57 protein-coding genes, 1 tRNA gene and 8 pseudogenes (2 of these 66 running past the window's edge) are annotated in these 55,524 nt (G+C 62.8%); 26 read left to right on the top strand and 40 right to left on the bottom strand.

What is annotated here, in order from left to right:
- Positions 1–101 carry the 5' portion of a GNAT family N-acetyltransferase gene (locus H9L15_RS15250; RefSeq protein ID WP_187714680.1) on the bottom strand. It extends 448 nt beyond the left edge of the window, so 101 of the gene's 549 nt are visible here — the first part of the coding sequence; it begins with the start codon at positions 99–101; its stop codon lies beyond the left edge, outside the window.
- Positions 102–255: 154 nt separating this feature from the next.
- Positions 256–468, bottom strand: a pseudogene (locus H9L15_RS15245) (50S ribosomal protein L27); the annotation flags it as partial.
- Between H9L15_RS15245 and H9L15_RS20625 the strand changes: the two are divergent.
- Entirely contained in the window at positions 409–549 is a 141-nt protein-coding gene (locus tag H9L15_RS20625) for a cyclic lactone autoinducer peptide (RefSeq protein ID WP_223276710.1), read from the top strand. The pseudogene H9L15_RS15245 and the gene H9L15_RS20625 sit on opposite strands and share 60 nt — an antisense overlap.
- Here H9L15_RS20625 and rplU read toward each other — a convergent pair.
- Entirely contained in the window at positions 538–1,062 is a 525-nt protein-coding gene (gene rplU / locus H9L15_RS15240; RefSeq protein WP_187714678.1) for a 50S ribosomal protein L21, read from the bottom strand. The genes H9L15_RS20625 and rplU overlap by 12 nt on opposite strands.
- Positions 1,063–1,169: 107 nt before the next feature.
- Positions 1,170–1,492, bottom strand: a pseudogene (gene hspQ, locus H9L15_RS15235) (heat shock protein HspQ).
- 166 nt (positions 1,493–1,658) lie between these two features.
- Between hspQ and H9L15_RS15230 the strand changes: the two are divergent.
- The 3 genes from H9L15_RS15230 (at position 1,659) to H9L15_RS15220 (ending at position 4,593) form a co-directional block, all read left to right on the top strand.
- Positions 1,659–1,748, top strand: a tRNA-Ser gene (locus tag H9L15_RS15230).
- Positions 1,749–2,065: 317 nt separating this feature from the next.
- Positions 2,066–3,538, top strand: a complete 1,473-nt coding sequence (locus H9L15_RS15225; RefSeq protein ID WP_262984837.1) for an NAD(P)/FAD-dependent oxidoreductase — start codon at positions 2,066–2,068, stop codon at positions 3,536–3,538.
- A 5-nt stretch (positions 3,539–3,543) separates the two neighbouring features.
- A complete protein-coding gene (locus H9L15_RS15220) occupies positions 3,544–4,593 on the top strand; it encodes a glycosyltransferase (RefSeq protein ID WP_187714676.1) in 1,050 nt (349 codons plus the stop codon).
- A 103-nt stretch (positions 4,594–4,696) separates the two neighbouring features.
- On the opposite strand, the gene H9L15_RS15215 is transcribed toward H9L15_RS15220, so the two are convergent.
- From H9L15_RS15215 to H9L15_RS15205, 3 genes are all read right to left on the bottom strand, one after another.
- Complete coding sequence (locus H9L15_RS15215) at positions 4,697–5,791, bottom strand: glycosyltransferase family 4 protein (RefSeq protein WP_187714675.1); 1,095 nt, start codon at positions 5,789–5,791, stop codon at positions 4,697–4,699.
- Between the two features lie 61 nt (positions 5,792–5,852).
- On the bottom strand, positions 5,853–6,374 hold the full coding sequence (locus H9L15_RS15210; RefSeq protein ID WP_187714674.1) for a hypothetical protein: 522 nt from the start codon (positions 6,372–6,374) through the stop codon (positions 5,853–5,855).
- Between the two features lie 121 nt (positions 6,375–6,495).
- Positions 6,496–6,720 carry a hypothetical protein gene (locus tag H9L15_RS15205; protein ID WP_187714673.1) on the bottom strand — a complete coding sequence of 75 codons (225 nt, stop codon included), beginning with the start codon at positions 6,718–6,720 and terminating at the stop codon, positions 6,496–6,498.
- 155 nt (positions 6,721–6,875) lie between these two features.
- Between H9L15_RS15205 and H9L15_RS15200 the strand changes: the two genes are divergently transcribed.
- The 5 genes and pseudogenes from H9L15_RS15200 (at position 6,876) to H9L15_RS15185 (ending at position 12,157) form a co-directional block, all read left to right on the top strand.
- Positions 6,876–7,805: a glycosyltransferase gene (locus H9L15_RS15200; protein WP_187714672.1), complete on the top strand. Its 930-nt coding sequence runs from the start codon at positions 6,876–6,878 to the stop codon at positions 7,803–7,805.
- A 56-nt stretch (positions 7,806–7,861) separates the two neighbouring features.
- Positions 7,862–8,542 (top strand): annotated as a pseudogene (locus H9L15_RS15195) (Gfo/Idh/MocA family protein); the annotation flags it as partial.
- Positions 8,543–8,730: 188 nt separating this feature from the next.
- Complete coding sequence (locus H9L15_RS20620; protein WP_398286961.1) at positions 8,731–8,901, top strand: hypothetical protein; 171 nt, start codon at positions 8,731–8,733, stop codon at positions 8,899–8,901.
- An 8-nt stretch (positions 8,902–8,909) separates the two neighbouring features.
- Entirely contained in the window at positions 8,910–10,412 is a 1,503-nt protein-coding gene (locus H9L15_RS15190; protein ID WP_187714670.1) for a polysaccharide pyruvyl transferase family protein, read from the top strand.
- Between the two features lie 122 nt (positions 10,413–10,534).
- Positions 10,535–12,157, top strand: coding sequence for a YncE family protein (locus H9L15_RS15185; RefSeq protein ID WP_187714669.1), 1,623 nt, complete (start codon positions 10,535–10,537; stop codon positions 12,155–12,157).
- Here the strand turns inward: H9L15_RS15185 and H9L15_RS15180 are convergent.
- The 11 genes from H9L15_RS15180 to H9L15_RS15135 all read right to left on the bottom strand — a co-directional run bounded on the left by H9L15_RS15180 (position 12,141) and on the right by H9L15_RS15135 (position 20,424).
- Positions 12,141–12,494 (bottom strand): hypothetical protein, encoded by a 354-nt coding sequence (locus H9L15_RS15180; protein WP_187714668.1) that lies wholly within the window; start codon positions 12,492–12,494, stop codon positions 12,141–12,143. The two genes, H9L15_RS15185 and H9L15_RS15180, sit on opposite strands and share 17 nt — an antisense overlap.
- Before the next feature lie 11 nt (positions 12,495–12,505).
- Positions 12,506–12,895, bottom strand: a complete 390-nt coding sequence (locus H9L15_RS15175) for a thioesterase domain-containing protein (RefSeq protein WP_187714667.1) — start codon at positions 12,893–12,895, stop codon at positions 12,506–12,508.
- Positions 12,858–14,219 (bottom strand): glycosyltransferase family 39 protein, encoded by a 1,362-nt coding sequence (locus tag H9L15_RS15170; RefSeq protein ID WP_187714666.1) that lies wholly within the window; start codon positions 14,217–14,219, stop codon positions 12,858–12,860. The genes H9L15_RS15175 and H9L15_RS15170 overlap by 38 nt, the downstream gene beginning before the upstream one ends.
- A gap of 198 nt (positions 14,220–14,417) precedes the next feature.
- On the bottom strand, positions 14,418–15,434 hold the full coding sequence (locus H9L15_RS15165; RefSeq protein WP_187714665.1) for a Rieske 2Fe-2S domain-containing protein: 1,017 nt from the start codon (positions 15,432–15,434) through the stop codon (positions 14,418–14,420).
- Entirely contained in the window at positions 15,431–15,613 is a 183-nt protein-coding gene (locus H9L15_RS15160) for a hypothetical protein (protein WP_187714664.1), read from the bottom strand. Before H9L15_RS15160 ends, H9L15_RS15165 begins: the two co-directional genes overlap by 4 nt.
- Before the next feature lie 130 nt (positions 15,614–15,743).
- On the bottom strand, positions 15,744–16,211 hold the full coding sequence (locus H9L15_RS15155; RefSeq protein ID WP_187714663.1) for a glycoside hydrolase family 30 beta sandwich domain-containing protein: 468 nt from the start codon (positions 16,209–16,211) through the stop codon (positions 15,744–15,746).
- A complete protein-coding gene (locus tag H9L15_RS15150) occupies positions 16,163–16,762 on the bottom strand; it encodes a hypothetical protein (protein ID WP_187714662.1) in 600 nt (199 codons plus the stop codon). Before H9L15_RS15150 ends, H9L15_RS15155 begins: the two co-directional genes overlap by 49 nt.
- Before the next feature lie 555 nt (positions 16,763–17,317).
- On the bottom strand, positions 17,318–17,449 hold the full coding sequence (locus H9L15_RS19180) for a hypothetical protein (RefSeq protein ID WP_262984836.1): 132 nt from the start codon (positions 17,447–17,449) through the stop codon (positions 17,318–17,320).
- Positions 17,443–18,375, bottom strand: a complete 933-nt coding sequence (locus H9L15_RS15145; RefSeq protein ID WP_187714661.1) for a glycosyltransferase family 2 protein — start codon at positions 18,373–18,375, stop codon at positions 17,443–17,445. The genes H9L15_RS19180 and H9L15_RS15145 overlap by 7 nt, the downstream gene beginning before the upstream one ends.
- Positions 18,372–19,628: a methyltransferase domain-containing protein gene (locus H9L15_RS15140; RefSeq protein ID WP_187714660.1), complete on the bottom strand. Its 1,257-nt coding sequence runs from the start codon at positions 19,626–19,628 to the stop codon at positions 18,372–18,374. The genes H9L15_RS15145 and H9L15_RS15140 overlap by 4 nt, the downstream gene beginning before the upstream one ends.
- Before the next feature lie 16 nt (positions 19,629–19,644).
- A complete protein-coding gene (locus H9L15_RS15135; protein WP_187714659.1) occupies positions 19,645–20,424 on the bottom strand; it encodes an NAD-dependent epimerase/dehydratase family protein in 780 nt (259 codons plus the stop codon).
- A 116-nt stretch (positions 20,425–20,540) separates the two neighbouring features.
- Between H9L15_RS15135 and H9L15_RS15130 the strand changes: the two genes are divergently transcribed.
- The 6 genes and pseudogenes from H9L15_RS15130 to H9L15_RS15105 all read left to right on the top strand — a co-directional run bounded on the left by H9L15_RS15130 (position 20,541) and on the right by H9L15_RS15105 (position 26,105).
- Positions 20,541–21,440 carry a hypothetical protein gene (locus H9L15_RS15130; RefSeq protein WP_187714658.1) on the top strand — a complete coding sequence of 300 codons (900 nt, stop codon included), beginning with the start codon at positions 20,541–20,543 and terminating at the stop codon, positions 21,438–21,440.
- 517 nt (positions 21,441–21,957) lie between these two features.
- Positions 21,958–22,359, top strand: a complete 402-nt coding sequence (locus tag H9L15_RS20615) for a DUF6798 domain-containing protein (RefSeq protein WP_398286356.1) — start codon at positions 21,958–21,960, stop codon at positions 22,357–22,359.
- A 19-nt stretch (positions 22,360–22,378) separates the two neighbouring features.
- Positions 22,379–23,365 (top strand): annotated as a pseudogene (rfbG, locus tag H9L15_RS15120) (CDP-glucose 4,6-dehydratase); the annotation flags it as partial.
- 97 nt (positions 23,366–23,462) lie between these two features.
- Positions 23,463–24,245, top strand: coding sequence for a glucose-1-phosphate cytidylyltransferase (rfbF, locus tag H9L15_RS15115; RefSeq protein ID WP_187714656.1), 783 nt, complete (start codon positions 23,463–23,465; stop codon positions 24,243–24,245).
- A complete protein-coding gene (locus H9L15_RS15110) occupies positions 24,246–24,620 on the top strand; it encodes an EamA family transporter (RefSeq protein WP_187714655.1) in 375 nt (124 codons plus the stop codon).
- A gap of 15 nt (positions 24,621–24,635) precedes the next feature.
- On the top strand, positions 24,636–26,105 hold the full coding sequence (locus tag H9L15_RS15105; protein ID WP_187714654.1) for an oligosaccharide flippase family protein: 1,470 nt from the start codon (positions 24,636–24,638) through the stop codon (positions 26,103–26,105).
- On the opposite strand, the gene H9L15_RS15100 is transcribed toward H9L15_RS15105, so the two are convergent.
- The 4 genes from H9L15_RS15100 to H9L15_RS15085 all read right to left on the bottom strand — a co-directional run bounded on the left by H9L15_RS15100 (position 26,099) and on the right by H9L15_RS15085 (position 30,135).
- On the bottom strand, positions 26,099–26,839 hold the full coding sequence (locus tag H9L15_RS15100; RefSeq protein WP_187714653.1) for a polysaccharide deacetylase family protein: 741 nt from the start codon (positions 26,837–26,839) through the stop codon (positions 26,099–26,101). The two genes, H9L15_RS15105 and H9L15_RS15100, sit on opposite strands and share 7 nt — an antisense overlap.
- Positions 26,840–26,846: 7 nt before the next feature.
- Positions 26,847–28,262: a protoporphyrinogen/coproporphyrinogen oxidase gene (locus tag H9L15_RS15095; RefSeq protein WP_187714652.1), complete on the bottom strand. Its 1,416-nt coding sequence runs from the start codon at positions 28,260–28,262 to the stop codon at positions 26,847–26,849.
- A complete protein-coding gene (locus H9L15_RS15090) occupies positions 28,259–29,170 on the bottom strand; it encodes a lysylphosphatidylglycerol synthase transmembrane domain-containing protein (RefSeq protein WP_187714651.1) in 912 nt (303 codons plus the stop codon). The genes H9L15_RS15095 and H9L15_RS15090 overlap by 4 nt, the downstream gene beginning before the upstream one ends.
- A 65-nt stretch (positions 29,171–29,235) precedes the next feature.
- Entirely contained in the window at positions 29,236–30,135 is a 900-nt protein-coding gene (locus tag H9L15_RS15085; RefSeq protein ID WP_187714650.1) for a glycosyltransferase family 2 protein, read from the bottom strand.
- A 293-nt stretch (positions 30,136–30,428) separates the two neighbouring features.
- Here H9L15_RS15085 and H9L15_RS15080 point away from each other — a divergent pair, with 293 nt between their 5' ends.
- Positions 30,429–31,715 (top strand): glycosyltransferase family 4 protein, encoded by a 1,287-nt coding sequence (locus H9L15_RS15080; RefSeq protein ID WP_187714649.1) that lies wholly within the window; start codon positions 30,429–30,431, stop codon positions 31,713–31,715.
- A 334-nt stretch (positions 31,716–32,049) separates the two neighbouring features.
- Entirely contained in the window at positions 32,050–33,195 is a 1,146-nt protein-coding gene (locus H9L15_RS15075) for a hypothetical protein (protein ID WP_187714648.1), read from the top strand.
- Between the two features lie 20 nt (positions 33,196–33,215).
- On the opposite strand, the gene H9L15_RS15070 is transcribed toward H9L15_RS15075, so the two are convergent.
- The 5 genes from H9L15_RS15070 to H9L15_RS15050 all read right to left on the bottom strand — a co-directional run bounded on the left by H9L15_RS15070 (position 33,216) and on the right by H9L15_RS15050 (position 38,107).
- Positions 33,216–34,193: a hypothetical protein gene (locus H9L15_RS15070; RefSeq protein WP_187714647.1), complete on the bottom strand. Its 978-nt coding sequence runs from the start codon at positions 34,191–34,193 to the stop codon at positions 33,216–33,218.
- A gap of 120 nt (positions 34,194–34,313) precedes the next feature.
- A complete protein-coding gene (locus H9L15_RS15065) occupies positions 34,314–35,816 on the bottom strand; it encodes a vWA domain-containing protein (RefSeq protein WP_223276327.1) in 1,503 nt (500 codons plus the stop codon).
- 292 nt (positions 35,817–36,108) lie between these two features.
- Positions 36,109–36,651 (bottom strand): RNA polymerase sigma factor, encoded by a 543-nt coding sequence (locus H9L15_RS15060; protein ID WP_223276326.1) that lies wholly within the window; start codon positions 36,649–36,651, stop codon positions 36,109–36,111.
- A 270-nt stretch (positions 36,652–36,921) separates the two neighbouring features.
- On the bottom strand, positions 36,922–37,680 hold the full coding sequence (locus H9L15_RS18145) for a PEPxxWA-CTERM sorting domain-containing protein (protein WP_223276325.1): 759 nt from the start codon (positions 37,678–37,680) through the stop codon (positions 36,922–36,924).
- 226 nt (positions 37,681–37,906) lie between these two features.
- Positions 37,907–38,107 carry a helix-turn-helix transcriptional regulator gene (locus H9L15_RS15050; protein WP_187714644.1) on the bottom strand — a complete coding sequence of 67 codons (201 nt, stop codon included), beginning with the start codon at positions 38,105–38,107 and terminating at the stop codon, positions 37,907–37,909.
- Positions 38,108–38,315: 208 nt separating this feature from the next.
- On the opposite strand from H9L15_RS15050, the gene H9L15_RS15045 reads away from it, so the two are divergent.
- Genes H9L15_RS15045 through H9L15_RS15030 form a run of 4 tightly spaced genes read left to right on the top strand, consistent with a single transcriptional unit; the run spans position 38,316 to position 41,350 of the window.
- Positions 38,316–39,878: a pilus assembly protein gene (locus tag H9L15_RS15045; RefSeq protein WP_187714643.1), complete on the top strand. Its 1,563-nt coding sequence runs from the start codon at positions 38,316–38,318 to the stop codon at positions 39,876–39,878.
- Positions 39,875–40,408, top strand: a complete 534-nt coding sequence (locus H9L15_RS15040) for a TadE/TadG family type IV pilus assembly protein (RefSeq protein WP_187714642.1) — start codon at positions 39,875–39,877, stop codon at positions 40,406–40,408. Before H9L15_RS15045 ends, H9L15_RS15040 begins: the two co-directional genes overlap by 4 nt.
- A gap of 50 nt (positions 40,409–40,458) precedes the next feature.
- On the top strand, positions 40,459–41,076 hold the full coding sequence (locus tag H9L15_RS15035; protein WP_187714641.1) for a TadE/TadG family type IV pilus assembly protein: 618 nt from the start codon (positions 40,459–40,461) through the stop codon (positions 41,074–41,076).
- 1 nt (position 41,077) lies between these two features.
- Positions 41,078–41,350 carry a hypothetical protein gene (locus tag H9L15_RS15030; protein WP_187714640.1) on the top strand — a complete coding sequence of 91 codons (273 nt, stop codon included), beginning with the start codon at positions 41,078–41,080 and terminating at the stop codon, positions 41,348–41,350.
- Here the strand turns inward: H9L15_RS15030 and H9L15_RS15025 are convergent.
- The 10 genes and pseudogenes from H9L15_RS15025 to H9L15_RS18140 all read right to left on the bottom strand — a co-directional run bounded on the left by H9L15_RS15025 (position 41,347) and on the right by H9L15_RS18140 (position 50,383).
- Complete coding sequence (locus tag H9L15_RS15025) at positions 41,347–41,484, bottom strand: hypothetical protein (protein ID WP_187714639.1); 138 nt, start codon at positions 41,482–41,484, stop codon at positions 41,347–41,349. The genes H9L15_RS15030 and H9L15_RS15025 overlap by 4 nt on opposite strands.
- 369 nt (positions 41,485–41,853) lie before the next feature.
- Positions 41,854–42,828 carry a P-type DNA transfer ATPase VirB11 gene (gene virB11, locus H9L15_RS15020; protein WP_187714638.1) on the bottom strand — a complete coding sequence of 325 codons (975 nt, stop codon included), beginning with the start codon at positions 42,826–42,828 and terminating at the stop codon, positions 41,854–41,856.
- On the bottom strand, positions 42,825–43,889 hold the full coding sequence (locus tag H9L15_RS15015; protein WP_187714637.1) for a TrbI/VirB10 family protein: 1,065 nt from the start codon (positions 43,887–43,889) through the stop codon (positions 42,825–42,827). Before H9L15_RS15015 ends, virB11 begins: the two co-directional genes overlap by 4 nt.
- Position 43,890: 1 nt before the next feature.
- The gene (locus tag H9L15_RS15010; protein ID WP_223276324.1) at positions 43,891–44,646 is read right to left on the bottom strand and encodes a TrbG/VirB9 family P-type conjugative transfer protein; all 756 of its coding nucleotides are present in this window, start codon (positions 44,644–44,646) and stop codon (positions 43,891–43,893) included.
- 46 nt (positions 44,647–44,692) lie between these two features.
- A complete protein-coding gene (locus tag H9L15_RS15005) occupies positions 44,693–45,826 on the bottom strand; it encodes a type IV secretion system protein (protein WP_187714636.1) in 1,134 nt (377 codons plus the stop codon).
- Positions 45,823–48,220, bottom strand: a pseudogene (locus H9L15_RS15000) (VirB4 family type IV secretion/conjugal transfer ATPase). The gene H9L15_RS15005 and the pseudogene H9L15_RS15000 overlap by 4 nt, the downstream one beginning before the upstream one ends.
- Before the next feature lie 10 nt (positions 48,221–48,230).
- Positions 48,231–48,501 (bottom strand): annotated as a pseudogene (locus H9L15_RS14995) (type IV secretion system protein VirB3).
- A 3-nt stretch (positions 48,502–48,504) separates the two neighbouring features.
- Positions 48,505–48,765 carry a TrbC/VirB2 family protein gene (locus tag H9L15_RS14990; protein WP_187715936.1) on the bottom strand — a complete coding sequence of 87 codons (261 nt, stop codon included), beginning with the start codon at positions 48,763–48,765 and terminating at the stop codon, positions 48,505–48,507.
- A gap of 38 nt (positions 48,766–48,803) precedes the next feature.
- Positions 48,804–49,427 carry a lytic transglycosylase domain-containing protein gene (locus tag H9L15_RS14985; protein ID WP_223276322.1) on the bottom strand — a complete coding sequence of 208 codons (624 nt, stop codon included), beginning with the start codon at positions 49,425–49,427 and terminating at the stop codon, positions 48,804–48,806.
- Positions 49,424–50,383 (bottom strand): DUF1996 domain-containing protein, encoded by a 960-nt coding sequence (locus H9L15_RS18140; RefSeq protein WP_223276321.1) that lies wholly within the window; start codon positions 50,381–50,383, stop codon positions 49,424–49,426. Before H9L15_RS18140 ends, H9L15_RS14985 begins: the two co-directional genes overlap by 4 nt.
- Positions 50,384–50,909: 526 nt before the next feature.
- Here H9L15_RS18140 and H9L15_RS14980 point away from each other — a divergent pair.
- From H9L15_RS14980 to H9L15_RS14960, 5 genes and pseudogenes are all read left to right on the top strand, one after another.
- Positions 50,910–51,470 carry an isopropylmalate isomerase gene (locus tag H9L15_RS14980; protein WP_187714634.1) on the top strand — a complete coding sequence of 187 codons (561 nt, stop codon included), beginning with the start codon at positions 50,910–50,912 and terminating at the stop codon, positions 51,468–51,470.
- Positions 51,471–51,561: 91 nt separating this feature from the next.
- Entirely contained in the window at positions 51,562–51,699 is a 138-nt protein-coding gene (locus H9L15_RS20610) for a KGG domain-containing protein (protein WP_187714633.1), read from the top strand.
- Positions 51,700–51,808: 109 nt separating this feature from the next.
- Positions 51,809–52,549, top strand: coding sequence for an energy transducer TonB (locus tag H9L15_RS14970; protein WP_187714632.1), 741 nt, complete (start codon positions 51,809–51,811; stop codon positions 52,547–52,549).
- A 1-nt stretch (position 52,550) separates the two neighbouring features.
- Positions 52,551–53,251, top strand: a pseudogene (gene pgl / locus H9L15_RS14965) (6-phosphogluconolactonase).
- 66 nt (positions 53,252–53,317) lie between these two features.
- Entirely contained in the window at positions 53,318–53,545 is a 228-nt protein-coding gene (locus tag H9L15_RS14960; protein WP_187714631.1) for a hypothetical protein, read from the top strand.
- 4 nt (positions 53,546–53,549) lie between these two features.
- On the opposite strand, the gene H9L15_RS14955 is transcribed toward H9L15_RS14960, so the two are convergent.
- From H9L15_RS14955 to acs, 3 genes and pseudogenes are all read right to left on the bottom strand, one after another.
- Complete coding sequence (locus H9L15_RS14955; protein WP_317617544.1) at positions 53,550–54,608, bottom strand: MFS transporter; 1,059 nt, start codon at positions 54,606–54,608, stop codon at positions 53,550–53,552.
- The gene (locus H9L15_RS19905) at positions 54,596–55,102 is read right to left on the bottom strand and encodes an MFS transporter (protein WP_398286958.1); all 507 of its coding nucleotides are present in this window, start codon (positions 55,100–55,102) and stop codon (positions 54,596–54,598) included. Before H9L15_RS19905 ends, H9L15_RS14955 begins: the two co-directional genes overlap by 13 nt.
- Positions 55,103–55,238: 136 nt before the next feature.
- Positions 55,239–55,524 (bottom strand): annotated as a pseudogene (acs, locus tag H9L15_RS14950) (acetate--CoA ligase); it runs 1,657 nt beyond the window's last position.

The following is a 55,524-nucleotide window of genomic DNA, read 5'->3' as shown; positions in this document are numbered from 1 at the left end:
AGATTGCGGACGATCATCTCGTCGGCAATCGCAGCGGCTAGCGCCGGGGCGTCCTCGGCCCAGCCGGGCCTCAGAAGCAGCCGTTCAGTCCTGGCGAACATCACTTCTTCTCCTTCACACGGCGCGCCCTAGCGGCACTCCGTGACTGTTTCGGGAGAAGAAAAAGAAAGGGAGAAGAGGGGCTTCCCTCTTCTCCCTTGTGACCTTGCGGTCGATCCGGGGCCCCTCCTGGGGTGGCCCTTTATCGACCAGCCCCTATGCGATTTCCTCGGCTGCAATCGGCATTACGTGCACGTACTTGCGACCGAGTTTGCCATCGCGGAATGCAATACAGCCGTCGGTAAGCGCGAAGAGCGTGTGGTCCTTGCCCATGCCGACGTTATTGCCCGCGTGCCACTTCGTGCCGCGTTGACGAACGATGATGTTGCCGGCGCGCGCGCTTTGGCCGCCGAAAAGCTTCACGCCGAGGCGCTTGCTCTCACTGTCGCGACCGTTGCGGCTGGAACCGCCTGCTTTTTTATGTGCCATGAGGAAGTACTACCCGAATAAATTAAACGGTTGATTACTTGGCCTTAGGGCCTTCTTGGCTGCGGCCTTAGCAGGTGCAGCATCCTTTGTCGACGGCGCCTTGTCGGTCTTTGCCTTCGTCTCGGCCTTCTTGGCCGGAGCTTCGGCAGCCGGAGCGGCTTCCGCCTTCGCAGGTGCAGCAGCCGGCTTCTCGGCCGGGGCGGCTTCCGCCTTCGGCTTCGCGGCCTTGGCCTTCTCGCCGCCGATCGACACGATCTTCAGGATCGTGTGGTTCTGGCGATGGCCCGCCTTGCGGCGGTAATTGTGCCGGCGGCGCTTCTTGAAGACGGTGACCTTGTCACCCTTCGCCTGGGCGACGATCTCGGCGCCGACGATCAGACCGGCGACGGACTTCAGCTCCGAGCCTTCCCCGGCGAGGAGGATGTCGGTGATGTCGATCTTGTCACCGGCTTGGCCAGCGAGTTTCTCGACGACGATCTTGTCTCCGGCGGTGACGCGATATTGCTTACCGCCCGTGCGCACGACTGCGAACATTGGCTCACTTCTCTTATAAAACTGGACGCGCGTCCGGGCAGGCCCTCGCGCGAAAGGCTGCCGCCTATGGCAGCGACCTTGGGCTGTCAACCGCATCGGGCTTGATTCTAGTGCCGGTGCTCCGGACGGAGCTGGTAGCGCCCTCGTTGAAACCGTTGAAATAAGCCTCGATCGCGGGGTGGTCGATCGGCTCCTCGCTCTCGTCGTGGATCAGGTTCTGCTGACTGACGTAGGCGACGTAGCTCTGCTCGGCATTCTCGGCGAGCAGGTGATAGAAAGGCTGGTCCTTCGACGGGCGCAGGTCCTCGGGGATGGCCTCGTACCATTCCTCGGTGTTGGCGAAGGTCGGATCGACGTCGAAGATCACGCCGCGGAAATCGAACAGGCGGTGGCGCACCAAGTCGCCGATACCGAAGCGGGCCTTCGGCATGATCGGGGGAGGGCAGAGTTCACTTCTGGAAAACGTTCGACGTGCGACATGGCTTCAATCTAGGGATCGCATCAGTTTCCACAAGGCGTCTAGGCAAGCGGGATGGGCCTTGCTAGAGGCGCGACCGCCCAGCCGGCATCGTCCGGTCAGCGCCTTCATGAAATGCGGAGAGGTGGCTGAGTGGTCGAAAGCACCGCACTCGAAATGCGGCGTACGGGCAACCGTACCGTGGGTTCGAATCCCACCCTCTCCGCCATCATCCGCTGGAGCGGGAAGCTCTCCAGGTCGCCATCAACGTCGCGATGTCGGTAAAAACCCCTTGAACTGCCTCGTCATTTGCGAGGCCTTCGAGCTCGCAGCTCCCCCTTTCACGCGTGTCAATTCGGGACACCAAGTCTCTGAAACCATTGACTCCGGGAGCGGGTAGAATATCGTTTTCCTATCGAAAGTTAATGTAGAAATAGCGCCTGCACGACTCCTGCTGGAATCACGGATGTGCGGTGAGCGGCCGGCCCCGGGGAATAGATGAATAGCTACGACAATCGTCTGCGACTTCAGCCGGAAGCTCAGTCCGTGGCCATTATTGGCGGCGGCCCAGCCGGCCTCACCGCGGCCTATTGTCTGCAAAAGCATGGCTCCAGCCACCCCATCGTGCTCGAAGAATCTTCGCAAGTCGGAGGCATCGCCCGCACCGAGGTCTACAAGGGCTATCGGTTCGACATTGGCGGACACCGCTTCTTCACCAAGGTGAAGCCGGTCGAGAAATTGTGGAAGGAAGTCCTACCGAACGACTTCCTGCGTCGCCCGCGAATGAGCCGCATTTATTACCGCGGCAAATATTTCGCCTACCCGCTGAAAATGTTCAACGCCCTCAACAACATGGGCATTTACGAATCCGCGCGGATCATGCTGAGCTACCTGAAGTGGAAAGTTCGCCCGCACGTCGAGGAAGAGAATTTCGAGCAGTGGGTTACCAATCGCTTTGGCGGCCGCCTCTTCTGGCACTTCTTCAAGGCTTACACGGAGAAGGTTTGGGGCATTCCCTGCACGTCGATCCGTGCAGACTGGGCCGCCCAGCGCATCCAGAATCTCTCGCTGCGCAAGGCGGTGTGGAACGCGATTAGCGGATCGAACGACACCGCCAGCCTGATCGGCGCCTTCGACTACCCGCGCCTCGGGCCGGGCATGATGTGGGAGACGTTCCGCGACCGTGTCGAGGAGAAGGGCGGCGAAGTCCGGATGAATTCGCGGGCGACGCGAATCTATCGCGACGATCACCACGTCACGGCCATGGAAGTGACTCCCAACGAGGAGGGCGCGAAACCGTATCGCCTCGAGGCCGACCAGTTCATTTCGTCGATGCCGATTTCCGAACTCATCCTGGCGATGGATCCGCCGGCGCCGGCCGAAGTGCAGGTCGCTGCGCGCACGCTGCGCTATCGCGACTTTCTCATCGTTACCCTGATCCTCAAGGGCGAGGACCTGTTCCCCGACAACTGGATTTACGTCCACAGTCCGGAGGTCGAGGTCGGCCGCATCCAGAATTTCCGGTCCTGGTCGGAAGAAATGATCCCGGAGCCGAACCGGTCGAGCATCGGCATGGAGTATTTCGTCAACGACACGGACACGATGTGGAAAACCGACAACGCCGTCCTGATCAAGCAGGCCGCCGCGGAGCTCGAGCATCTCGGTCTCGCCAAGGCCAGCGACGTCGTCGACGGCACGGTGATCCGCCAGCCGAAGGCCTATCCGGTTTACGACGGCGACTATCAGGACGCTTTGGCCATCATCCGCGACTGGCTCGGCAATTTCGACAATTTGCAGGTGGTCGGCCGCAACGGCATGCATCGCTATAACAACCAGGATCACTCGATGCTGACGGCAATGCTGGCGGTCGACAATATCTACGGTGCTAAGAACGACCTTTGGGCCGTCAACGTCGAGCGCTCGTATCACGAGGAATTCGAGATCGCTTCGGACCGGGACAAGGCCGCCGAAGCGGCGCCGGCGGAAAGCAACCGGCCTGCCCAGTTCGCCGCGGCCTGAGTGCCGTGGGCGTTCCGTCCGTCTCCGTCATCGTTCCCGCCCATAATGCGGAAGCGACGCTGGGCGACTGCCTCCAGGCGCTGAAGGGCATGACCGTCGAGCCAGCGGAAGTGCTGGTCTACATCGACGGGGCAACAGACGGGACCGAGCAGATCGCTCGCGATGCTGGAGTCACCATCCTCAAGAATAATGGAAGTCCGAAGGGGCCGGCACTGGCGCGAAATGCCGCGGCCGCCGCCGCGACTTCCGAGCTGCTGTGGTTCGTCGACGCGGATGTCGTCGTTGCTCCGGACTGCCTGAGGCGACTGATCGAGGACATGCAGGCCAATGGGGCGGTCGGCGCGTTCGGATCCTACGACGACACGCCGAGATCGCTCCGTGCGACCAGCCTCTACGCGAACCTCCGGCACCACTTCATCCATCAGCGCGGCAACCGTGACGCAACGACCTTCTGGTCCGGCATCGGCCTGATGCGCCGCGACGTGTTTCTGCAGTTTGGCGGCTATGACGCCGAGCGCTTCCGCTACCCGAGCGTCGAGGATGTTGAACTCGGGATGCGGGTGATCGCCGGTGGCAATCGAATCCGGCTCGTCCCGGCCGCGCTCGGTAAGCATTGCAAGGATTGGAGCCTGTGGCGCGTTTGGCATACCGACGTCATGCGCCGTGCGCGACCCTGGACGGTCATGCTGAATGAGCGGCCGGAAGCTGGCCGCGACCTCAATCTCACGCGTGCCGAACAGGTCAAGGCGATGCTCGCGCTGATTACGCCGGTGCTGCTCTTCGCCGGGCTCTTCAAGCCGGTGATCGCGCTTCTCGGGTTGGCGACGGGTCTCGCTTATCTGTTTGCGAACCGGGAATTCTTCTCATTCCTCTTCCGGCGGCTATCCTTCGGCCAGTTCGCCGTCGCGGTGCTGATGCACTGGTGCTACCACTGCTATTCTCCGCTGACCTACGTTTTCACGATGGCTGAGCTTCGGCTGGCAAGGCTGGCGCGAGGGTTGGGCTCCAGCGTCGGTGCGTCGAGTCCGAGCGGTACGTCCGCTTCCAAGTTGTAAGGCTAGCGCTGCGCGTCTGAGTAGCAGCGCCGGAATGAATCCTCGGCAAGCTCCGCGCCGCGCGACCAGCTGAACAGCTTCGCCCGCTCGATTGCATTCCTGGTCAACTGCGCCCGCAGCTTGTCGTCATGGAGGAATCCGATGACGCAGGCAGCAATCGCGTCGGGATCTTCGGGCTCGAACAACAACCCCCCATCACCCACCACCTCCGGCAGGCTTCCACCCGGCTGCTTGCCAAGACCGGAATGCCGCACGACATCGCCTCGACCGCCGGCAAGCCGAACCCTTCCCAAAGGGACGGGAAGACCAAAGCGTCGGCGGCATTCAGCAGTTTCGCCAGATCGGGATCGCTGATGTAGCCGGTGAAGTGGACGTGGGCGGAAAGCGGCGGTGTTGCCGCGATAAAGGCTTTGAGCTCACCGACATTGTCCCAGAAGCCCTTGCCCGACGTATCGCCAACCAGCGCCAAATGCGTCCTCGGCTCGGCCGCAATGATCTTCGGCAGGGCTTTCAGAAGTCCGAGGATGTTCTTGTGGGCGTTCATGCCGCCGACGTGCACGAGCACCCTCGCGTCAGCCGGGATCCCGTGAAGCGTCCGCTCACTGCCACGCAGCGCAGGATCGTCGATGATCCGGAAGGCGTCGTCTGCGGCTTCCGTGACGACGTCGATGCGCTCTTTCGGGAAGCGATGAATCGTCTCGAGGTCCCGTGCGGATGTCTCGGAAACCGTCATGGCTCGGGTCGTCTGCAGTCGGGCAAGGGCCGTTTTCGCCTGCCACAGCCAGTGGTTGGTCTTGGTCGGAAACAGCAGTTGCGGAAAGCGCTCGGCCGTCGCGTCGTGATAGCAGACGACCGTTGGCTTCCTCTGCAGCAGTGGAAAATAGGAATAGAGCGTCGGGAAGAAGAAGACGTCGTACGGGACGGACTTCGCCAGCCGCGCCATCTTCAGGAAATAGCCGGGCGATCGTGCCGAGCTGCCGACCGCGGACTGGTTCAGACCCAGGTCCGTGCGCGCGGTGAGAACTTTGGCGCTCTCCGGCAAGTCCTCCTCCGGAAGCTGGTCGAACAAAAGGGTGTACTGAAACCCAGTGTCCCTGGAGAGCAGCGCCTTCAGGATTTCGCGCGTGAAGCGCCCGAAGCCGCGGTCGTTCACCCAGCTCGTCGCGTCGACGCAAATGTGAAGCGGTGCGTCGGCCATTCTCACCCGTTCACCCGCTGCGGCGCGAGATAGCCCGCCATCTCTCCGAAGCTCCATGCCATCAGCAAGGGGACGATGAAGGGACGGCCCGGAGGAAATTGCCGAAATGACGTTTCCGCTGCCATGCTCTGCGCCCCATTCTGAGCAGCAAGAGTGCCGGCAATACTGGGGCGAGCGCCGTGTACGCGAGCCGCTTGGGCGTCGTCAGCCAGGTTACGCGGGTGGCGCCGTACGAGCGGCCCCAGGAATATCGCTCACGCAGCGCCTCGCCGAAGGTCAGGGCGTGCCGGTTCTGATAAACGACCATGGTCGGATCGAGGGAGATCGTCTTGCCGAGCGCCCGCAAGGCGTCGTTGACCGGAACCTCGCGATAGGCGCCCTTCCAGCTTTCGCGGACGAGGTCGAGGTCGGCGCGCTTGTAGGTCACGTTGGCGTCCGAAGCGAACGCGGATGCACCGGCCGGCACCGGGTTCTGATAGCGGCCGAAGTCGCAGAAATAGACGGCCCAGTTGAGCGCTCTGTCCACGCCGTTCTCGATGGCTCCGCCAATTCCGGCGTCGGGTCGGCGGTGCGCCTCGACCACGCTTGCAGCCCACCGGGGTCGGGGAGTTCGTGATCTTCGAGCAAGCCGATCAGTTCACCGGTCGCGGCCGCGATCGCGCGACCTCGCGGGACGTCATGGTGCTCGCGTCCACCGACGCGTTTCACGACGTCTGGCGTCGAAAGGAAACGAACGTCCGAAAAGCGCGCCTTGACCGCATCGAGCCCTCGATCGGCTCGTGGTGCGCGACGATAATCTCCATCGTTGGAGGATCGGCCTGCTCCGCAAGGGCCCCGAGGCATTCCGCCAGATAGCCGGCGCGCGCGACCGGGGCGATCGTATCGCTGGAAAATCCAACGATCACCGACAGCTGAGGGGAAGCGCTCATTGCAGGGACGTAGTTTGCCTGCGTGAGGAGCGTCAATCGGCCGTGACGGGATGATCCGCGGCTGCATCAGAGCGAGACACATTGGTCGTTGCCATTGAAAGGCAGCGCGACGGACGGCTATCAGCCTTGAAACAGGTCGCTTCTTGGAAATCCGGATGAATAAGGCAGCAGTTTCAGACGATTGGACCTTGTCGGTCGTTCTCGGCCGGGTCAGCACCGAGGACGGCGATCGCGTCCTCGAAACCATCGCCGCGCTCGACGAGAAGGAGAGTGGAGCGCCGGTCGAGATTGTCATCGCGGACCGGCTGCAGGACGGGATCAGCGACCGCATCCGCAAAGAGCATCCGCACGTCCGCCTGGTACCTTGTCCGTCCGACATGACGCTGCCGGAAATGCGGCTGCAGGCCTTCGACCAGACTTCGGGTTCGATCGTTGCCGTCACCGAGGATCATTGCGTTCCGAGCCCCGGCTGGGCCGGAAGAGTCCGCGAGGCCTTCGCCAAGGGAGACGACGATCTCGTCGCGGTCGGTGGAAGCGTGGTCAACGGCGTTTGCGACCGTGGCCTCGATTGGGCGACCTTCATTTGCGAATACAGTTTCTTTTCGCCGCCGGTTGTCGAAGGCATGACCGACGCCTTGCCGGGCATGAACGTCGCCTACCGCCGCTCCGTGCTGGAAGAGGCCGATCGTGAGCGGCTGCGCAGCGGTTTCTGGGAAACGACACTGCATCCCGGCCTCGTTGCCGACGGCCCTACGTTCTATTCGAGCAACCAGCTCGCCATGTTCCACAAGAAGAAGTTCTCGTGGCGCCTCTTCATGGCGCAGCGCTTCATCTACTCGCGCTATTATGCCGGCCTGCGGTTCCAGAATGCGGGCATGGCCAAGCGCCTCGCCGCCGGGGTCGCGTCGCTCGCGCTCCCGCCGATCCTCTTCTACCGGATGACCCGCGCGATTGCGAAGAAGGGACTGCAACGCGAATTCATTCGCGCGCTCCCATCGCTTTCGACCTTCATCATCATCTGGGCGATCGGCGAAAGCTACGGAGCGATCTTCGGGCCAGGCGACGCCTTGGCACGCATCGAGTAGGATCGGCGCCGGGCAGCCGGTGCCATCAACTTCCACTTTCAGATTTCGGGGGAAACATGAAGTTCGGACTGATCGGCGCAGGCGCAATCGGCGCGATCCGCGCATCCGCGCTGGAGCGCTCGAAGAGCTGTTCGCTGACAGCTGTGCATGACCTGGACGAGGCGCGTGCCCGCAGCCTTGCGTCATCCGCGACCTTCCATCCGACGGTCGAAGCACTGATCGAGTCCCCCGACGTCGAGGCGGTGCTCATTTCGACCCCGCCGCAGTTCCACGAAGCGCTCGCCGTTGCTGCCGCCAAGGCTGGCAAGCATGCGCTCGTTGAAAAGCCGATGGCGGCAACCCCCGACGCTTGCGAGCGAATGATCAAGGCGGCGAAGGCGGCCGGGACCCTTCTGACTGTCGGCTACAACCAGCGCTATTTCCCGGCGCTGAAGGTTGTCCGCGACGCGGTCATGTCCGGCGACATCGGCCGTCTCAGCCATGTCCGCGCCTATGCCGGCCACGGCGGGCTTGGCGAGTTCAAGGCGCCATGGATGTACGACCATGCCGTGATGGGTGGCGGCGCGTTGATGGACAACGGCACCCACATCGTCGACCTCGTGCGCTACATCGTAGGCGATCCGACCGAAGTGTTCGGGCAAGCCCTGCACCGGGTCTGGGGCCTGGATGTCGAGGACGAAGCCATGGCTCTACTCAAGAGCGAAGATGGCGTGGCCGCCTCGATCGAAGCCAGCTGGGACGAGTGGAAAGGCTATCGCTTCCACATCGAAGCATACGGCGATCGCGGCATGGCCAAGGCTTATTACGCGCCGATGTTCGCCACCGTCATCCGCATGGACAAGCCAGGCGGCTCCAAGTCGGTCGAGCGGAAATTTTATCCGGAATCGATCATCCGTGAGAAAATCCGGGTTGGCAGAGCACGGTCATCCAGGCCTTCGTCGAGGAGTTCGACGATTTCGCCGCTGCCGCCGCGGGTCAGCAAGGTTCCGGTCGCATCGCAATGGGCGCGGACGGAATGCGCGCGGTGCAGATTGCCCATGCCGTTTACGACAGCAGCCGGACAGGCAGCCAAGTGAAACTGGCGCCGCTGCCATAGCGACGGCAGTGACTCGCGCCATCGACATCGACGAAGGGACGGCCGCCCAGGGTCATCGGGCGATGTCCGGTGAAGCCTGCGCGCTCGCCGATGCGCTGGATCATGCCAGGCAGAGCCTGGAGCCGGTCACCTGGCGCGTCGCGGTCGGGCCGAACAGCGTCTATGCGATCGAAGCCGTTCACCGTCTGGCCGCCGAGTCCGGGATCGACGTTCGCTTCGTTCCTTCTTCCGAACTGGCCGGGCCAGAGCGTGTCTTCTTCGACGATTATGTGCGTTACCGCCTTCCCATAACGACTGGCGAGCGGCTGAAGCGCTTCGCCGAAGAGTGGACCGCAGCTGGGCTGGAGGCGCTTTCCGCGATGGTGGGCCTCGTCCTTCCCAAAGGAGCCCCACCGAAAGCTCCTGACCGGTTGAACTCCGTGGTCATCATCGGCGCTTATGGCGGCGATCATATCGGGGATGCCGCCATCCTCGGAGGCACGTTGCTCGGCCTCCACACTCGCTATGGCGTCACCCGAGCGACCGTCATGAGCGGTCGGCCCGCGCATACACGCAAGCTTGCAGAGGGCTTGTCCACACCGGTTGAGATTGACGTCGCTCCTTATCGGGCCAGCGAAGTGCGGCGGGCGTTGGCGGAGACCGACGGATTGGTTCTGGGCGGTGGCCCGCTTTATGGCTCACCACGGATCCTGGCCCGTCACCTCGCCGCCGTGTCTTCGGCCCATCGGCGAGGTCTGCCATTCTTGGTCGAACGGATCGGATTGGCTTATTTCGGCAATGCGCCGACCCGATGGGCGGGTAGGCGCATCCTCGAAAGTGCTTCGCGAATCTCCGTACGAACGTCTGCGTCAGCGCGACATCCGTTGATGGAGGGCCTCGCCGCCGAGATCGACCGGGACCCGGCATTCGATTATCTCGAAGCACGGGACGCACTGGACCGGCTTTCCACCGCAGATGCAGAAGCGGTTGGGGCCCTCCTCGCTGGAGCGGATGACAGTCTCAAGATTGGCATCAACTTGCGGCCTACACTGGATCAGTGGCGCGACTTGTCCGACCTCTCGCGAGACACGGTCGATCGTGTTTTCATGGCGAAGCTCGCCGAGGGCCTGATCGCCTTCGCCCGGGCAAGCAGGCGGCCGGTGACGTATGTCTTCTTCCCGATGAACGCGATCCAGCTCGGCATGTCGGACTTGTCTGCGGCTTATGAGTTGCGGCGAGCGGTCAAGGGGGCGGTCGACCTGCGGGTGTGGGAAGCCGACGCCGGCCTCGATGGCGTGGTTCACCTCTTGCGGCGCCTGGACGCCGCCATGGCAATGCGATTCCACGCCTCGATCTTCGCGGTGACTCAGGATTTGCCGCTGATTGGCCTCGACTATTTCTCCGGCGCGGGCGGCAAAGTCAGCGAGTTGTTGACGGATCTCGGCCGTCCGGAAGATGCGAGCACCGTGGGACGATTCACGCCTGAGTGGCTTGTGGAGCGGCTGGTGGGCCGTACGACCGGTTCGTTTTGAGACAGTGCCCACAACGTTCTTGCCCCTGTTAATAACCTAAGCAAGAAGCTGACGAGGACGTTCGGCCCAGCCTGCCGAGTGTATCGTCGTCCCCGCGTTCGAATCCGGAAACGGGAAGGGCCATGGCGGGACGATTCACGATAGCCCTACCCGAGCAGTCCGCGGACCTCGCTTCGGCCGAGACCCGGGAGGGTGCCCGGCTTTCCCGATTCTTCCTGATCGGACGCGTCCTCGCGCCGTCGGCACTGGTCCTTGCCGCCTTCATCTTCCGTCAGAGAATCGTCGATCTCATCCAGCACTTCAGCGGGCTCGAGTTCGTCTTCACCGTCGTCCACCTCTATTCGACGATGAGCGTTCGATTGATCCTCGGCGTACTGACCTTCGCGTTATTCGTCGCAGTCGGCATCACAGCCTTCAAGTATGCACGGCACCGCGTTCGGACCGTCATCTTCACCGGATTTTGCACTGCCTTCGTTGCATTTGCCCTCTGGTTCCTCGGGCGCGGACCCAATGCTTCGATCGCTGGCGGCGTCCTCGCCGGCACGTTGGTGGCGGCGAATGCCATTGCCCGGGAGACTTGGCATTCGTTACTGGCGGATCGCCCCTTCGGAAGGCTCGTGAACCTCGGGTTCTGGGTGCTCATCGGAATCGAGGTCGTCCTTCCTCGCGGATATTTTGCCTGGATAGACCGCAGTAAGAGCACGGCGAAGCCGTCACCGATCTGGCTTCGAATCTTGCCTGGAGCGTTGCTGGCGGCAGGCGCTTTCGCACTGATGGCGCCGTTCCCGAAGCTGATGCAGCTTGGGCAGACCATGTTCATGTCGCCTGCCGCGACGATCGTCTTTGGCCCCGAATACCAGGTCTTCTCCAAATACGATGTGTCAGACCTGGCGCGTAACCCAGTCACGGGCGATGTCTTCCTTTGCGGAGACTCCCAGGAATCGCCGAAAGTCCTGCGTCGCGGCGAGGCGCCGGCCGTGGACATTTCCATTTCCAACAACGGCAATGAGTTCTGTGAAATGGCCGACACGCGCGCATTCGTGACGGTCGCGAACAGTGCGACCGACGACTTGCTCGTGATCGACCCTGACAGCCTCAAGGTCCGCAGCAGCTTGCGCCTGGACAAGATGCCGTACGGCGAGATTTTCCTCGCCTCGCAGCCAAAATTCAATCTCATGGCGGTCGCGTCTGAAGACGAGGGCGGCATGGGCGGCGGCCCGACGGTCCGGATCGTCGAACTTGGCAAGATGAAGGTTGTTCAGCAGATCAACGCCGAGGTCGGATACCTGATCGCGGACCCCAACCGACCGGTCCTCTTCACCAATCATTTCGCGATGGACGCCGGCGTTCGTGCCTGGGATATGCGAACCGGCAAACTGCTGGCGACCTCCGCGCGCTTCGGGCGAAGCGATCGCATGGCGTTCGATGCGGCGCGTAACGAGGTTCTCGCGACGGTTCCGGAGACCGGGCAGATCTGGCGGCTGGATGCCGCGACCCTGACGTCGAAACCGCCGATCAAGACCGTGTTCGGTGCGCGTGGTCTCGGCATCGATGCCGACCGCGACCTCCTGCTGGTCGCAAGCTTTGTCACCGACGAGCTCGACGTCGTCGATCTCAAGACCGGCCACTCGCTCCGCCGCTATCGGCTCGGCCCGTGGCTCCGCGATGTGCTTGTCGTGAGCGATGAGGGCGTTGCCTACGTCGCCTCCCGCTATGGCGTCTACCGGGTCAACTACCTGCGCTGAGTGGGCGTGCGATCGCCGACCGGATCAGGGCGGCGTTCTCAGCGAGGTTCTCCGTCCGGAACAGGCTGTTGTGTCCGCCGCGCAATTCTACGCCCCGTACCTCGGCGCAATGAGCGCTCCATCCAAGGTCGTGCGGAAGCCCGGCGATGTGTTGCTCACCCGCGCGGAACAGGACGATGGTCCCGTCGAAATGACCGGTACGATGTCCAGCCAGAGACCGGCCGCGCAGGTTCTGGAGTAGGAGCCTGCGCAGTCCGAGAGAGGCGGGCTTTCCGAATACGCTGCCGACCGCCGGGATGGCCCGGCGTAACGGTTCGGCAAGCCCACCGGCAATCAAGAGGCGGCTGGCTACGTCGGCAATGGTGCGAACGGGCCGCTCGCCTCGTCGCTGTTGGATACCCGCCGGCCGGCCACGGAAAGGCTGAGCGCCCGGCTGTCGAACAGAGCAAGGAGACCGACTTCTCGCCCCTGTTCCTGGAATTCGCAGGCTGCGGCGAAGGCGACCTGCGCGCCGAACGAATAGCCGGCGATGTTGACCTTTCCGGTCGGCTCGACGTCGTGAATTCGCGCCACTGCTCGAGCGACAATGCCGGCGAAGTCGCGGATCTCGGCGCTGGGCCGGTCTATGTCCGGATGATCGACGAGCACGAAGTCCGCACTATCGGCCAGCTCGGAGCGAAGGTTCGCCAGGCCGGCCTCGTCACCTCCGATCCCGGGCAGCAGAAATACTCGCGGCAATGCGCGCGTCATTTAGCGGGGCGGTCGGCCGCGAGCGATAGACCTGGACGTTTCCGCCGCCGAGCGTGCCTTGCAGGATCGCGATCTTGTCGAACCGTGTGTCGACCTCCCGCATGATCGCCGCCTGGGTCGTCCGGGTGTGGCTTTCGAACGCGGTAATCAGCCAGACCGTCCGCCCGCCTTCCAGAAGCCTGTCGAGGTCGGCAGTGCTCCTGGTGACTGGCCAGTCAGGCGCGAAGAATCCGTGCACTGGCTCGATCGCCAGCCCGACCGAAGTTGCGGCGTCTTGCGGCTGGCGCAGCTTCACGACCAGCCGGACGGCTCCTTCCAGGTCCTGCTTCGGGTGCTCGTAGTTGCGGATGAGCAGAATCGAGGAGGCACCGACCATGAGGGCGATCGCCGCGGGAAGGGCCGCCGGCGCTAATGCCCGCAACGGTGTCCGCCGAACCATGCCCTCGGCCCATCGGACGATCGCCAATGCGCCCATCGACGCGCAGAGGAAGATGAATCCGATGTCGACGAAGAAATAGCGTGGCCAGATTCGGAACGAGAGCGCGACCAGCAGCGCCAACGAAAGCGGGATCTGGGTCAGATAGATCGCAGCGAGTAGCGGACTGCGACGCGTGACCAGCACCGCTCCAAGGATCAGGACCAGGAGTCCGCCGATGAGCGCATAGGGTGCAAGGGGCCCGAGCGCATCGAGGCTCCCGGCGAACTCCTGAAGCGTTCTAAGCGGGTTGTTCCATTCGGCCATTGCCGAGACGCTCGATCCCGAGGAAACCTTTCCCACCGAGCTCTGGATCTGCTCGAGCATCGGAAGGTGCACCAGCAAGGTCAGCAAGCCGCCGAGGGCAAAGCCGTAATAGGAGCGGATGCTGGAAGCGCCCGGATAGTTGCGAGCTAGCTTTCCTTGCCTTTGAAGGAGGGCGAGCGCCGCAAGCACGGCGAACACGACGCCGTGTGCGACGAAGAAGAATCCCGCCGACAGATGCGTATACATGCCCGCGGCAAGGCACAGTCCGTAGCCGGTCCACCCCCGCCATGTCGGCCTGCGCAGCCCGGCCATCAGCAGGATCGTCGCCGCCGTGGTCCAGGTCAGCAAGCCAGTGTAGCCGCGCGCGTTCTGGGTGAACCAGACGTGGTGGTATGACAAAGTCAGCAGGAGCAAGGTTACCAGCGCTGGGGCGCGACCGACTTCCTTGCGCGCCAGCCACCAGATCAGAACGAGGCTGGCCATGCCCATGATGAGCGCCGGCAGCCGCAGCGCCGAGGCGCTTTCGCCGAACAGCTCAACCGAGGCCTTGGCCTGCAGGCTGTAGAACATGTGGTTGTTCAGCGACGAGAAGTCGGTGACCAGCTCGCCCCACGGCAGGCGGATGAAGTGGATGAGGGTCGAGACCTCGTCGTACCACAGGCTGGCGTTCAGCCCGACGACCCTTAGGACAAGCGCAAGCAGGAGGAGCGCGGCGACGCTGCCGGCTTCCCATCGCTCAAGCTTCTTGGCTCCCCCGTCATGCGTCGTTCACGCGCTGGCAGGAGGGCTGTCGGCGACCCTGACATTCAGCGACCGGAGCGATTGGCAGGGCGACTGCCCCGTCTCCGGATCGAACGGAAGGTTGTGCCAAGGGCAGACGATGCGGCCATCCGCAACATATCCCATGGCGAGGTCGGCCCCCTGGTGCGGACAGCGGCGATCGAACGATACGAACTCGTCCTCGCCAATGCGTGCGACGCAGGTCTTGGCATCGGTCGGACGGATCTCTCCGACCCGCATGCCGCTGAGGTCCTTGGCTGCAGGGGTCAGCTCGATCCGCTTGGCTTTGCTCGGGCGCAGCTTTTCCACGACGCGCTCGCCGAAGGATCGCAAATAGCTGGGCTGCAGCAGCGCCGGCAGCCGCGCAGCGGCACTGAGCGGCCCGCCAGCGAGGCCGCTGTAGGAATAGCTGTGATAGTGACCGTTCGGGAAATGCGGCCGGTCGAACGTCATCCGGTAACTGATCACGAACCGCGTTTCGTCGGTGTAGTTCAACGCCGATCCGTGAAGTTGGTCGGTGTGGAAGAGGACGAAGTCGCCGGGCTCGAGATCGAAGGTAAAGGGCTCGCTCAGTTTCTCGTCGCGGGCGATGTTGCCCATGCCGGTGTAGCGCTGATGGCCATCATATTCGTTGCGATAAACGGTCAGCCCATTGCCGCGCTGTACCCGGCCGATGGCGATCCAGATGTTGATGCCGTTGTCGGGACAGTCGAGCCAGGAGTCGCGGTGCGGCCCGTGCGCAGTAAGCTTTCCCTCGCCATGCTTCTGCCGGAAATCGTTGAAGGCCGCCCGGTCATTCTGGGTGGTGTCGAACGGGACGTGAAAACGGACGTTCGGCGACGTCTCGTAATAATAGCGGTCTTCGCCATTGAACGTCGCTGGAATGAGCGCTGCGAGGTCCTTGGGCGCGCGAGCGTTCACCCGATCGTAGAGTTCGTCGGTGAGGCGAGGAATGTCGTGCGCGGCCACAACTTCGTGAATCCGCTCGAACCCCTTTTCCTTCACTGCCGCCGCTGTCTCGGGCCGAGCACGTCGCTCACGGCCTCGAAGCTCAAGTCCAGGATCGGCTCCAGCAGCCCGGCCTTCTGAAGGCCGCCGCGAACGACGACGACTTCTCCGGCGAGCACGCGATCCTTGAGGTTCTGTTCGCTCGCAGGGTCGAGAATTTCGGATAACCAGCTCATCGATCTGACGTCCTAAGGTCCTGGTAAATAAAAGTTATACGGCGCTCCGCCCGCGGGCAATGCGTGATCGCAAAACGCTATGCACCGGCAGCGCTCCTGTTCGGCGCGGCATTGGACTGACTGCGGACAGTCAGGATCCCGGCCGCCGGTATCGAAAGCTTGATCGTGCCGTTCGAAACAATCGGGGCAGCTCGCGCCCCGTTTCCTTCGCTGTGGTGTAGCTTGCCAGGTAGCGGCCCGGTGGTAGCCCGCCGACGATCAGGTTCCTGGCGCGATCCGCGTTGACGACTACCACGAAGCCGCCGTCCCTGTTCTTGAACGCGACCGGCTTCACGTCGCCATCGTTCGACCGGGCGTCGACCCTTGTGGCTCCGATGCGAACGTACCGGAAATATTGTGCCAGGCCGCGGGTGCGATCCGCCATTCGGATGACAGGCGCATTCGGGTTGGCGTAGGCGACGACATAATAGTCACCGCCCTCATCAGGCTCCCCTGGAATGTCCTTCCGAGCGATGTCGTACTGCTGCCATGCCGAGACCTGTCCGACGGTCAGATCCTCGAACAATTCCGCGGCATCGCCGCTGAGATGCTCAAGCATTGCGGTGGAGATGTGATTCTCCTTCGCACGCTCGGCGATCCCGGGACGGGGGAAACGCGGTCGATTAGGCTGTTGGACAGGCCGATCGAGCGTGCGCTCTCGGCAATTCCCTTGATGACCGCCGGCTTGGGCGAGTCATATCGGTGATAAGACAATGTCGAAATCAGCGGCGCAACGCCGGGCACCGCCATCATCTCGTCGAAGAAAGCGGGCGCTCGTCCGGCCGAAGCCGTCGACGGAGCGATGAACTGCGGATCGAAGCCGTCCGCCTTCAGCCGCGCGTGCGTCGCAACGATCGCTTCGCCGATCTGGCGGCCTCGCCAATGGTCGGAATTGTCGGGCTCGAGGATGACTTCGAGAGAATCGGGAACGATGCCGTACTTGTCCTTCAGGTGCACGAAGGCGGCATCGATCAGCTCGGCATATTCCGCAGGCTGCCGAGCGTGCGAGATGTCGCCTTTGAGCTCGGTCTGGCCAAAGTCGACATAGTTGAGGTTGATGAAAAGCTTTTCGCCATTGGCCTCGACCCTCTGCTTGATCGGCAGGACCATTTTCTCGATCTGGTAGTCGAGGTGGGAAAACTGGACCCCGCGGGATTGAGCTGGTTGGGATCGGCGTCGTCGTTGATCTTCTCGTAGTAATGCCGCCGGAACGCTTTGTAGCCGATCTTGCCGGCCTCGAACTGCGACCAATAGTCCACCGGGTTCTCGGCACCGCTCTTCAGTTCGATCCGAACGCGGTTGATACCCAGCTCATTGACCAGCTTGTCGTAGATCTGCCCGGATATGGGCACCCACGAACCGTCGAATCGGTCCTCGGCCTTGTTGTACTCCCAAAGGCGGGTAGTCGTTTCCCAGCCATTCATGACCTGGTGGGTGACCGCGGGATCGACCGTGATCTCGACAGGATCGCGCGCGGAGGCCGAGCAGCTGCCGAGGCTGACGGCCGCGAGGAGGCCGGCGGTTGCCGCAATTCGTCTCAAGGCCATCATGGCCGGGCTCCTCCTTTCTTTGGACGAAAAGATAAACGACCGCCAATCAAGGCCATAGAGTGAAGTGCGCCCGGAAACGGCCTTTGTGTTCCAAAACTGGATGATCGGCTCGGAATCAGGCGGGCTTGGTCTTGCGCGAGCCTCCGGCGGCCGTCCTGCGCCGCGGCGCGGGCTTCGGCGCGACCTTCAGTCCGGTATCGCTTTCGACCTGCCGCATCGAGGGGCCCTCATCGGCGAAGTTCAGCAAGCGGCGAACGGCCACCCGACGTCCGTATCTCGCCTGGTGGTAGATGCGCCCGATGTACTCACCGATGATGCCCAGAAACACCGCATTGATCCCGAGAAGAAGAACAAAGAGACGATGATGGTCATGATGCCTCGGCCGGCGACGCTTCCGGCGAGGATCATCAGCACGATCTGGAACAGGCCGAACAGGAAGCTGGCGCTCGCGATGATGAAGCCCATGATCATGATCAGCTTCAGCGGCAATCGCGAGAAGGAGAAGATCATGTCGTAGGCGGTGCGGAAAAGTTTCGGCAGGCTGAAGCTCGACTTGCCCCACGTCCGCCGTTGCCAGACATAGTCGATGATGAAGGGCTTGTAGCCAAGCTCCGCAAGCATGCCGCGCACATAGGGCGCGGCGTCCGGGATGCTCAGCAGCTCGTCGACTACGCGCCGGTCGGCGAGCTGGTATTCGCCGACGCCGGGTTCCCATCGTTGGTCGGCGACACGCTCCATCATGCGGTAGAAGGCGTTGCGAAGGCTTCTCAGCCAACCGCTCTCGTCACGCTGCAGGCGGCGGCCGGCGACGAGCACATAGCCGTCCTCCCACTTCTCGATCATCTGGTCCATCAGCTCCAGCGGGTCCTGGAGATCGGAAGGTACGAGGAGGAAGACGGCGTCACCTTCCGCATATTCGAGCGCATTGAACGAGGACAGGAAGACGCCGACGTTGCGGGCGTTGAAGATGACCTTGAATCGGCTGTCCTTGGCCGCGATTTCCTCGAGATACGTCTGCGTGTCGTCGGTCGAGGCATTGTCGACCAGCAAGACTTCAGCGTCGTATTTCGAGAACTTCGCCGAACGAAGCGCCTTGCTCATCTCGTCATAGTAAGTCCGAAGGCCCTCGCCTTCATTGTAGACCGGCGAGATGACCGAGATACGCTTCTTCATTGCGCTCCGCCTCCCACGGTACGGGTCTCGATTTCCGGAAGCGGACGAATGAGCAAGGTTTCCTGCACGACGTTTGCTGCGACGACGTCGGCGATCTCGTCGAAGATGTTCCAGGCAAATGCGATGATCGCGTCGGGCGGATCGTCGCGAAGCGTCGCAGGCACGACGATCGGAATGTTCGCTCCGGGGATGAGCCGGCCCTGCTTTAGCGGGCTGGCATCGCAGCACCATTCGACATCGTTTGCGGTCAGGCCGAGGTAATTGCTGAGCACCGTCGCCTTGGATGCGGCGGCGTAAGCGGCGACGGTCTTTCCGGCGCTTCTCAGCTCCGAGACCGTGCCACGGAATCGGGATCGCCAGTCGCCGAGCCAATGCTCAAGTTGCTGCCATGGCGCCGCACCGGCCAGTTCACTTTCCTCGGCCAGATACCGATCGATCCGACCCTGCGCGGCCTCTCCGACCGGGCGTCCCTGCTTTTCCAGGAACAGGCGCAGCGAGCCGCCATGGGTCGACTGCGGCTGGACGTCTGCCACGACCATGCCATGCGTCTTCGCCCATGCCGACAAGGGGCCAACGCCGAGATAACAATAATGCTCGTGGTAGATGGTGTCGAAATAGCGGTGTGTCAGAATTCGCGTGAAGTGCGGGAACTCGAAGCAGAGCGCGCCGTCGTGCGTGATCAGGTCGCGGGCGGCCTGAAGGAAGCCGTCGGTGTCGGGAACGTGCGCGAGGACGTTGTTGCCGATGAACAGCTTTGGACGGCCTTGGCTCTCCACGATGTTGCGTGCAGTCTCCTCGTTGAAGAAGGCCGTCAGGGTCGGAATGCCGCTCGCCCGGGCAATCTCCGCCACGTTTCCGGAAGGCTCCACGCCGAGCACGCGCACGCCCGCCTCGGCGAAAAATCGCAAGAGCGTGCCGTCGTTGGAGCCGGCCTCGACCACCAGGTCACCCGGCCCAAGCCCGAAGTCGCGAACAAGCTGTCCGGCATAGTCGCGGCAATGCTCGACCCAGGTCGACGAGGCGCCTGAAACATAGGTGTAATCGTCGTGAAAATGCTCTTCCGCCGCCAGATTATGCTCCAGTTGCGGCAGGCCGCAGGAGGTGCAGACGACAATGTTGAGCGGGTAGACGGGAGCCGTGCCATCTCCGTCACCCTGAAGCGGGAGACGGTTGGAGATCGGCTGGTCGCCAAGCGACAAGGCCGTGCCGGACACCGCACTGCCGCATAGCCTGCAGGCCTGGATCTGGCTCACGACCGACATACCAACCTCAGCCTAACCCCGGTTCAACCTCTGTCGATGTCGCGCGAAGCTGCGCAACATACTCTTCCAGCCTTCGCGTCAGGTTTGCCGGGTCGCCGGCATCGGCCGGGACGACCGGCGCCATCCGCTCCGGAACGACGAACGCCAATGCCGAATCCGGCGCGGGCGCATCGCTTTCCCTCAGTTGCAGCTTTCGTCCCACCGCGCGCCCCACCAGGTCGAGCAAGTCCCGAAACGAAACATCGCTGCGGCCCGCGATGTCCCACTGGCCCGGCTGCGGATCGACCAGAAATCTGGCGAGAAAGTCGGCTTGGTCCTCAAGATGCAGCCACCGGCGGCGGCGGTCGAGCGATCCGCAGACGAACTCCTCGTTTGCAAGGGCAGCCCGAACGGCGGCGGGCAGCAGGCGCGACGGCTGCTCACCGGGTCCGAACATGAAATGCAGCCGGACCCAACTGAGCGGGCCTTGCCCTTCCAGAGCGGACCTCAAATCCAGCTTGCGCCGGGCGTATCCCAAGTACGGATCCTTCAGTCCGGGGTGCTCGGCACAGGCTTCGATCCCGCTTCCGAGGGCGACGAACCAAGCATTGCAAGCGGCGGCGCTTCGATGAAGCTCTAGGGTCCAGTCAAGAAATTGCGACCATGCCTCATCGTCATTGTGAGGCCACGCCGCATGGATCAGGAATGATGGACCATCAGTGACGGGCAGGGTGGTTCCGCGCTCGACTGGCACGACCCGGAAGCGATCGTCTCCTCTCAGTTTCCGCTGAATGGAACTGCCGACCAAGCCATGCGATCCTGTCAGGAATATCGTTGCAGGATCGCAACTTGTCACAACCTGGAGACCCCGTAGCCTGTCAGCGGGGAAATCCTCTCACGATTTCAGCTGAGAAGAAACCGGGGATGTCGACAAGGTTGAACCTGAGCAATCGGGATATTGCGTTTCTCGTCATCCTCACCGCGATCCCGGTGCTTGGATATCAGTTCGGCATGGGGAACCAGGTCGAGCAGTTTCCGATCATCGAGCGGCTCCGCGACCCGAACTTCATCGTCGGCGACTTCTACACCGACAGCGCCGTCCGCTTCGGCCCGCGCTTCTATTATTCCTGGTTCGTTAGCTTTCTGACGCACATCGCACCGCTGGCGGTGGTGATCTTCCTGCTGACCTGTGCCGTTAATTTCGGACTGGGGCTGGTCACTTTCCAGGCGGTGAGAAAGCGGCTGGAGGGAAGCCCAACCGGCTCGGCGATCGCGGCTGCCTTGGCGATCGCCAACAGCAGTTTTGCGCTCGGCCTTGCCGGCTATCTTCGCTTCGAGAGCTTCCAGCCTGCGAGCATCGCCATTCCGCTGAGCTTCGCGGGATTCATCTGGCTGGCGGAAGGGAGGCGCTACCTGGCGGCCGGCGCATTCTTTGTCGCCTCGTTGAGCCACCCGCTGATCGGGCCGGAGATTGCGCTGGTCGCTTATGGGTCTTGCGCCCTCTCCGACCTGGTGGAGCGAAAGGGCGTTCGCGAGCTGCTCGCATACATCCGTCCGGCCTGCTGTTTGCGGCCCTGTTCTTCGTTGCCTGGGTGCTTCCCGACCTCTCGAGCGAAAACGTGCGGCTGTCGTCCGAAGAATTCTTCTCGATCGTCCCGGCATTCCGGTCCCCGCACCATTACCTCGGGACGACGTTTCCGTTGTCGCACTATCGCCAGGTCGCCGCATTTCTCGCGGCGATCGCGATCCTCGCCTATCAGCTTCGGGAAGCCGGCCAAGTCGCGTTGCGCAATCGTCTGCTGTTCGCGACAGGCATCGTCATAGTTATGTGTGCGGCGAGCCTGATCCTGGTGGACAGCATGCACAATCGCCTGGCCGCCTCGGCTCAGGTCTTCCGCATGCTGATGGTCGTGAAGTGGGCAGGCTTCCTCCTGTTTGGAGCGGTAGCAAGCCGCTGGCTCGGGACCGGCCGCCCGCTGCTCGTGGCGGCGCCTTTCCTCGTTCTCCTCTCGACGGGCGAAGCCCAGCCTTACGTCATGCTTGCTGCGACCACTCTTGCCCTGGCGGCCGAGCGTTGGAGCGTCGGCAAGCGGACCGAGATCGTCCTCACGGTGCTCCTGGCGCTGTTCGCTTTCTACGAAACCATGCACATCGGATCGCGCGAGGAGGTCGTCCGTGCAGCGCTTGCCGGAATGAGTATCGGATTGCTCTACATGTCCCCGCTCGTGCTTCCGGTCGCGGCGGGACTGGCCATCTCCGCAGCCATCGCTCTGATCGCCTTCGGCTGGGTCAATCGGTCGCTGCAGATCAGCCATCGCGGCATCTTCAACCCAACCTATCAATGGTCGGACCTGAAGACCGACGACGCCGACATCGCCCGATGGGCCAAGGTCAATACGCCGGCCGGAGCCGTATGGATCACCCCCCGGAGTTCGAGACTTTCCGTCTTATCGCGGAGCGGCCCGTCGTCGTGGATTTCACCAGCATCCCGCTGCAGGAACTCGCCATGCGCGAATGGCGCCGGCGGATCCGCGACGTCTACGGAGATGTCCCCGGTGGCGGTTTCGTCGCGCAGCACGCCATGGACGCGAACTATCGGGCGATGACCCGGGAGAAAGCGGCGCAACTTTCGGCCGAGTATCGTGCGCGTTTCGCCGTGCTCGACCGGGAGACGCCGTGGCCTGGCAAACCCTTGTACGAAAACGGAACATACAAGGCTGTCAGTCTGGAAACCCCGCATTGATGGGCGCAGGGCTGGCAGCATGACCGTTTCGGCAGCGCTGGCGAACAGGAGAATCTTCCTGACCGGCCACACGGGCTTCACCGGCTCGTGGCTGGGCGCGTGGCTGTCCGCAATCGGCTGCGAGGTAACAGGTTACTCTTTGGAGCCCGAGACGGATCCCAACCTCTTTGGGATTCTAGGCGAAGGAGCGACCTACACTCGAAGCATCATCGGCGACATTCGCGACTATCCCAGCTTGCGCGAAGCGCTTGAGGCAGCGCAGCCCGAGCTTGTGATGCATCTCGCGGCCCAGCCACTGGTTCGCCGCTCCTACCGCGACCCGCTGGAGACATTCTCCTCGAACGCCATGGGCACGGCCAACGTACTGGAGGCGTCGCGCGGGTGCGGCTCGGTGAAGGCGTTCGTCTGCGTCACTACGGACAAGGTCTACGAGAACGTGGAGCGGCCCGAGCCTTATTCGGAAGCTGACCGTCTCGGTGGCAAGGACCCGTACAGCGCGTCCAAGGCCTGCGCGGAAATCATCACTCGCTCCTATCAGGAAACGCTGGCCGATCTGGGCAACGGCATGCGTATCGCAACGGCGCGAGGCGGCAACATCATCGGCGGAGGCGACTGGTCGGAAGACCGCATCGTCCCCGACTTCTACCGCGCAGCGACCGACGGAACGACCCTGTCGATCCGCAATCCGGATTCGATCCGCCCCTGGCAGCATGTGCTGTCCGCCTGCCACGGCTACTTGGCGATCGCGGCACATTTGCTGACATCGGACGCCGCCCGGAACGAAAGCTGGAACATCGGGCCAGCTGATCCTGAAGCTGTCACGGTCAGGCAATTGGTCGATATGCTGTCGCGCCATTCGAAGGCGCCGGCCATCGATTTCGGTTCGTCGCCGCTCAAGGAAGCCAATTTGCTGGCGCTCGACGTCGGAAAGGCGCGACGTGAGCTCGGCTTTGCGCCGCCGTGGAACACGGAAGAGGTGATCGCCCGGACTGCCGGGTGGTATGCGGCCTACTACGCCGATCCGGATGCGGGCCGCGCAATTACGCTGGACCAGCTTCGGAATTATCGCATCGCGATCGGCGACATCGAGGGGGAGATTGAGGATGAAGGCGATCATCCTGGCAGGCGGCCTCGGCACGCGATTGTCCGAGGAAACGCACCTCAAGCCGAAGCCGATGGTCGAGATCGGCGACAAGCCGATCCTTTGGCACGTGATGAAGATCTACGAGAGCCACGGCGTCACGGACTTCATCATCTGCCTTGGCTATCGCGGTGAACTCATCAAGGAATACTTCCAGAACTACGCGCTGCGGAACTCGGACGTGACGTTCGACATGCGCACCGGCGAGGCCAAGATCCATCGCAAGGCCTGCGAGGATTGGTGCGTCACGCTGATCGATACGGGGGACAAGGCGATGACCGGTGCGCGGCTGCGCAAGGTGCTTCCGTTCGTCGAGGACGACGAGGCATTCTGCCTGACTTACGGTGACGGCGTTGCCGACGTCGACATCCGGGCCCTGATCGATTTTCACAAGCAGCATGGGAAACTCGCCACCGTCACGGCCGTCACGCCGCCGGGCCGCTTCGGCGCGCTCAAGTTCGGCGAGGACGACGGCGATCAAGTCGAGGCCTTCGTCGAAAAGCCGCAGGGCGACGGGGCGCTCATCAACGGCGGCTTCTTCGTGCTGTCGCCGAAAGTGCGCGATTATCTGTCGGACAGCGACGACGAGATCTGGGAGCGCGATCCACTCGAGAAGCTGGCGCAGCACGGGCAGTTGATGGCCTTCCGCCACCGCGGGTTCTGGAAGCCGATGGATACGTTGCGCGACCGCCACGAGCTGGAAGCGATGTGGAGCGAACCCGCCCCGCCGTGGAAAAGCTGGTAGATGCAGCCGAAGGTTTACGTCTTGATTGTCAGCGCGGTCGCCATGTCGGCTGTGGGCCAAATGGCATTGAAGATCGCGGTCGAGCGTGCGCATCTCAAGAATGCGATCGCGGCAGGGGCCGTGAGCGCGCTCGGCGCCGCTGCCGTTTCGCCCGCCTTATGGGCCGCTGTGTTCATCTACGTTAGCTCCGTCGCCCTTTGGTTGTGGGTGCTTTCGGAGGCGGACCTGTCGACCGCATATCCCTTTGTCAGCCTCGGCTTCGTCCTGACGATGGTCTTCGCTGCCGTTTTTCTGAAGGAAGCGATCACCCCGTTGAAGCTTGCCGGGACTTTGCTCATCCTCGTCGGATGCGTGCTCGTGGCCAAAAGCGCCTGATCCGTCCGGCAAGCCATGCCGTCTGAGTCCGCACCGCCTGCGTGGGCGCAATTGTGGGGAAAGCTCGCCGGCAGTGGCGCCAAGTTCTTCCGCGACCTCGGACTGCTGGTCGCCGGGCAAATTGCCGCCAAGCTCGTCGGCGTTCTCGCCTTCGCTTACCTGGCGCGCGTCCTCGACCCCGAATCTTATGGCGAAGTGGAATTCGTGGTCGGTCTCGCTGGCTTGTTCGGAATGGTCGTCGACCTTGGCCTCACAACCATCGGTGTCAGACGCGCTGCTGCCGCTCCGGAAAAGCGCGGCGAACTCGCCACACAAGTCTTCCTGATCCGCTTCGCGGTCGCAGTTCTCTGCGCTCTGGTTATGATCGCCGGCGTCAACATTTTCGGCGGACCGCCGGCGCTGCACGGCCTGGTCACGCTCTATGCGCTCAGCCTGTTGTTCAGTGCGTTTTACCAGGAATGGCTGCTGCAGAGCGCTGGCCTGATGGCGCAGATCGCGCTCGCTCAAATCTTTCGCATGCTGGTGTTCTTCGCGGCCATCCTGCTGCTGGTGCGAGGAGTCGAGAATGCGGTCCTCGTCGGAGCTTGCGAGATCGCCGGCATCATCGCTGCCGCCGCTTACGCATTGTACGTTCAGCGGAAGAAGATCGCTCCAGTCCGTTTGTGGACCCGATTCGAGGACGCGTCGCTAATCCGCGAGGCGCTCCCGGTCGCGCTCGGGACGATGATCTGGTCAGCCGCGCAATATGCGCCCTTGTTCCTGATGGGTTCACTGGTCGGCGGTGCAGGAGTAGGTTTCTACGCTGGCGCGGCTCGCCTCGCTGCGTCGGTCGCGCAATTCAGCTTTGTCTATCATTTCAATCTCTACGCAACGGCATCGCGCATGGCGCGCGTCAGCGCGGAGGCGCTTGCCACGCTCATGCGCAGCTCCTTTCGCACCATGGCCTGGACGACGATCGGCGGCGGCCTGTTCGTGACTCTGGCTGCGCAGCCGATCATGGAGATCATCTACGGCCGAGAGTTCGGGGCGGCGGCGACCTCGCTTGCGATCCTGATCTGGACGGTCCCGGTCATGTTCCTGGCCGGCCATGCACGCTGGTCGCTGATTCTCGATCACAAGGAGGTCGAGGTCTTCCGGTCGCAGGTCGTCGGCTTGATTACGGTCGCCGGACTCGGCCTCATTCTTGTCCCGCGTTTCCATGAGACCGGCGCCGCAGCCGCCGGGCTCGGCGGTGGCATGGGCGTCTGGGTCAGCTCCTACGTCCTCGCCTGGGTTCGGAAGGTTGAAACGCCGCCGCTGATGCTTGCGGCGAGACCGCTCTTGCTTGCCGTTGCACTGGCTCTCGGGACCGTCTTGATTGCGTTGCCGGTTTGGATCGAAGCGGTAGGCGCGGTCGCGCTCTATGCCGTGGCGGCGCCCCTTATCGATCGAACGCTTTGGAAGGACGTACTTCACCTGGCCCGCGCCGGGCATCTCGCTCAGTAGAAGCTGCTGACCACCTTCGAACGAACCGCCCGCAACGCCTGCCGCGCCCGGAGGTAAGTCCGGCGGCCTTCTAGAAGCCCGGTCCAGTGCTTGCGGTCGCGAAAATAGTGCATGTCGATCCGCGGCAGGTCGAAGCGACTGTCAGCACGGGTCGGCACATCCAGCCGCACTCCGAAGGCTGCGCGGTAATGCTTGCCGATGGTCTCCACGACTTCCGGTGAAACGCGGCCATAAGGCGCCGCAAAGCCCTCGACCGCTTTGCCAATCTCCGCCGACAGGTCATCGGCGCATCCGGCAATCTCTTCCTCGCGGTCGGCAGGGGCAAGCTTCGTAAGATCGGCGTGGGTACGGCTGTGTCCGCCGAACTCCATGCCGTCCTTCGCCAATGCGCGAACCGTCGCCCAGTCCATGAGCGGCCGCGCGGGATTGTTGGCGCCTTGCCATGCCTCGGGATGGCCCAGCCGCCGGGTCGGGACAAACATCAGGGCGGAGAATCCGTGACGACGAAGGATCGGCGCTGCAACCTGCGCGAAATCGTCGAATGCATCGTCGAAGGTGATGAGGACGTTGCCCGAGTTGCTGTCGTCGCCTTCGTGCCAGGCGATGAACTCGTCCAGCGTGACGCCCCGGCGTCCCAGGTCGGCGAGGACCTGCATCTGTTCGGCGAACACCGCTGGCGGGATGCTAGTCGGCCCGGCCGCGTCCGAGATCGAGTGATAGGTGAGGACGAGCATTCGAGCGTCAGTCCTCGACCACGTGCGTTTCGAATTCGCGGCGATAGGCATGCCACTTGTCGAGGTCGAAAGAGCCGTCGGGGTTCAGGCAGTCGACGGCACCGTTCGCCATGGCGAGCGCATGATGGGTATTGTCGTGCGCGAACAGGCCCTGCCGTCCGAATGTCAGAAGGCCGCCAACGCTTTCGGCCCATTTGTCGACGACCTTCAGATGAGATTCGAAGTCGCGGTCGTAGACTGGATAGGCATATCCCAGCCGCCGCGTCTCCGTCCGTCGCACCTTGGCTGTCACTGGCAGGCCGACTCCGCCAAGCCATTCGCAAAGTTTCGCGCCCAGCGCGTCATCGCTAAGCTTCCAGAGATCCTCATGCGGGTCGCACGGCAGTTCCGCGCACAGGACGGTTACACCCTTCGGCTCGGTGCTTGCCGAGTAATTCTTGGGTTCGGAGAGGCGCGAAATCGGCACGGCATATTCCGGAAAGTAGTGCGCATCATATTCGGTGAACTGGTCCTGCTCCAGCACGAGGTAGATCAGGATCATGCCGCGATACTGAATGCGCGATGCGGCTTCGACCACCTCGGGCGGCGCAGGCGGATCGACGAGCGAGACAAGCGTCGCCAGAGGCAAGGTGGACCAGACCGTGTCCGTCGCGACGCGCAAGTCCTTGCCATCGGCCTGGTAACGGACGGCTTTCACCCGACCGCTCTCAAGCTCGATGCCGGTGATCGATGCCTCCAAGGTGAATTCGGCACCAGCGTTCTCGGCCTCAGAGCGAAGGCATTCGCTGATCTGCCCGAAACCCTTGCGTGGGTAATAGAAGCCGCCCGTGTGGGGCTTCTTGAAGCCCGGCACCTGGCCCAAGATCTTCTTCAGGATCTTGCCGATCGAGCTTCCCGAGACGCGTCGGGTCGCCAAGGTCACGGCCAACTCTTCTGGAGGCAGAGCCCAGAGCTTGCGCATGTAGGGGTAGTAGAAGTTTTCGCACATCGCGGGCCCCAAGCCCTGGTGGAGTACGCTGGCGAAGGTCGGCTCGCCGGATCCGGCGCGGCGAAACGGCTTGGTCGCGGCATCCCACAGCAACTGGAACGTGAAGCCTTTCGGAAGGCGCAACAGCAAGTCCACCGGCTTCAGCGGGAAGTGAATCCAGCGGCCCCGGAGGCGAATGCGTCCGTGCCGCGGGCGCCACAAGAGGTCGGGGCCGACCGCTTCTTTGATCATCTCGAGCAGATGCGGTTCGGTCGATGGATGCAGGCGGTGGCTGCCGAAATCGCAGTGGATGCCATCCAGCAGGAAGCTCCCCGAATTGCCGCCGACGCGCGGTGCGCGCTCGAGCACCTGCACGCCTGCCTTGCCGCTTCTCGCAAGCATCAACGCCGCGCCAACGCCCGCCGGGCCAGCGCCGAGAACCACCACTTGCTTCATGAAGATTGCTCCGCAGCCAACGCCGTTGGCGGCGCACGCCGCAACTGGACGAGAAAACCGATCAGCCCGCTCGCATAGAGCACCGACTGCCACACCAGGCCGATCGCGATCACTTGTGCGGGATCGGCACCGAACGGCTTCAGCAGCCCGGCCATGCTCGCTTCGCGAAGTCCCAGCCCGCCGAGGCTGATCGGCGCGATCGCGATGATCTTCGCAGTCGTCCAGGCATAGAACCAGGCTGCGACCGGCGCTTCGATATGCGCCGCGCGAGCGAAGGCGATGTTGATGCCGACGAACAGGCACTGGATCGCCATCGACATCACCAGGCAGAGCAGCAAGCGGCCGGGGTTTCGCACCAGCTCGGCGGCGGAATGGGCGAGCTTTGCAAGCAGCCGCATGATCTTGCCGGAAGGCTCGCTGCGACTGGTGAGCCGATCGAGCGATACCGCTGCGGCAAAACCAAGTCCGACCAGAACCGCGAGACCGATCAATGGCCAACCCAGCCAGAGTCCGGAATCCAGCCGGGGCTTCCACGCAATCCACGCCGCTGCCAACGCGATGATTGCCAGCCCCAAGGTGTCGAGCAATCGGTCCGCAAGCGAGCCTATCGCCAGGCGATGCTTGTCGTCCGCATGTTTCATGACCAGCCCTGCACGAACGACGTCACCGCCCGCGACGCTGGGCAATGCAAGATTGGCGGCCAGTCCTGCAAGGTGTGCGCGGAACGCCTGCCGATAGGATACGCCGCCCCCGATCAGGATCCGCCATTTGGCGGCGGCGGCCGCATGTCCGCACAGGAACAGCGCCAACGCCGCAAGCCAGAGCGGCAACGAGATTTGAAGAGCTGCCGCCCACACCTGGGAGAAAGGAACGAGATAGAAGATCAGCGCGAGCAACAGCGCGCTCACGCAAACTCGAAAGAGCCACGCGCCCATCCGGCGCTGGCTCGCCCTTTCCGGAGTGGAAGCCATCGTCAGGCCGGGGGAGGGGTCAGCCCCGATCTCGGCCGGAGATTCAGCCGCGCGATCATGTCGGCAATCAGGCCCAGCGCCCACAACAAGACTGCGCCAAGCAGGCCGAGCACCGCGGTCTCGGACAGATTGTCGATATAGACGTCGTAGATCGCCTTCGAAAAGCCGAGCACGAACAGGATCATCCCGGCCGGCATGTAGATGCGCAGCGGCTGGAAGTAGACCGTCAGCCGGGCGACCAGGAACATGAAGTTCCAGAAGTCGCGGGCTTTCATCTTCGAGACACCAACCCGCTTGCCGTAGACGATCGGCAGGTAAGACACGCGCATTCCCGACGCGAGCATGCACAAGGTGATGGTCGTCGTGAACGAGAAGGCGTCGGGCAGGAGCGGGACAAACGGCAACAGCGCTTCGCGACGGAACAGCCGCAGCCCGGAATTGAGATCGGTAATCCGGTGGCCGGCGAGGATGCCTGCCGTGCGATTGAGGACCCACTTTGCCGGGCGGCGGATCAGGGGCACGCCCTTCATCGCCGTCCCGCGATCGCCAACGACCATGTCGTTGTACGCGGTCATGGCGATCATTTCCGGAAGATATGAGGCTGGATAGGTGCCGTCGGCGTCGATGATCGCAATCAGCGGTGCCGAGCTCACGGCGATGCCGGCCTTGAGCGAGCGGCCGTAGCCGCCGTTGTGCGGGAAGTTGACGACCGTCGCTCCCGATGCCTCGGCGCGCTCAAGCGTATTGTCCTTGGAACCGTCGTTGACGACGATGATCTCGTGGGAGATCCCCGCATTGGTCAGTTCGGCGCGAACGGTTTCCACCGTCGCTTCGACCGCGTTCTCCTCATTGTAGGCCGGGATGACTACGGAGACTGCAGGCGTAGCGCCCGCACGTTTCACCTGTCTTCGCGATGCGGCCAGTTGCCGGCTTTCTTCCAACGCCCCTCCACATCGTCAGATGCGGGATTCATGATATAGAATGCGGGCTTAGAGTAAAGTTGAGGGGGGCGTACAATCCCTGACTGTGCCAAGTTCGAACAGCCAACCGTGAACAGGTTGCGCGTCGGGGGACGAAGCCGTCTTAGGGTGTCCAAGATGGCACAAGCTTTGTTCTTCACGGGCCGGCGAGCCGAAACGCGCGCCTTAATGCGTGACGGCGGGGCGGTAGTGTGAATTACTACAGTCCGAACCCAATGAGCCCGCTTCGTGTCGCGATCGTCACCACCTTCTATCCGCCGTGCAATTTCGGCGGCGACGGCATTTACATTCGCAACTTCGTGCAATCGCTCGCCCGTCGCGGCTGCGAAGTCGAAGTCATCTACGATGCCGACGCCTGGAAGGTCGGCGTAAGCGCGCTGCATCCACCGCCATCGCCGGAGCAGGTCCCGCAGCCCGATGGCGTAACAGTGCACCAGCTCGAAAGTCGTTGGCCGCTCGGATCAACATTGTTGACGCAGCAGGCAGGACGTCCGGTCGTCCAGCATAAGGCGATCGAGGCCATCCTCGCCAAGGGCTTCGATGTCATCCACTTCCACAACATCTCGCTCGTCGGCGGGCCCGCGGTTCTTGCACTGGGCGAAGCCATCAAGCTGTGCACGGTTCACGACCATTGGCTCGTATGCCCCAACCACATCTTGTGGAGGCATGATCGCGAACTGTGCGTCGGCCGCGAGTGCTTCAAATGCTCTCTGACGTTTCGCCGACCGCCCCAGGCGTGGCGGCACACGTCCTTGCTCGAAGACAATCTCGCGCACCTCGATGCCCTGATCGCGCTTAGCCAGTCCGTGGCCGATCGCCATCGGGAGTTCGGGCTGAAGAAAGACATGCTGCCGATGGCGTCCTTCATGCCGAACGCAGATGCGCAAGCGAGCTCAACGGCTCTCGGATCGTCCCATGACCGGCCTTACTTCCTGTTCGTGGGCCGCCTGCAGAGCTTCAAGGGTGTGCAGGATGCCATCTCCTGCTTCGACGATGACAGCCCGGCGGATCTGCTGATTGCCGGCAGCGGTGAGTTTGAGCCGGAACTTCGTGCGCTTGCAGCAGGGTGCAAGAGCGTCAAGTTCCTCGGCAAGATTGAGCAGGACAAGCTGCGGGCGCTGTATCGCGACGCGGTTGCGCTCATCGCTCCCTCGCTGTGCTACGAGGTATTTCCGATGGTTGCGCTGGAGGCGTTTCGGGAAGGAACGCCGGTCATCGCGCGCAATCTCGGACCCTATCCGCAAATCGTCGAGGAAAGCGCGGGGGGCATCCTGTTCGATGACGAGGATGGCCTTCGCGACGCCATGACCAAGCTGGCCTCGGATCCGGCGTTGCGGGATCGGCTCGGCGCGTCAGGCCGCGCCGCCCTGGCTGAGCGCTGGACCGAGACCAAGGCCATCGACGACTGGCTCGAACTCGTCCGATCCATTGCCGTGAAAAAGGGCAAGGAGGACACGAAACGAAAGATTGACGCCCTGTTCGCTATCGAGAGCGCATCGTGAACGAGCTTCACAACCTTCAAGCGGGCAACGCGAGTACCCAAGCCCATGCGGCGACGGAGCGAAAGCTACGACTGGATCGACGTTTCCTGGCCTTCACGCTTCTCGCGACGATCCTGCTGTCGTGGCCGCTGCTGGCATTCAGCCGCCCAAGCTACATTCAGGACAGCGCGGCCTATTACAAAGGTGGTCGGGCCGCCGTTACCTTCGTGATGGCAAAAGTGCAGGGCCTTGACGTCTCGTCGGACGGGCAGGTTGCTTCGGCGCCCGGGCTGCCGGCCCGCCGCCGGAACATAGCGCGAAGAAGGCGAGCGGCGTCCGTTCGATCACCTATAGCGTGGCGACGTATCTGCTGTCGGCGCCAGCAACGACGCTTATTCTTCTAACCATCTTTCAGGCGCTTTGCGCGGCCATCGTGATTGTCGCGACCCTTGGCGCATTCGGTGGATTGCCGACGCGGCGGACGGCAATATCCCTGGTCCTGATTGCAAGCGCGACAACCGTTGCTCCGGCCTCGTACCTCGCCGTTCCGGATATCTTTGCGGGACTTCTGATCGGCGCGATGGTTCTGCTGATCGCCGCGTGGACCCGTCTCAGCCTTGGTATTCGCCTCCTCTGCACAGGCATCGCCGCCTTCGCCGTTACCGCGCACGCCAGCCACATTCCGCTTGCGGCGGGCATGACGGCGCTTGGGCTGGGCTGGGTCGCGGTGAAGCGATTTTACTTCCACGATCCGCTTCCGCGTTGGACCTGGGCTTGGGTTGTCGCGCCTTTGCTGATTGGTGGGATGACGACCGTCGCCGTCAACCGCGTTGCCTTCGGCGAAACGAGCCTGACTTCGAAACGTTATCCGTTCGCGCTGGCAAGATCGGTGAACGACGGGCCGGCCCGCTGGTATCTCGAAAAGCATTGCCCCGAGCTCAAGTACACGATCTGCACGCTCTATCCGAACGGATTGCCGAAGGGCGGAGCGCTGGAATTCCTGTGGGGTCCCGACGGCATCGTCAACGTCGCGACCGCCGAACAACTCGATAGAATCCGCGCCGAGGAACCGGACATCGTCCTTGCCGCGGCGAAGGAATATTCGTGGTTCGAGGTCCGGCGAATTTCCTACAACATCATTCGCCAGCTGGTCAGCTTCCGGCCCTATCCGTACGAAGCCAACCTCGTCCTCGACGAGAGCGGAACGCCGCAGCTCAACTGGTCGCGCGAGGAGAGCCCCGTTCCGCTCCATGTTATCAGCATCCTGACGGCGATCAGCGTTGCGCTGGCGACCCTTTGGCTTGGCTGGACCTTCATCAAGGAGCGTGAGGTGCGGCCGGTGATTGCATTGCTGTTTCTCGGGATTCTCGGCAACGCGGTGACCTGCACCGTCCTTTCCGCGGTGGCGCAGCGTTACCAGGCGAGGGTGATTTGGCTGATCCCGCTACTGGCGCTTGCGCTGTACGGGGCGATCCGAGATCGGCGCGCAACAACAGCCTAGCCGTCAGGGATTTACCGCCTTCACTCGCACTGGTCCAACCTTCGAGCAGTCGGAATTACGGCAGGTTTGATCGAACCAAACTTCGCCGCTCCCCACCATCGCCCCTGATCGCGGACGAAGAGGTCGTCTGGGCGCTGCGCAAGGATCGCAGCGCGCACGTGGGGAGTGAAGATCCGGTCGAAATCCTTCTCTAGCGACTTGCGATCGGGATAGATCCTGACACCCGCTTTGGAGCTCACGCGGAGCGGATATTGCACCAGCGCGCTGACGTTCCGTGGATTTCCGGAGCGGATCGCGTTTTGGAGGCGCGGCAGGAATTGCGCGTAGGCTTCGGACGGTGAAATAATCTTGAGCGCGTCTGCTGTTCGCTTGGCAGCAAGGCGGCCATGCTGGGACGAAGGTTCGTCCATCTCTCGCACGCGCGAACCAGTCACCACCACGCTGTCGGCGGCTGCATCCCCTGCTGAGTAGCCGCGCTCCGGAGCAGGCGGAGGCGGAGGCGGCGGTGGCGGCGCGGGTGCAGGCGGCGCGGCGGCAATCGCGGCTGGAGCTTCGAAGTTGGCAACCTTTTGCTCCGTCTCGACCGCCGCCTGAGGCGCCGTCTCATGCGGTTCGAGTGGCAGTCTCGAACGCGGAATATCTGTAGCTGTGGCATCTTCTGCTTCGCTGACGGGCGTAGCCACCACGACATCGGGCGGAGGTTGAGATCGCTGCGCCTGCTGTGGGGCAATCTTATTCCCCGCAGCGCTGGGACGAGGCTGATCCTCGAGGACAGTGAGCGTCAACGGAATACCGACAACGGCGACAATGGCCGCAGTCGCGAGAGCGCCGAGCTGCCGCTGGCGCGACGCCCACCAATTTTTCTGCGCGCGCGCGGCCGGAGCATCGGCAACTCCGTCGAAGTTCCTCAGCGCAGCGTCGATTGCTTCCCGCCGCGCGGCCGGGCGCGGCGGCGGTGGCGTGGGCAGCGGGATCGAACTGTCGCTATCGATCGCCACCGACCCGTGTCCCTTCCGAATGCAGCACCGGGAAAATCATAACGACTATCGTATCACGGTCGAGCGGCTTTGGGTGGCCGCCAACGCCCAGGGGGGCGAAAGCGCTGGCGGCCGTAGCGGCTACTGTTCGAGTTGCGCCATGGTCCGGGCGCTTCGCGCGGCCCGCACCAGCTGGAGGAACTCGGACCGGTAGCCGTACTCGTCCGGCCCGCGCGCTGCACTCGCGATGCGCAGGATGTCGTCGTAGCTCATCGTGCCTGTGTAGCGACCGCCACGCAGAAGCTCGGCAAACCCCGCAACCGCCGTGGCGAAACGTGCATCGCGCGGCGCAGCCTCGAAGCTCCGCGTTTCGAACCGGGCATCGATCGGAGTCGAAATCAGGCGGCTCGTGTTCGACTTGGGCAACTTGTAGCGGATCTTCACGAAGCCGATCTCGCTGCTTCCCTTCGCAGCGGCGTTGGTCTTCGCCCCATAACGCAGGTCCTCCATCGTCCGCTTCCCGCCGACCGGCACCACTTCGTAGAGTGCGGTAACGGCCTGGCCCGACCCCACATCGCCGGCGTCGACCTTGTCGTTGTCGAAGTCGTCACGGTTGAGGGCACGGGTCTCGTATCCGATCAGCCGGTACTCCGCGACCGCGGCCGGGTTGAACTCGACCTGGATCTTCACGTCCTTGGCGATCGGGAAGAGCGTCGAGCCGGCTTCTTCGACCAATGTCTTGCGGGCCTCCGCGACCGTATCGATGTAGGCGGCCGTGCCGTTCCCGTTCTGGGCGAGCGTCTGCATCAGGGCATCGTTGTAATTGCCCATGCCGAAGCCGAGGACCGACAGGAACACGCCCTTGCCGCGCTCGCGCTCGATATAGCCCTTGAGCTCGTTCTGGTCGGTGATGCCGACATTGAAGTCGCCATCGGTAGCCAGGATGACGCGGTTGACGCCGTTCTTGTCGAGGTTCGCTTCGGCAAGCTGGTAGGCCTGGCGAATACCCTCTGCGCCGGCCGTGCTTCCGCCGGCACCGAGATTGTCGATGACGGAGCGGATCTTGGCCTTCTGGCTCGCCGGAGTCGGTTGGAGCGCAGTACCTGCTCCGCCAGCATAGGTGACGATCGACACGGTATCGCGCTCGTCGAGCTCGTCCAACAGCATGTTGAGCGACTTTTGCACGAGCGGCAGCTTATTGGGGTCGTTCATCGATCCCGACGTGTCGATCAGGAAGACGAGGTTCGCGCGGGGCCGCGTCGTCTTCTGGACAGTGTAGCCCTTGATGCCGATGCGAACGAGCTTGCGCCCCGGCGACCACGGGCTCGGGAAGACGGCGACGTTGGTGTTGAACGGCTGCGCCGTGGTCTTCGGCGGCGCGTAGTCATAGTTGAAATAATTGACCATCTCCTCGGTTCTGACCGAGGCGGGCTGCGGCAACACGTTATTGTTCAGTGAAGCGCGGACCCAGGAATAGGAGGCCGTGTCGACGTCGATCGAGAAGGTCGAGACCGGCGTCTCGCGCACGATCTTGAACGCGTTCTCGGCGAAGGCGTTGAACTTGTCGCGCCCGACGTCTCGATACGGAGGGTTCGCAACGTAACCCGGTGCCGGCGGCGGGGCGGGCCGGAGCGACGACGCCAAGCGCGAACTGGCTTTTGGCCTCCAGATTTCCGACGCGGACGCGCGCCCCCGTGGTGACGATCGCATCTGCAGTCTCGTCCGCCTCGGCCACTGGCGCGGGCGGCGCATTACCGTCCGAAGCGACTTGCGGCTCGCTTGCGCACGATGCCAGCAGAAGGGCGCCCAGCGCCAGGCTCAAACGATATTCGCACCCCATGGAAAACTCCCTCAAAGAAGCGGGCGAAAGTGCTCGCCTGGACCTGAGACGGGTGTCCGCGGGAAATCCTTTGAGGGTTTTCAAAAAAAGTTCGGGTCAGTCCGAACCTGCTGCCGCTGAGATGAGGCGGCGGACCTCGTGCATCCGCCATGATACCGTCGCTTCCGCAATGCCGAGAACTTCGGCTGCCTCCGCGTGCGATAGCTGCTGCCCCGCGACCAGGACCGCCGTATCGCGAAGCGCGGGCTTGAGGCGGGAGATGGCGCTTTGCACCCAGATGGCATCATACATGTCGCGCCCGTCTGGCGCCTTGGAAAGGCCGGCAAGATCGGTCAGTTTCTCGCTAAATGACCAGAAGGATCGGCGCTTTCGCCGGAAATCGCGGCAGGCGTTGAACGTAATGGCGCACAGCCAGGTCGAGAATTTGGCGTCCCCGCGGAAGGCGTGGATTTTTTCCACCAGCGCGCAGCAAACGTCCTGGGCGATATCGTCAGCGTCGGCCCGCGTTCCGGTCAGCTGCCAGGCGAGCCCGTGGATGCGATCGTAGTGGATTTCCAGAAGCTTCGCGAACGCATCGCGGTCACCGGCACGAGCGGCGGCGACGAGCTGTAGTTCTGGATCGTTGCGCTCTTCTGACACCCGTCTTGCCCCGCAACGGCGCAAGGTGACAGTTGATCGCCGTTAGTCAAATCCTGCCGTTGGAACAGCAGGCTAGGAGCTTGGGGAGCGCCCCAGGTGCCGAGTGGGTTTCTCTAGTCCAGACCGCCCCCCGCTCCTGTCAGGCAAAGCCTGGTCAGAAGCAGGGCCCGCTCCCTGAGTTTGCGCATCGAAGAGCGGGCCCTGTGACAAGTTATGTTTCCACAGTCGCACATATGTCAAGAAGACTTAACGACTGCGGCGGAGCGAAAATTACGCCTGTTGGAGAATGCCGATCCTCCGGCCACGGCGCATCGAGAAGCCGACTGCACCGAAGCCGATCAGCATCATCGCCCAGGTCGCCGGCTCAGGAACGGCCGGTGTCGGATTGACGACGATCGAAGACAGCTTGAAGCCGTCGTCGTTGCGGTCCGGGTTCGGATTGGCCGCGCCGATCAGCCAGGCGTTTCCGAAGAAGCCCGTCGAGTTGAATGACGTGCTGTAGCCCGACCCCATGATGCCGGAGACGGTATAGTCATTGCCCATCAGCAGACTCCACAACGCGCTGTTCAGTGGAACCGCGGTCGGCGTCGGAGATGTGAAAAGGCCGCCGAGATTTGCGTAGCTGACCCACGCATCGTTGTCGTTTGCCGTCGGACTGATGTCGAACGGCGTCAGGACCGCCGACTGGATGTTCACCGCCTGGTTGAAAATCAACAGCACAAAGTCCTGCTGGCCCAGATTGTCGACGGTGTGATTGTTGCTCGACGTGCCATTGCCTTCGTCGTTGTTGGTAACGCCAAGGCCTTGGCCGTAGCTGCCAAGCCATGCACGCTCGAGCGTGTTGCCGTCGTAGGACCAGCCCGAGGCCTGGACAGTGATTCCGCCGTTCGACGTCGTGCGGATGTTGCCGTCGGTTCCGTCGGTGGCGCTATTGCCGCCGGTGAAACTGATGGTCACGGAGGCAGCCGCTGGAGTTGCGGCCGCCAGCGCCGCGAGTGCGGCGGCGCAGGTAAGCGTTTTACGAAACATTCGTCGTCCCCAGATCGACGCGCCGGCCGGACGCATGGATTACTCGGCCGAGAAGCTAAGCTGTCGTCCCGGCAAGAATCGAGGAACTTGCTGGGAGTTAACGAAAGTTAAGTGAGGTGAAGCAGAGTTTACAACAGGCTAGATTCCGCCCGCGTCCCAAAACGGGAAATACCCAGCGTCAGATTTTCTGGATTTCAGGAGGTCGGCGACCGTGCCGACGGGTGCGCTAGGACTTCTGGGAGTCCTCGAAGATTTCTTCGACCCTGAGCTTGAACAGGCTGGCGATCCGAAAGGCGAGCGGAAGCGAAGGATCATGCTTTCCGGTTTCGATGGCATGAATACTCTGACGGGAAACACCGAGCTTTTCGCCAAGCTCGGTCTGGCTCCACTTCCGCGCTGTACGCAACGACTTCACACGGTTTTTCATTTTTGGCCCCGCACCCGCAGTGGACCAGCTTTCCCGAGTAGAAATCAGCATGTCATACCCGGCTTGCGACCACCTTCGCCGATCTTAGTCGAGGCCGCCTGCGGAAGGTGCTTATCGAAGGTTAACCGTACACTTTCACCGTCCATTAGCGGGCGTTGCACAATAGAGGCGGCGGTTTGCGCACCAGTCCAACGGGACAGGATTCGTGATGCGCAAGTCCGTTTTCAAACATCTGGCCACCGCCTGTCGGCGCCTTGCGCGCGACAATCGCGGAAACACGATGGCGATCGTTGCCGGAGCGATCATCCCGCTGACGGCGGTGATCGGGGGCGGGCTCGATATCGCCCGCGCTCATCTCGCCCAGTCGCGCCTCAGCCAAGCTTGTGATGCCGCCGCCTTGGCGGGCCGTCGCGCGATGTCCAACGAGGACATTGAGACCGCGAAACCCGAGGCGACGAAATTCTTCAATTTCAATTTCCCGCAGGGTTACATGGGAACTGCGGCATTCACGCCGACCATCACGCATCCCGATGTGGGAACGGTAAAAGTCGTGGCCGCAACGACTGTCCCGACAACCATCATGAAGATCTTCAGCCGCGCCAGCATTCCGATCAATGTCGACTGCGACGCGACCCAGAACTTCGACAACATTGATATTGTTTTGGTTCTCGACGTGACCGGTTCGATGGATAATTCCATCAGCGGCGAAAAGAAGATCGTATCACTGCGCAAAGCGGTGATGGCACTTTATGACGAACTAGCTGCTGCCCAGGCGCAATTGACGTCTCAGGGACTTCGCCTTCGCTATGCTATCGTTCCGTATTCTACGAACGTGAACGTCGGCAAGCTCGTTTACGCGGCGAACCCAAGCTACTTCCAAACGTCGCCGAGCTATCAAACGCGCTGGCCGAAATCGGGCGGTGGATACAACTACGGCTCCAAATCGTGGGACGTGACCAGCTATCTCGCTGGCACCAGCGTCAACGTGAAGAACTACATTGGCGGAAGCAATAATAACGCCACCTGGAACGGCTGTATTGAAGAACGACAAACGGTGAGCACGATAACGCCGACTTCGAGCACGGCCTATCCCGACATTCCGACAGGCGCGATCGACCTCAATATCGACAAGGTTCCTGATGGGAATGCGAATACCAAATGGGTCCCATCCTTTCCTAAGGTCATCTATGATCCAGACGGGAGCTATCTGGGCGACAATCACTATTGTCCGGTGGAAGCGAAGCGTCTCAACACGATGAGCCGCACTGACATGCAGAATTACGTTAATGGCCTGACGCCGACCGGTAACACCTATCACGACATCGGGATGATTTGGGGAGCGCGGTTCATTTCGCGCGGTGGCATCTTCGCTGCTGACAATCCCAGCACTTTCAACGACCGTCCGGTCAACCGCTACGTCATCTTCATGACGGACGGAATCTTGGAGCCGGATTCAGCCGGCTACTATTCCTATGGCGTGGAGAAGCTCGATCGCCGGATCGTTGGCGGAACGTACAATACCAACGTCACCGACGGAAACGGCAGCAACCTGGAGAAGCGGCATACTGCCCGCTGGCTGATGGCCTGTAATGCGGCCAAGCAGGGCGGAGCATCGATCTGGTCGATAGGCTTCGGCAGCAGCGTTCCATCCGCGCTGGCCGATTGCGCAAGCAATGATGACCAGGTCGCAGTGAGCACGAACAGCACCGAGCTGATCGCGAAGTTCAAGGAGATCGGCAAGAACATCGGCGCGCTAAGGCTATCAAAATGATCTGTCGATCTGATGCCTATTCGCTCAAGTTTTGCGAGCGTGGTGCGGCGCTTGTCGAATTTGCGATGCTGCTGCCTGTGTTGTGCCTTCTGATCATTGGCACACTTGAGGTCGGCTATCGGATTTATGCGGTCTCGGTCTCCAATGGCGCGATCCGTGCGGCGGCCAGAATGGCATCAACCGGCCAATATACCGGAACGCAAATTGATGCTGAGGTCGTCAAGCAGATCCGCTCGTTTCGCAAGGACGCCACGGTTTCGATCGTCAAAAAGAGTTATTCGGACTTCACTGGTGTCGGTCTTCCGGAACCGGTGACGTCTGGAAGCATCGCCAGCGGAACTTACTGCTTCGATGACATCAACAACAACGGCACTTGGGATGCGGATCGGGGAAAAACGGTCTCGGGGGGCCGAGGACGTGATCTATTACGAGGTGACGGCGAGCTACCCAACTTTGTTCAAGTTCAGCGAAAAGATGCTGAAGTTCAGCCCGACGACCAAGGTCATCGAGAACACGATCGTCAGCAATGAGCCATATGCGGCAGTGGTGAGCACTCCGCCGCCGAAGGTCTGCAAGTAAGATGGTAGCGATGGTTGAAACTCGCCGCAAAGCGAAAGCCAAAACCGGCCTACTCGTGGCCGACCGAGGCGTGGCCATGATGGAATTCGGCCTTGCCCTGCCGCTGTTGATGACGCTCATCCTTGTTGGGCTCGAGATGACGAATTACGTCCTCGCGAACCATCGTGTGCGTCAGATCGCGGCGATGACGGCCGACAATGCCAGTCGTCTTCGAACGCCGATGAGCGAGGCCTATATCAACCAACTCTTTGTCGGTGTGCAGAAGTCGGGCGCGGGAATCGACTTCCAAAATCGAGGCCGGGTAATCCTGAGCTCTGTTCAAAACAATGCGGCGTCGACTGGGCAATGGATCCGGTGGCAGCGCTGCTATGGAGGCCTTGCCAAGGTTTCCAAGTACGGGACTCAGGATAAGGGAAAATCCGACGCATCGTTGCCAAATATCAACGGACTTACTGCTCAAGCCGGAAGCGCCATCATGTATGCCGAGGCGGAGTATCAGTATAAGCCGCTGATCGCCTCGTCGATTCTCAACAACCGCCGGCTGACCAGCGAGGTTGCCTTCATCGTCCGCCAACGGACCGACTTCTCGATTTCCGGCTCCAGCCCGTCGACCTGCTGACATGCTTCACAACCGCATGCTCGATGGCGAGCCCTCAGACCTTTCCAGTGACGACGAGGTCGCGATCCTCCGCGCTGAGAACCAATCGCTTCAATCCTTGCTGTTCGGCTTGTGCGTCAGCCTTGCCCAGATGAGCGAGGTGCATCGCGAAGTCGTGATCCAGGCGCTCGACATGGCGGGGAGGACGCCCGGCGCCCGTCCGCACGAGCCTGGGAAATTGTGCGAGGCGATCCTCGCAATCATCCAGCCCGTGGGATTGTCGACGCGCTATTAGGACTGGCGGCGGTCGGTCTGTCGCCGGTCGCTTTGCCGACGGTCCGGAGCCTCATCGTCCCGTCCGGACTGGCGTCGATCGGCCTTGCGCCGGTCGTCGTCCCTGCGATCGCTCCCCGTTCGGTTGTCCGTCATGGCGCTTCCCCTTCTGACGTCGGAAAGGTGGATCCGGCAGACTCTTCAATGACTTCCGCGCGCCGCCCGGTCTTCCCTTATGACAATAAAAGTTGACAAAGCTAACTTTCGATAAGGTTCGGTCGGTACGCGAAGCAACTAAAGATATGGGCGGTCCGGTGCCGAGTGGGTGCTCTTCCAGACCGCCCGTCCCTTGGGGCATTTGGGGCGCCTTGATCCAAGGGGCAAATGTTCAAGCGCCTTCCCAAACAGCAGCGCCAAACATCCTCGGGTCCGCCATACGCGTCGCTCAACGGTGGCGGCGGGCCCTTCCCGTTCTTACCACAATTTGATGGCCATTTGTAAAGTCTACTTCACGAGCGGGCAATCTCAGGCGAAATCGGCCGTCCGTTGAATGGCTGCGATTCCCCGCTGGCCGCCCTGCCGGTCGAGCTGCACGATCAGGTCTACGACCGATCGGACGTAAGCGATGGTGTCCATGCGCGAGAGGCCGAGGCCGCTTTGCATTACCATCAGCGCCAACTGCTCAAGCGCTCCCGACGGCGAGTTGGCGTGGATCGTGCTGAACGAGCCCGGATGGCCGGTGTTGATCGCGCGAAGGAAGCTGACCGCCTCCCCGCCGCGAAGTTCACCGAGAACGATGCGATCGGGGCGCAGGCGCAGCGCTGCCTGAAGCAGGTCGTCGGTGGTGACCCGTGCTTGGCCAGTCTCGCCCTTGACCGCGATCAGGCCGACGCCGTTGCGGTTGCCGAGCCGGATTTCCGGCGTGTCCTCGACCAGGATGACGCGCTCATGTTCCGGGATTTCGCGCAGCAAGGCATTGAGAAAGGTCGTCTTGCCGCTCGACGTTCCGCCAGAGATCAGGATCGTCGCGCCGCCGCGAACCGCCTGGCGAAGAAATTCGATGTCGCTCACACCGTGGGGGCGCTCTTGCCACGACTTGGTCGTTTCGCCCTTCGCTTCGCGCTCGTAAGCCGTGAGCGGCACGTCCAGCAATCGATGGCGCCGTATCGACAAGGCGAAATGCCGCCGCGTTGCCGGAGGGCTGACGATCTGGATACGCTCCCCGGTCGGCAGCGTGGCGGATAGCAATGGCCGCTCGCGATTGATCCCCTGATGGCTGAAACGGGCAACCTGCGCCGCAAGCCGGCTCAGCAGGACGTCGTCGATGCCCGGCGCTTCGTGCTGCGCCATCCCGGCCGCGCCGGCGCTTTCAGTCCAAACCTCGCCCGGCTGGTTGACGAGGATCTCGGTGACGCTTTCGTCGTCGAGCCATTGCTGGAACGGCGCCAGGTAAGCGGAAAGGTAGACGCCTAGCTGAGCGACTTCCGCCGTTGCGTTCATCCCGCCACCGTCGAGAAGTCGAGGTCCTTCGCCGTGAACACGCGAATGGGTTGGCCCTGCCTGACCTTGATGGTCGGCGGGATCGTCCCGTTCTGTTGCGCAGCGACCGAAGCGGCGCTCTGGCCGCCGGAGACGAGAAGGGCACTGCCTCCGGTTCCGACCGTCGAAGCCGCGCCAACAATCGACAGGAGAAGAGCCGACCCGAACCGCTTCATGAAATGCGTGTCGACAGTGCCGGTGAGGCCGGTCTGGCCGGCGGCGTCCACCGCCGGCGAGCCAAGCGCCACGGAAACGCCATCAGGACGAATGACGCGCGTCCACATCACGTAGGCCCGCGTCTGCCCATTGGCGACGCCGCTCTTGTATTGGCCGATCAGCCGCGATGATCGCGGGACAAGGACGCGGCTGCCGTCGAAGCTACGGACATCGCTGCTGACGACCGCCCGGACATAACCGGGCAAATCGCTGTTGATCGCTGTCTCCAGCACCGCTGGGATAAGAGTGCCTTGAGAAACCGTCTGGCCCGGATTCTTCATGCGCGTCGCCTTCGCGACGTCGCCCGACGAAGCTCCGAATGGATCGAGCGGCGACGCCGTGGCGCTCGATGGGTTCGAGCTCGTATCGACGATCAGCGCCGGTCCACCGTGCGGGTTAACTGCCTCAGCCGGCGGCAGGATCTGCCCCGTCGCGCCCACCGGCGGAACGCCAGTGATGCCCGGAACGTCAGTCGGAGCGGCGCCGGGCGCGATAGCCGGCACCGGCGTCAAGGCGTCGGCCGGAACCACGATCCCGCCCGGCTTGGCGGTCTGCGGAAGCGAGGCTGCCTGGGGCGGCTTGGCGGGTTGGACTTCTCGCGATCCGGACATCGTTGCAAAGGTTGCCACGCCCAGCAGCAAGACGCCGCCAACACCGACAGCCATGCCCATGCCGTCCTTTTTCGACGAGCGCTGAGCGACCAAAGGGAAAGCGTTGCGCTTGGCCAGCGCCAGCGTTTCCGGCTCCAGCTCGATCCGGGGATCCGATTGCTGCTGCTTTTCCAGCAGGACGAGTGAGTTGTTCATCCTAGCGCTCCGCGACACGAAGGGGCTGTTCCTTGGTAGGGTGACGATTGACGAGCAAAGCGATGTCCTTGCCGAGCCGCATCACCAGCGTGTTCGGCACGCTGTCGACAACGACGAACGAGCCCTGCTGGCGATAATTCAGCAGGCCTTCGCGGCCATCCTCGTCGCGCTCGAACAAGGCCGGCATGGCAGCGCCCGCAGCCCATTGCAGATAGAGCGAGCGGCCATCGTCATAAACGCGCGACGGCTGGATTTCCTTGTCGCCCTTTTGCTTCCAATCGTAATTGATCTTCGGTGCCACGACCGCAGGCGGGCTCGATGGTGCGCTGGCGAGAAGCGTCGGATAGCCGATCCGCTGAGGCTGGCTCTGCGTCGGTGCAGGCGGCGTCGCGCCGTAGGTGAAGCGCAGGTTGTACATCGGTGTTGCGCCGGCCTTGGCCACGCTCAAGTCGAACAAGTAGGTCCGCTGGTCAGTGACCACGGTCATGTTGGTCTGGGCGCTCGGCATCAGCGGCTTCAGGAACAGCAGGTTGGCGCGCTTGTTCGGCGTCACCTGCCAGGCGCTGGAATCGCCGACGGCGACATTCTCGATCGATTCACCCGAAGCGAATTCGATCATCGATTGGTAGCCAAGGCGCCCCTGCACCTTCACCACCGTGTCGGGCTGGTAATGGACGCTCTGCAGTCGCGGGTCGGCGGCATAAACGGGCGTGGAGAGAAGCGCGAAAGCCAGAGCGGCGGCCGGGATCCTCATCATGAACTGGTCCTTTGAAACTGTACTGTGCGTGGTCGATAAAGGCGGCTCAGGCTCCCGAGGCGGGGTCGGAGCGCGACGAAACTGTGGGCTGCGCGGATTCGACCGAGCTGCCTGATGCCGAATGAAGCGGATAGGACGGTGCAGGCCGGTCGTACGACGCTGACGTGCCGCCCGAGGCGGCGCTGATGATCGCTCGCATGCGCGGATCGCTGCTGCCAGCCGCTGCGGGAGCGAGTTCAAGTCCGGTGGCTGTAACCTGAGTCTGCTGAGCCTGAGCCGATGCAGCGTCCAGCGCCTTGCGGTCGCGGCTGGTGCTGAAAGGTAGCCGCCACCCGGCCACCATCGTTCCCGCGATCTTCAAGCAGACGATCATCAGCGCGCAATAGACCGCGGCTGCGAGGAACAAGGTCGTCGTCAACCGCAACGGCACCTGACCGCCAGCAGCGGCGAGCGAATCCAGCATCGGAGAGAGCAGGGCAATCGTGCCGCCTCCGATCAGAACCGCAAGCAGTGGGGTCAGCGCGAAAAGCACCGCCGCTTTGAGCCAGCCCTCGAACAGCCCGCGGCTGCCTTCGAAAAGGCCGCAGATGATGAAGATCGGTCCCAGCGCCAGCATTGCCGCAAGCGCGATCCGTGCGACCAGCAAGACTCCGACGGTTCCCAGAAGCAAAAGGAGTGCCGAGAGCCAGAGCAGATCCGGTCCGGATGCTAACGAGGTCGCATGCTGCGGCAATTGTCCGGTCGCGGCCTCCGTCGCCGCCGCCGCCTGGGCTACCACCGCGAAGATCGTGTCGAGTCGGTCGGCGAACAGCGACGTCGCGCTGCCTTGCGTGCCGATCAGCAGGCTGGCGATCTGGTCGGGCGCTCCGACGAGCAGGTTCCAGATCACCGACTGATAGGCGACCCAGGACGTTGCGAAAGTCAGCGCGACGCCCATTGTCATCATGCGCGGCGTCAGGCTCGACACCGTCAGCGACGTGCGTCCGGTCAGGAGCCCGATCGCATACCAGGCTATGTAAAGAGTAAGAGCGGCAGTCAGCGCCTGGCCGAGCAATGCGCTCGAACCGAACAGGCGCGAGAAAGCGAACGACGCCGCTTCGCCGCTCATGCAATCGACGACGCGCAGCGCCTCGGCGATGCCGGAAGGCCCGCCGTCGCTGAATGTCGGGCAGGAGCTCACTCGGCAGCCTCGAGGTACATGCCGTCGCCGCTCGCTTCGTCGCCCGGCCAGGCCGCGCGGGTGAGCAGCTGGTACCAGTGGGCGGGATCGTCGCCGACGCTGGCGCGAATGGAATCGAGCCGGCGAACGGTTGCTTCACGTCCTGACAGGATCATCAGCAGCTCGGGCATTCCCGAAAGATCGAGCCGGACGACGACGCTGTGGTTGGCGTGGCGGATCAGGAAGCACCGGCTGTGCGCCGGAAGCGAGCGGATCAGCTCAAGTTCGTGTGCGGAAAGGCCGAAACCCGCGCAATAATCTTCCGCCTTCGCTTTCGGGTTCGGCATAAAGATCATGGTAGCGGTCTGTTCGACCAGCGCCGCCGAAATGCGGCTGTCGAGCGCGTCGCGTGCCGACTGCGTCGCGAAGCCGACGACGGCGTTGCGCTTTCGAAGCGTCTTCAGCCAGTCGCGGATGCGAGCGGCGAAGACAGGGTCATCGAGCGCCTTCCAGCCTTCGTCGATCAAAACAGCGGTCGGCGAACCGTCGAGCCGTTCGTCGATGCGGTGGAAGAGGTACATCATGGCCGGCGTGCGTAAGCGAGGACTGTCGAGCAGCGCCGTCATGTCGAAGCCAACGATGCGAGAGGTCAGGTTGAGCTGATCCTCGTCATTGTCGAAAAGCCAGGCGTGCTCGCCATTGTTGACCCAAGGGTCGAGCCGCGAAACGAGATCGCCCGATTCCGGACGGCTGCGACCGCCGAGAAGTTCCTGGAAATAGCGGAGGCGACGGAACGACGGGTCTTGGTCGAAGCAGGCATCGACCGCCGAAGCGATCGTCGCCAGCTCTTCCGGACCTTCGGCGCCAAGGAGAACGCCGAGCCAGTCGCGGATGAACGCCTTGTTGATCGCATTGTTCGGGAGCCGCAGCGGATTGAAGCCGGTCGGCTCACCCGGGCGAAGGACCGAGTAATGGCCGCCGCCGCGCGAAGGAAGATCTCGGCGCCGCGATCCTTGTCGAAGAAGATCGTGCGCGGTCCGAACTTTTGCGCCTGTGCGGTGAGGAAGTTGAGGACGACGGTCTTGCCCGAACCCGACGGGCCGATGATCGAAAAATGGCCGAGATCGCCCTCGTGAAAATTGAAGAAGTAGGGCGTTGAGCTGGTCGTTTCCAACACGGTGATTGCATCGCCCCAGTGGTTGCCTTCCGGCTTGCCGACCGGGAAGCCGTGAAGCGACATGAAGCCGGCAGCATTGGCGGTTGAAATCAGCGCGCGGCGGACGAGGTAGCCCTCGTTCCCCGGGAACTGGCCCCAGAAAAGAGGCTCCAGGTTCACGTCTTCCCGAACCGAAATCGCCCCGATGTCCGCGATGGCCGCTGAAGCGGTTGCCATGGCCGCGTCGAGCTCGGCGAGATCGGCGGCGCGCACCATGACGCTGAAATGATGATCGCCGAATCCCGCCTGGCCCGCCCGAGCGCATCGCGGGCGGCGAGCATCTCTCGGCGCTCCGTGCCGCTATCCTCTTCGCTCGCTTTCTGGCGGCGCAGGGCAAGGTCGATGCGCTCTCGAGCGATCTGGCGATCGGCCGGAGCGAAGGTCTCGGTCAGCACCAGCTCGCACGGCAGGCGAAGGACGTTGTCGATCAGGCCCGGGCGGGTCTCTGCGGGATACTCCTTGATCGAAAGCATCGCCGCAAAGTTGCGGCCGCCGGCTCCTGCGGTCTCGAGCGCGTCTAGGCCGAAGCTGATGCGCTTGTAGGGCAAATGATGGCCAAGGTCGGCATCTTCCGAGGGAAGGACCACCGGGCGCATCTCGCCGTTGTAAATGCTGGACAGGAATTCCAGCGGCTCCGAGAGTTCGCCGGCGTCCGTCCGGTAAGTGGACAGCAGCCGGGCTTCGTAGGGCTCGAGCGCGGCGAGAAGCGACGTGGTCGCCGCTTCGAGATCGCGGATTGCGCCGGTGTCGTCGGTACTGTCGCCACCAAAACGGCGCGCCAGCTTCTCCGGCCAGCCGGTCTTGCCGCGGGCCGGTCGGCGGACGATGGTCAGGAATTGCTCGTTCACGAACAGGCGGCGCTCAGCCAGCCGCGCGTCCCATTGCTTGCCTATCGCTGCGCAGAACGGACTGTCGAACTCGCCGCCCGAAGCTACGGTCACGCGACGGCGGACGACGTGGTGATAGAGCACGAACCGCGCATCGAGCACGCTCCGGAGCAAGACCTCGCGCACGGCCAGCGCATGGTCGAGCTGGTCCGCGTCCTGCGTCTCGAACTCCATCCCGCCGATGTGCAGGGTGCGCATGACTGCGCCGTCGCGAAGGCGAATGGTCGCGTCGTCGATGTGGCGCTCATAGGGAAGGCGGTCGCCGGCCTGGGCTTCCTTCTTCATCCACTGCGCTGCGCCGGTCCACTTCATCAGCGAGTCCTCACGGCAAATAGCTGTTGCAGCCCCAGCGCTTGTAATTACGCACGCGGGGCACTTGCTGACCTTGGTCAGCCAAAGGTCGAACACCCGCGGCTCGCGCAGGCACAGGAAGTATCCCACGCCGTGGATCGCCACGGCGGCGGGAAGAGCGAGGAACGACCGTGTGAGGAGGAACAGCTCCGTCGTCACGGCCGCGTTGATCACGAAGAAATTGAACGTAACCCCGCGAACATCTGCGGCCTGGTGAGGGCGCGGAAGAGCGGTGCCCGCATCGGCTAGCCGGAGACCGCAGCGGTCGACTGGATGCCGGACACGATGGCAGCCGACCCGAACAGGATGAAGCAGCCGATGATCACGGTCGCGCCGACGCGCCAGTTGAGGCGGCCGGTCAGCATCATGAAGCCGACCATGGCGACGGCGATGACCGCGACCGAGGTTGCCACATTGCCGAGCAAGGTGCCCTGAAGCCAGCTGAGCGCGGACACGATCGGGCCCGAGCCCTGCGGATTGGCCTGAGCCATGGCCGCTGACGGCATGACTGCAGCGACGGATGCGATTGCGAAGCCCAGCTTCCTCACTGGCGCTCTCCTTCCAAGGTTGAATTGGCCGCTAGGCGCGCGACAATGGCGCGCACATAGGCCTGTGTTTCAGGAATTGACGGAATACCCCCAGCCGTCATGACGCGTCCCGGACCCGCGTTATAAGCCGCTAGTGCCTTCTCAACGTTCCCGTCGAAACGGTTCAGCTGTTGACGAAGGTACCGCGCACCACCCGACAGATTTTGTAGTGGGTCATTGGGGTCGACGCCAAGGTCCCGCGCCGTTCCGGGCATCAATTGCGCCAAACCGATGGCACCGGCCCGCGAACGGGCCGCCGGGTTCCATCGGCTCTCCTGCCAGACGACGGCTTCGAGCAGGTACGGGCTGATGTCGTTCGCCTTTGCGATCTCCACCATGGCTTGTGCGTAGCCACCCGACCAGCCGCGGTCGGCAAGGACGGTCACCGCCTTGTCGGGGATAACGATGTCATCACTCGCTTCAGCAGTAACCTCCTGCTGGTCGTCCGTCGTCCACGTCGCGCCGGGCGTGTCGCCCAGCGTCTTGACCGTGCCGTCGTCGCCGATTTCGAGAACCCCGGCCTGCGCCGGTCCTGCCACGGCAAGACCCGACGCAAGCGCGAAGGTCGCGATCAGTTTCACGGCTGCGGGACCAGGTGCGGGTTGGCGACGTAGCTGAAGCCCGCGAACTGCTTCATCTGCAAGCCGTTGCCGAGGTCGCCGCCCGAGCAGTTGAGCTTCTTGTTGATGCAGTTGTCGTGCCACATCTTCTTCACCGTCGGATCCCACGCCATGAAGAAGTCGGCGTGGAAGGTGCTTCCGTGCGGGAGGCTTGGCTGCATCGCGTCGGACGAGAAGGTCCATTTGGTGAGATCGTCACCGGCCGAGATGCCGTACCACGCCTGCAGCGTGAATTCCGGGATGACGTACGGATGGGTCGCCGGGCACTTCAGGTAGCCCTGCGTCCCGTAGGACGGGTAGGCCACGTGATCGCGATGGTTCGAACTGTCGAGGTTCTTGCCATCCCAGCAAGCCGGAGCACTGACGATTGCGCCAATGCGCGATCCCGCCGGGCAAGTCTTGATGGCTGCGGGTATCGACGCATAATGACCTTGCGTCGCGCCGGGCCCGTCGCAGTTGAAGTATAGCGAACCCGTCGGCGATTTTCCGGTCAGCATGTCGTAGCCGAAAATGAACTTCAGGCCGTTAGGTAGGTCCACCGCCTGGCCCTGATATTGAGCGTTGTTGGGATCGGAGACCACGGGGTCGCTTGCCGGTCGCCGCTTGTAGTAGATGGCGACATAATCCGGGCGGACCACGTTGCCCCTCCCGTCGAGCATGGCGGGCATCCAGTACGCCGACCGGTTCAGCGGCGACATGCAGGTGGAAGCACCGCCTCCGCGAAGTGAATTGTAAGTCGAATTCGCGTTGGCCGACGTGTTTCCGTAGAACTGATGCAGGTGCGATTTGCCTGCTTGCCCGGGGTAGACGATCGGGTCGTCGTAAAGCAGCTGGCCCGCGTTGCAGATGAAGCGGAACGCGCCGACAACGTCCGGGCTGGCCGATGGCGGGATTGCACCCGTCCCCCAAGCCGGCACCAGTTCCGAGTTCGGATCGAAGTTGGACGAGATCGCCGCCAGACCGGCTAGCGTCGGGCTAGGGGTCGGCGTGGTCGTTGGCGGCGGCGAGGAAGGAGTGGGAGTCGGAGTGGTCGGCGTGGGAGTTTCGGCCGCGGGAGCCTCCGCACCTGTCTGGTGAGGTTTGGAGACTTTGCAGCCAGAAAGAATCGCAAGCAGAATCAGCGGCGCAAGCGCCTTCGTTTTGAACCTCAACTTTTGGATGACCCTCCCAGGGTCTGCTTATTTAGTGATGACCCCTCGAACCGGACTTTCGCCCGAAAGACTCTGTCAACAAGAGTCGCGACTCCTCGGCACGACGTGTCGGTGTTTTTTACAGGCGAATTGAGGAACAACGGAAGAGTAACGTAAACAAAACGTTAAGTACTGACTCAACTTCATGCGAATAGCCGGAATTTACCGGATTCCGTCGTGCGATCGGGCGCGAATTGCATTGAACGGATGAACGGCTAGACAAGCCTGACTATCGGCCGGGGAATTCGGGAAAATGGACGCTTGGGGCCATTGGATTTCGGCCTTGCTCTTTCACGATCGCACTCCGCTCGCCTGGATTGTCGTCGCCGCCTACTTCATCGGCGCAGCGGCTGCCTTCTGGGCCAGCTCCAGCGTCCGACGCCAGGACCGGCGCTTCTGGATCGCGACCGCGCTGACGCTCATCTTCCTCGGGCTCAACAAGGAACTCGATCTCCAGACCTTCCTGACGACGGAGGGTCGCTCATTGGCGCAGCAGGGAGGCTGGTACGAGCAGCGGCGTTTGATCCAGGGCCTGTTCCTGCTGGGGCTTGCCGTCATCGGTTTCCTGGTCAGTGCGGCCCTCGTCACCTGGCTCCGCAAGTCGCCACGCTCGGTCAAGACCGCGGCTGTCGGTCTGGTTATTCTGTTCGTCTTCATCCTGATGCGCGCGGGGTCGTTCCATCACATCGACAATTGGGTGACGATCAACGTCGCAGGCTTGCGCAGTGGATGGTGGCTGGAACTGACCGGGATCGTGACGATCGCGTTGTCCGCACTGGCGTATCGGCGGCGGCCGAAACGGCATTCTCGCTAACGCAAATCAGCTATTTGAACCGCTGTTTCGAGGGGGCGTTTTCGGGCGGCTACTGTTGGTAGCGTTGTGTTGCGTAAAAAGGAGGAAAAGCATGGCCGGAACGAAGAGTGGCGGCTCGAAACGCGGATTTGCAGCGATGGACCCCGCCAAGCAGCGGGAGATTGCAAGCAAGGGCGGTCGGGCAAGTCATGGCGGCGGTCGCAGAAGCTCGAACAGCACGAGCCGGTAAGCCAAGCAAGTCGACTTCAAGCGCCGGACGGTCTGATCCGTCCGGCGCTTTCCTAAAGGTGGGTGACAGCGCGGCAACCCTGCACCAATAGGGTCGTTGAACAGCCGTAATGTACCGTTCCGACCTGAAGACGCGCGACAAGAGCGGCGCCGTTGCTGCGGTGATCGCCATCCATGCCGGGCTTCTGTTCGCCTTCCTGCATCTCTCCGGAAAGATGAATCTCGCGGATCCGCAGACCGTGCTGCGGGTGTTCGAAATCACTGAAGCCGAACTGCCACCGCCGACCCCGGACCTTCCTCAACCCGCTGAGCAAAAGCAGAAGCCGAAGGAGCAAGAAGGGGCCGCCTCCGAAAAGAACCTCAAGAGCGAGGCTACACCCATCGTCGCACCAACGCCGAAGATCGAACTGCCGGTCCCCGTTCCAGTGAATGCCAGCGAAACCCCCAACCAGGGTACGGCGCCAACGCAGGGCGCGTCCAACGTTGCTGGACCGGGCACCGGCGCTGGCGGCACGGGCAGTGGAACAGGATCAGGCGGTTCCGGCAGTGGGACCGGCGGAGGCGGGGACGGCATCGTCTCCCGCGCGCAACTGCTGACGCCGAGCCTGCGCAGTCGCGACTATCCGCCCGAGCTTCGGCAGAGGCTGTCCAACGGCGCATCGCCGTTCGTCATGTTCACGGTCTTGCCGAACGGACGCGTCGCGGGGTGCAAAATCTACCAGTCGAGCGGCGATCCGGCTGTCGACGACATGACTTGCCGATTGGTCAGCGCGAGATTCGTGTATAGGCCCGCCTACAATCGGCGCGGCGAGCCCGTGCCTTCTCAAATGGCATACAGGCAGGCGAACTAGGATGATTGAAGCCGAATGGTGGGACTATGATGACGCTGCGGAGCTGGCGGAGGCCGTTGCCGGCGACATTGGTTTCATCATCGAAAGCGCGCTGGACGCGCGCGGCTCCTCGCTGATCGCCGTCCCCGGTGGCGGCACTGCAAAGCCGATCCTTCAGGCGCTCGCCGCGAAGAAGCTGCCGTGGAAGCAGGTGACGATCATTCCGACCGATGAGCGGCTGGTACCGATGGACGATGAGCGAAGTAACGTCCGCGCCATCGCGCAGACATTTCTGCCCGTCGGCGCACGTGTGATCCCGATCACTGGCGACATCCCCGACTACCGCCTTGCCGGCAATTCCGCGGACGCGCGTCTGCAGGACCTGCCCTGGCCACCCGACCTCGTGTGGCTTGGTGTTGGCGAGGATGGCCATACCGCGTCGATCTTCGCAGGACCCGATCTCCAGGACGCGCTCGACGCTCCGAAAGCTCGGCGTGCGGTCGGCGTCATGCCCGACCCCCTGCCTGAGGATGCGCCGGTCGCTCGTGTCACGCTGACTCGCGCCGCGATCCTTTCGGCGCGGACCGTGCTGATCACGCTCGTCGGCAACGACAAGCGCGAAATGCTCGAGGGGCCATCGAAGATGGACAAAGCTCGAAGCTCCCGATCGGCCGCGTGCTGGCCGAGGCCGAGCAGCCGATCGACATTCACTGGGCGCCGTAAGCAAGCTCGCGCGCCCTCGCGGGCGGCATCAATCATTTCTCAAGTGTTCGGCGGCACAATGCCGGCATGCGAGAGAGACTATCCGTCGCGACCAAATTGCTCGTCAAGGCGGGCCTGGCGCTGTTCGTCGCCAACGAAGTCCGCGGCTTCGTTCTCGCGGCGCCGGTGCTTTACGCGATGTACGAAGCTGGCGGGACGGCCATGGCAATCTGGCTTGGGTTCTGTTCGCTCGCCGGTATCGCCCTGACAGTGGTGGGACCGATCTTCGTCGCCAGGAAGCTCAAGCTGGTCTGACGGGCTAAATCTCGTCCAGCGGCTTGCCGCGCGTTTCCCGGATAAACAGCAGCGCGACCACCACCGAAATCAAGGTGAAGACGGCCGGATACCACAGGCTGGCGTAGACATTCCCTGTTATGGTCGCGAGCGCGAAGCTGGTGACTGGCAAGAAGCCCCCGACCCAGCCCGTTCCCACGTGATAGGGCAGGGACATTGCCGTGTAGCGGATATTCGTCGGGAACATCTCGACCAGCGCGGCCGCCTGCGGTCCGTACAAGGCGGTCGAAGCCACGGCGAAAACCATCAGCCAGAAGAACATCACCGGGATGTTCATTCGCGCCGGGTCGGCTTTTGCCGGATAACCTTCGGCTGTTAGCGCCGCCTTCAGCGTCTTGCCCGTGTCGTCCTTGAGCGCCTTGAGCTCCGGTCCGGACAGCGCGCCACCGTCCGGAATTTCGATCCTCTCATCGCCCACCGCGACGACGGTGCGGCCGTCGTCAGATCGCGTTTCGCGGTAGGAAATCCCCGTTCCGGCGAGCAGGCTTTTGCCGATGTCGCAAGCTGTCTTGAACTGCCGCGTCCCCGCAGGGTCGAATTGGACCGAGCAGGTCGAAGGATCCGTGTACACGACGACCGGCTGCGCCCTCTGCGCCTCGACCAATGCCGGGTTCGCCGCTGCCGCCATGCCATGGAAACCTGGCAGATAGGCCACCAGGGCCAAAAGCATTCCGCCGATCATCACCGGCTTGCGGCCGATCCGGTCGCTGAGCCAGCCGAAGAAGACGTAAAGCGGCGCGCTGACGACGGTCATCGCCAGCACCAGCGCGTCCTTGGTTGGCTCCGGCACACCGAGCGACTTGGTCAGGAACACCTGGATGTAGAAAAAGCTGAGGTACCAGACGGCACCCTGCGCGCACATGATACCGAAGAAGGCGATGAGCACGCGCCTCAGATTTTCCCAGCGGCCGAACGCCTCGCGCAGCGGCGCATGGCAGATCTCGCCTTCTTCCTTGAGCTTCGCGAAGGCGGGGCTCTCCGACAGCTTGAAGCGGAGCCAGACCGAGACGATCAGCAGCAGCACCGAGAAGAGGAACGGTATCCGCCATCCCAGGCCAGGAACGCGTCTTCACCGACGGCGCTGCGGGTGCCGAGGATGACGAGCAAGCCCGCGATCAGTCCGAGCGATGCCGTGATCTGGATCCAGCCCGTCATCTCTCCGCGTCGGTCGTCCGGCGAATGCTCGGCTACGTAGATCGCGGCGCCGCCATATTCGCCCCCGAGCGCGACGCCCTGAAGGATGCGGAGCAGGATCAGCAGGAGAGGCGCAATGATGCCGGCCGTCGCATAGGTCGGCAGGATGCCGATCAGGAAAGTCGACGCGCCCATTAGGCTGACGGTGGCGAGGAAGGCACCTTTCCGCCCAAGCCGATCGCCGACGACGCCGAAGATCAGGGCACCGAGGGGCCGGAACGCGAAGCCCGCCGCAAAGAGGCCGAGCGCAGCGACCAGTCCCGCGGTCGGGTCGAGCCCGGCGAAGAAGACCTTCTGGATGGTCGTCGCAAGCGAACCGAAGATGAAGAAGTCGTACCATTCGAACGCGGTCCCGCCGAAGAGGCGGCGACGACGCGCTTCATCGTCCAGGGCTTTTGTTCCGACATCCTGCTCCCCCTACGGATGTAGGGTTAGCGCCTGCACGCGGAGCCGCAAGCGCTTAGGCGGGGGTCTTCGAGAACTCCCGCGCTCCGGCAAGCAGTTGATCGACGACGGTCGGGTCGGCCAGCGTCGACGTGTCCCCGAAGCCCGCCGTTTCGCCCTCTGCGATCTTGCGCAGGATGCGGCGCATGATCTTCCCCGATCGAGTCTTCGGCAGCGCCGGCGTGAACTGGATTCGCTCGGGCGCGGCCAGCGCGCCGATCTCGCGCCGGACTTGTTGGTTCAGCTCGCGCCGAAGCTCGTCATTGCCCTCCTCGCCAGCATTCAGCGTCACGTAGGCGTGA

The organism is Sphingomonas daechungensis (genome assembly GCF_014489495.1).
Taxonomy (GTDB): Bacteria; Pseudomonadota; Alphaproteobacteria; order Sphingomonadales; family Sphingomonadaceae; genus Sphingomicrobium; species Sphingomicrobium daechungense.
The sequence above is the reverse complement of the archived record's forward strand: the minus strand, read 5'-3'. Positions and strand labels throughout refer to the sequence as shown.

Coding starts and splice junctions, on each gene's coding strand:
- rplU (WP_187714678.1), bottom strand. CDS start 1,062: ATGTTCGCAGTCGTGCGCACGGGCGGTAAGCAATATCGCGTCACCGCC.
- H9L15_RS15215 (WP_187714675.1), bottom strand. CDS start 5,791: ATGGCCGACGCACCGCTTCACATTTGCGTCGACGCGACGAGCTGGGTG.
- H9L15_RS15205 (WP_187714673.1), bottom strand. CDS start 6,720: ATGAGCGCTTCCCCTCAGCTGTCGGTGATCGTTGGATTTTCCAGCGAT.
- H9L15_RS15200 (WP_187714672.1), top strand. CDS start 6,876: ATGAATAAGGCAGCAGTTTCAGACGATTGGACCTTGTCGGTCGTTCTC.
- H9L15_RS15185 (WP_187714669.1), top strand. CDS start 10,535: ATGGCGGGACGATTCACGATAGCCCTACCCGAGCAGTCCGCGGACCTC.
- H9L15_RS15170 (WP_187714666.1), bottom strand. CDS start 14,219: ATGTTCTACAGCCTGCAGGCCAAGGCCTCGGTTGAGCTGTTCGGCGAA.
- H9L15_RS15160 (WP_187714664.1), bottom strand. CDS start 15,613: ATGAGCTGGTTATCCGAAATTCTCGACCCTGCGAGCGAACAGAACCTC.
- H9L15_RS15155 (WP_187714663.1), bottom strand. CDS start 16,211: ATGCTTGAGCATCTCAGCGGCGATGCCGCGGAATTGTTCGAGGATCTG.
- H9L15_RS15150 (WP_187714662.1), bottom strand. CDS start 16,762: ATGGTCCTGCCGATCAAGCAGAGGGTCGAGGCCAATGGCGAAAAGCTT.
- H9L15_RS15145 (WP_187714661.1), bottom strand. CDS start 18,375: ATGAAGAAGCGTATCTCGGTCATCTCGCCGGTCTACAATGAAGGCGAG.
- H9L15_RS15130 (WP_187714658.1), top strand. CDS start 20,541: ATGTCGACAAGGTTGAACCTGAGCAATCGGGATATTGCGTTTCTCGTC.
- H9L15_RS20615 (WP_398286356.1), top strand. CDS start 21,958: ATGGTCGGACCTGAAGACCGACGACGCCGACATCGCCCGATGGGCCAA.
- rfbF (WP_187714656.1), top strand. CDS start 23,463: ATGAAGGCGATCATCCTGGCAGGCGGCCTCGGCACGCGATTGTCCGAG.
- H9L15_RS15110 (WP_187714655.1), top strand. CDS start 24,246: ATGCAGCCGAAGGTTTACGTCTTGATTGTCAGCGCGGTCGCCATGTCG.
- H9L15_RS15105 (WP_187714654.1), top strand. CDS start 24,636: ATGCCGTCTGAGTCCGCACCGCCTGCGTGGGCGCAATTGTGGGGAAAG.
- H9L15_RS15100 (WP_187714653.1), bottom strand. CDS start 26,839: ATGCTCGTCCTCACCTATCACTCGATCTCGGACGCGGCCGGGCCGACT.
- H9L15_RS15095 (WP_187714652.1), bottom strand. CDS start 28,262: ATGAAGCAAGTGGTGGTTCTCGGCGCTGGCCCGGCGGGCGTTGGCGCG.
- H9L15_RS15080 (WP_187714649.1), top strand. CDS start 30,429: ATGAGCCCGCTTCGTGTCGCGATCGTCACCACCTTCTATCCGCCGTGC.
- H9L15_RS18145 (WP_223276325.1), bottom strand. CDS start 37,680: ATGTTTCGTAAAACGCTTACCTGCGCCGCCGCACTCGCGGCGCTGGCG.
- H9L15_RS15050 (WP_187714644.1), bottom strand. CDS start 38,107: ATGAAAAACCGTGTGAAGTCGTTGCGTACAGCGCGGAAGTGGAGCCAG.
- H9L15_RS15045 (WP_187714643.1), top strand. CDS start 38,316: ATGCGCAAGTCCGTTTTCAAACATCTGGCCACCGCCTGTCGGCGCCTT.
- H9L15_RS15040 (WP_187714642.1), top strand. CDS start 39,875: ATGATCTGTCGATCTGATGCCTATTCGCTCAAGTTTTGCGAGCGTGGT.
- H9L15_RS15035 (WP_187714641.1), top strand. CDS start 40,459: ATGGTAGCGATGGTTGAAACTCGCCGCAAAGCGAAAGCCAAAACCGGC.
- H9L15_RS15030 (WP_187714640.1), top strand. CDS start 41,078: ATGCTTCACAACCGCATGCTCGATGGCGAGCCCTCAGACCTTTCCAGT.
- H9L15_RS15025 (WP_187714639.1), bottom strand. CDS start 41,484: ATGACGGACAACCGAACGGGGAGCGATCGCAGGGACGACGACCGGCGC.
- virB11 (WP_187714638.1), bottom strand. CDS start 42,828: ATGAACGCAACGGCGGAAGTCGCTCAGCTAGGCGTCTACCTTTCCGCT.
- H9L15_RS15015 (WP_187714637.1), bottom strand. CDS start 43,889: ATGAACAACTCACTCGTCCTGCTGGAAAAGCAGCAGCAATCGGATCCC.
- H9L15_RS15010 (WP_223276324.1), bottom strand. CDS start 44,646: ATGATGAGGATCCCGGCCGCCGCTCTGGCTTTCGCGCTTCTCTCCACG.
- H9L15_RS14990 (WP_187715936.1), bottom strand. CDS start 48,765: ATGCCGTCAGCGGCCATGGCTCAGGCCAATCCGCAGGGCTCGGGCCCG.
- H9L15_RS14980 (WP_187714634.1), top strand. CDS start 50,910: ATGGACGCTTGGGGCCATTGGATTTCGGCCTTGCTCTTTCACGATCGC.
- H9L15_RS20610 (WP_187714633.1), top strand. CDS start 51,562: ATGGCCGGAACGAAGAGTGGCGGCTCGAAACGCGGATTTGCAGCGATG.
- H9L15_RS14970 (WP_187714632.1), top strand. CDS start 51,809: ATGTACCGTTCCGACCTGAAGACGCGCGACAAGAGCGGCGCCGTTGCT.
- H9L15_RS14960 (WP_187714631.1), top strand. CDS start 53,318: ATGCGAGAGAGACTATCCGTCGCGACCAAATTGCTCGTCAAGGCGGGC.